Annotated in this window: 46 protein-coding genes and 1 tRNA gene (2 of these 47 running past the window's edge); 24 read left to right on the forward strand and 23 right to left on the reverse strand. The window is 69.2% G+C overall.

What is annotated here, in order from left to right; translation table 11 throughout:
• Window positions 1-981, forward strand: partial view of a xanthine dehydrogenase family protein molybdopterin-binding subunit gene (locus VPH43_RS07665; RefSeq protein ID WP_328577089.1) — the final stretch only. 1,158 nt of this gene lie to the left of the window's left edge; the window shows 981 of its 2,139 coding nt (coding positions 1,159-2,139); the start codon falls outside the window, past its left edge; it ends in the stop codon at window positions 979-981.
• A 9-nt stretch (window positions 982-990) separates the two neighbouring features.
• On the opposite strand, the gene VPH43_RS07670 is transcribed toward VPH43_RS07665, so the two are convergent.
• Entirely contained in the window at window positions 991-1,554 is a 564-nt protein-coding gene (locus tag VPH43_RS07670; protein ID WP_328577090.1) for an RBBP9/YdeN family alpha/beta hydrolase, read from the reverse strand.
• Window positions 1,555-1,669: 115 nt separating this feature from the next.
• Between VPH43_RS07670 and VPH43_RS07675 the strand changes: the two genes are divergently transcribed.
• Window positions 1,670-3,169, forward strand: coding sequence for an alpha-N-arabinofuranosidase (locus VPH43_RS07675; RefSeq protein ID WP_328577091.1), 1,500 nt, complete (start codon window positions 1,670-1,672; stop codon window positions 3,167-3,169).
• A 2-nt stretch (window positions 3,170-3,171) separates the two neighbouring features.
• Here VPH43_RS07675 and VPH43_RS07680 read toward each other — a convergent pair whose 3' ends face one another.
• The 6 genes from VPH43_RS07680 to VPH43_RS07705 all read right to left on the reverse strand — a co-directional run bounded on the left by VPH43_RS07680 (window position 3,172) and on the right by VPH43_RS07705 (window position 7,645).
• Window positions 3,172-4,767, reverse strand: coding sequence for a diguanylate cyclase domain-containing protein (locus VPH43_RS07680; protein WP_328577092.1), 1,596 nt, complete (start codon window positions 4,765-4,767; stop codon window positions 3,172-3,174).
• A gap of 12 nt (window positions 4,768-4,779) precedes the next feature.
• Window positions 4,780-6,264 (reverse strand): ATPase domain-containing protein, encoded by a 1,485-nt coding sequence (locus VPH43_RS07685; RefSeq protein WP_328577093.1) that lies wholly within the window; start codon window positions 6,262-6,264, stop codon window positions 4,780-4,782.
• Window positions 6,261-6,674 carry a hypothetical protein gene (locus VPH43_RS07690; protein WP_328577094.1) on the reverse strand — a complete coding sequence of 138 codons (414 nt, stop codon included), beginning with the start codon at window positions 6,672-6,674 and terminating at the stop codon, window positions 6,261-6,263. The genes VPH43_RS07685 and VPH43_RS07690 overlap by 4 nt, the downstream gene beginning before the upstream one ends.
• 133 nt (window positions 6,675-6,807) lie before the next feature.
• Window positions 6,808-7,014: a hypothetical protein gene (locus VPH43_RS07695; protein ID WP_328577095.1), complete on the reverse strand. Its 207-nt coding sequence runs from the start codon at window positions 7,012-7,014 to the stop codon at window positions 6,808-6,810.
• Window positions 7,011-7,160 carry a hypothetical protein gene (locus VPH43_RS07700; protein WP_328577096.1) on the reverse strand — a complete coding sequence of 50 codons (150 nt, stop codon included), beginning with the start codon at window positions 7,158-7,160 and terminating at the stop codon, window positions 7,011-7,013. The genes VPH43_RS07695 and VPH43_RS07700 overlap by 4 nt, the downstream gene beginning before the upstream one ends.
• Window positions 7,161-7,315: 155 nt before the next feature.
• The gene (locus VPH43_RS07705; protein ID WP_328577097.1) at window positions 7,316-7,645 is read right to left on the reverse strand and encodes an L-rhamnose mutarotase; all 330 of its coding nucleotides are present in this window, start codon (window positions 7,643-7,645) and stop codon (window positions 7,316-7,318) included.
• 32 nt (window positions 7,646-7,677) lie between these two features.
• Between VPH43_RS07705 and VPH43_RS07710 the strand changes: the two genes are divergently transcribed.
• Window positions 7,678-8,118, forward strand: a complete 441-nt coding sequence (locus VPH43_RS07710; RefSeq protein ID WP_328577098.1) for an HU family DNA-binding protein — start codon at window positions 7,678-7,680, stop codon at window positions 8,116-8,118.
• Between the two features lie 168 nt (window positions 8,119-8,286).
• Here the strand turns inward: VPH43_RS07710 and VPH43_RS07715 are convergent.
• The 3 genes from VPH43_RS07715 to VPH43_RS07725 form a co-directional block, all read right to left on the reverse strand.
• A tRNA-Val gene (locus VPH43_RS07715) sits at window positions 8,287-8,363 on the reverse strand.
• Between the two features lie 36 nt (window positions 8,364-8,399).
• Window positions 8,400-10,652 carry a RelA/SpoT family protein gene (locus VPH43_RS07720; RefSeq protein WP_328577099.1) on the reverse strand — a complete coding sequence of 751 codons (2,253 nt, stop codon included), beginning with the start codon at window positions 10,650-10,652 and terminating at the stop codon, window positions 8,400-8,402.
• Window positions 10,649-11,515 (reverse strand): alpha/beta fold hydrolase, encoded by an 867-nt coding sequence (locus tag VPH43_RS07725; RefSeq protein WP_328577100.1) that lies wholly within the window; start codon window positions 11,513-11,515, stop codon window positions 10,649-10,651. Before VPH43_RS07725 ends, VPH43_RS07720 begins: the two co-directional genes overlap by 4 nt.
• 59 nt (window positions 11,516-11,574) lie before the next feature.
• Between VPH43_RS07725 and VPH43_RS07730 the strand changes: the two genes are divergently transcribed.
• Window positions 11,575-12,345, forward strand: a complete 771-nt coding sequence (locus VPH43_RS07730; RefSeq protein WP_328577101.1) for a 3-hydroxybutyrate dehydrogenase — start codon at window positions 11,575-11,577, stop codon at window positions 12,343-12,345.
• Window positions 12,346-12,430: 85 nt separating this feature from the next.
• Here the strand turns inward: VPH43_RS07730 and VPH43_RS07735 are convergent, their stop codons facing one another.
• Entirely contained in the window at window positions 12,431-13,147 is a 717-nt protein-coding gene (locus tag VPH43_RS07735; protein ID WP_328577102.1) for an SIMPL domain-containing protein, read from the reverse strand.
• Between the two features lie 188 nt (window positions 13,148-13,335).
• Between VPH43_RS07735 and ompR the strand changes: the two genes are divergently transcribed.
• The 6 genes from ompR (at window position 13,336) to VPH43_RS07765 (ending at window position 21,347) form a co-directional block, all read left to right on the forward strand.
• Window positions 13,336-14,070: an osmolarity response regulator transcription factor OmpR gene (ompR, locus tag VPH43_RS07740; protein ID WP_328577103.1), complete on the forward strand. Its 735-nt coding sequence runs from the start codon at window positions 13,336-13,338 to the stop codon at window positions 14,068-14,070.
• A gap of 38 nt (window positions 14,071-14,108) precedes the next feature.
• Window positions 14,109-15,440 carry a sensor histidine kinase gene (locus tag VPH43_RS07745; RefSeq protein ID WP_328577104.1) on the forward strand — a complete coding sequence of 444 codons (1,332 nt, stop codon included), beginning with the start codon at window positions 14,109-14,111 and terminating at the stop codon, window positions 15,438-15,440.
• Between the two features lie 186 nt (window positions 15,441-15,626).
• Entirely contained in the window at window positions 15,627-16,592 is a 966-nt protein-coding gene (locus VPH43_RS07750; protein WP_328577105.1) for a tripartite tricarboxylate transporter substrate binding protein BugE, read from the forward strand.
• 69 nt (window positions 16,593-16,661) lie between these two features.
• Window positions 16,662-18,542: an ATP-binding protein gene (locus tag VPH43_RS07755; protein WP_328577106.1), complete on the forward strand. Its 1,881-nt coding sequence runs from the start codon at window positions 16,662-16,664 to the stop codon at window positions 18,540-18,542.
• Entirely contained in the window at window positions 18,539-19,906 is a 1,368-nt protein-coding gene (locus tag VPH43_RS07760) for a sigma-54-dependent transcriptional regulator (protein WP_328577107.1), read from the forward strand. Before VPH43_RS07755 ends, VPH43_RS07760 begins: the two co-directional genes overlap by 4 nt.
• 82 nt (window positions 19,907-19,988) lie before the next feature.
• The gene (locus VPH43_RS07765; RefSeq protein WP_328577108.1) at window positions 19,989-21,347 is read left to right on the forward strand and encodes a leucyl aminopeptidase family protein; all 1,359 of its coding nucleotides are present in this window, start codon (window positions 19,989-19,991) and stop codon (window positions 21,345-21,347) included.
• Here the strand turns inward: VPH43_RS07765 and ispF are convergent.
• Together ispF and ispD are read right to left on the reverse strand one after the other, a co-directional pair.
• A complete protein-coding gene (gene ispF, locus VPH43_RS07770) occupies window positions 21,338-21,835 on the reverse strand; it encodes a 2-C-methyl-D-erythritol 2,4-cyclodiphosphate synthase (RefSeq protein WP_328577109.1) in 498 nt (165 codons plus the stop codon). The two genes, VPH43_RS07765 and ispF, sit on opposite strands and share 10 nt — an antisense overlap.
• The gene (gene ispD / locus VPH43_RS07775) at window positions 21,826-22,557 is read right to left on the reverse strand and encodes a 2-C-methyl-D-erythritol 4-phosphate cytidylyltransferase (protein WP_328577110.1); all 732 of its coding nucleotides are present in this window, start codon (window positions 22,555-22,557) and stop codon (window positions 21,826-21,828) included. Before ispD ends, ispF begins: the two co-directional genes overlap by 10 nt.
• A gap of 91 nt (window positions 22,558-22,648) precedes the next feature.
• Between ispD and mfd the strand changes: the two genes are divergently transcribed.
• The gene (mfd, locus tag VPH43_RS07780) at window positions 22,649-26,092 is read left to right on the forward strand and encodes a transcription-repair coupling factor (RefSeq protein ID WP_328577111.1); all 3,444 of its coding nucleotides are present in this window, start codon (window positions 22,649-22,651) and stop codon (window positions 26,090-26,092) included.
• 3 nt (window positions 26,093-26,095) lie between these two features.
• Here mfd and VPH43_RS07785 read toward each other — a convergent pair whose 3' ends face one another.
• From VPH43_RS07785 to VPH43_RS07795, 3 genes are all read right to left on the reverse strand, one after another.
• Window positions 26,096-26,788 (reverse strand): response regulator, encoded by a 693-nt coding sequence (locus VPH43_RS07785; RefSeq protein ID WP_328577112.1) that lies wholly within the window; start codon window positions 26,786-26,788, stop codon window positions 26,096-26,098.
• On the reverse strand, window positions 26,789-29,710 hold the full coding sequence (locus tag VPH43_RS07790) for an ATP-binding protein (protein ID WP_328577113.1): 2,922 nt from the start codon (window positions 29,708-29,710) through the stop codon (window positions 26,789-26,791).
• A 121-nt stretch (window positions 29,711-29,831) separates the two neighbouring features.
• On the reverse strand, window positions 29,832-30,248 hold the full coding sequence (locus VPH43_RS07795) for a hypothetical protein (RefSeq protein WP_328577114.1): 417 nt from the start codon (window positions 30,246-30,248) through the stop codon (window positions 29,832-29,834).
• A 196-nt stretch (window positions 30,249-30,444) separates the two neighbouring features.
• On the opposite strand from VPH43_RS07795, the gene serB reads away from it, so the two are divergent.
• A complete protein-coding gene (gene serB / locus VPH43_RS07800) occupies window positions 30,445-31,152 on the forward strand; it encodes a phosphoserine phosphatase SerB (protein ID WP_328577115.1) in 708 nt (235 codons plus the stop codon).
• 50 nt (window positions 31,153-31,202) lie between these two features.
• Here the strand turns inward: serB and VPH43_RS07805 are convergent, their stop codons facing one another.
• Together VPH43_RS07805 and hrpA are read right to left on the reverse strand one after the other, a co-directional pair.
• Window positions 31,203-32,795, reverse strand: coding sequence for a DUF4139 domain-containing protein (locus VPH43_RS07805; protein ID WP_328577116.1), 1,593 nt, complete (start codon window positions 32,793-32,795; stop codon window positions 31,203-31,205).
• A 443-nt stretch (window positions 32,796-33,238) separates the two neighbouring features.
• Window positions 33,239-37,225, reverse strand: coding sequence for an ATP-dependent RNA helicase HrpA (hrpA, locus tag VPH43_RS07810; RefSeq protein WP_442909237.1), 3,987 nt, complete (start codon window positions 37,223-37,225; stop codon window positions 33,239-33,241).
• Between the two features lie 56 nt (window positions 37,226-37,281).
• On the opposite strand from hrpA, the gene argA reads away from it, so the two are divergent.
• The 4 genes from argA to VPH43_RS07830 all read left to right on the forward strand — a co-directional run bounded on the left by argA (window position 37,282) and on the right by VPH43_RS07830 (window position 42,534).
• Window positions 37,282-38,622 (forward strand): amino-acid N-acetyltransferase, encoded by a 1,341-nt coding sequence (gene argA, locus VPH43_RS07815; RefSeq protein WP_328577388.1) that lies wholly within the window; start codon window positions 37,282-37,284, stop codon window positions 38,620-38,622.
• 12 nt (window positions 38,623-38,634) lie between these two features.
• On the forward strand, window positions 38,635-38,910 hold the full coding sequence (locus VPH43_RS07820) for an oxidative damage protection protein (RefSeq protein WP_328577118.1): 276 nt from the start codon (window positions 38,635-38,637) through the stop codon (window positions 38,908-38,910).
• A gap of 78 nt (window positions 38,911-38,988) precedes the next feature.
• Window positions 38,989-39,300, forward strand: a complete 312-nt coding sequence (locus VPH43_RS07825) for an H-NS histone family protein (protein ID WP_328577119.1) — start codon at window positions 38,989-38,991, stop codon at window positions 39,298-39,300.
• A gap of 204 nt (window positions 39,301-39,504) precedes the next feature.
• The gene (locus VPH43_RS07830; protein ID WP_328577120.1) at window positions 39,505-42,534 is read left to right on the forward strand and encodes a bifunctional diguanylate cyclase/phosphodiesterase; all 3,030 of its coding nucleotides are present in this window, start codon (window positions 39,505-39,507) and stop codon (window positions 42,532-42,534) included.
• Window positions 42,535-42,555: 21 nt separating this feature from the next.
• Here the strand turns inward: VPH43_RS07830 and VPH43_RS07835 are convergent, their stop codons facing one another.
• On the reverse strand, window positions 42,556-43,242 hold the full coding sequence (locus VPH43_RS07835) for an energy transducer TonB (RefSeq protein WP_328577121.1): 687 nt from the start codon (window positions 43,240-43,242) through the stop codon (window positions 42,556-42,558).
• Window positions 43,243-43,530: 288 nt separating this feature from the next.
• On the opposite strand from VPH43_RS07835, the gene dnaG reads away from it, so the two are divergent.
• The 5 genes from dnaG to hemH all read left to right on the forward strand — a co-directional run bounded on the left by dnaG (window position 43,531) and on the right by hemH (window position 50,532).
• Window positions 43,531-45,360, forward strand: a complete 1,830-nt coding sequence (dnaG, locus tag VPH43_RS07840; protein ID WP_328577122.1) for a DNA primase — start codon at window positions 43,531-43,533, stop codon at window positions 45,358-45,360.
• Between the two features lie 313 nt (window positions 45,361-45,673).
• A complete protein-coding gene (gene rpoD, locus VPH43_RS07845) occupies window positions 45,674-47,866 on the forward strand; it encodes an RNA polymerase sigma factor RpoD (protein WP_328577123.1) in 2,193 nt (730 codons plus the stop codon).
• A gap of 205 nt (window positions 47,867-48,071) precedes the next feature.
• Window positions 48,072-49,025: an adenylate/guanylate cyclase domain-containing protein gene (locus VPH43_RS07850; RefSeq protein ID WP_328577124.1), complete on the forward strand. Its 954-nt coding sequence runs from the start codon at window positions 48,072-48,074 to the stop codon at window positions 49,023-49,025.
• A gap of 13 nt (window positions 49,026-49,038) precedes the next feature.
• Window positions 49,039-49,407, forward strand: a complete 369-nt coding sequence (locus VPH43_RS07855) for a response regulator (RefSeq protein ID WP_328577125.1) — start codon at window positions 49,039-49,041, stop codon at window positions 49,405-49,407.
• 30 nt (window positions 49,408-49,437) lie between these two features.
• On the forward strand, window positions 49,438-50,532 hold the full coding sequence (gene hemH, locus VPH43_RS07860) for a ferrochelatase (protein ID WP_328577126.1): 1,095 nt from the start codon (window positions 49,438-49,440) through the stop codon (window positions 50,530-50,532).
• Window positions 50,533-50,569: 37 nt separating this feature from the next.
• On the opposite strand, the gene VPH43_RS07865 is transcribed toward hemH, so the two are convergent.
• The 4 genes from VPH43_RS07865 to VPH43_RS07880 form a co-directional block, all read right to left on the reverse strand.
• Window positions 50,570-51,541, reverse strand: coding sequence for a Bug family tripartite tricarboxylate transporter substrate binding protein (locus VPH43_RS07865; RefSeq protein ID WP_328577127.1), 972 nt, complete (start codon window positions 51,539-51,541; stop codon window positions 50,570-50,572).
• A 78-nt stretch (window positions 51,542-51,619) separates the two neighbouring features.
• Window positions 51,620-53,128 carry a tripartite tricarboxylate transporter permease gene (locus tag VPH43_RS07870; protein WP_328577128.1) on the reverse strand — a complete coding sequence of 503 codons (1,509 nt, stop codon included), beginning with the start codon at window positions 53,126-53,128 and terminating at the stop codon, window positions 51,620-51,622.
• A 14-nt stretch (window positions 53,129-53,142) separates the two neighbouring features.
• A complete protein-coding gene (locus VPH43_RS07875) occupies window positions 53,143-53,637 on the reverse strand; it encodes a tripartite tricarboxylate transporter TctB family protein (RefSeq protein WP_328577129.1) in 495 nt (164 codons plus the stop codon).
• 10 nt (window positions 53,638-53,647) lie between these two features.
• Complete coding sequence (locus tag VPH43_RS07880; protein ID WP_328577130.1) at window positions 53,648-54,610, reverse strand: Bug family tripartite tricarboxylate transporter substrate binding protein; 963 nt, start codon at window positions 54,608-54,610, stop codon at window positions 53,648-53,650.
• 200 nt (window positions 54,611-54,810) lie between these two features.
• Here VPH43_RS07880 and VPH43_RS07885 point away from each other — a divergent pair, with 200 nt between their 5' ends.
• The 3 genes in view from VPH43_RS07885 to VPH43_RS07895 are tightly spaced (each overlapping or abutting the next) and all read left to right on the forward strand, a layout consistent with a single transcriptional unit that may run on beyond the window.
• Complete coding sequence (locus tag VPH43_RS07885; RefSeq protein WP_328577131.1) at window positions 54,811-55,491, forward strand: response regulator; 681 nt, start codon at window positions 54,811-54,813, stop codon at window positions 55,489-55,491.
• Entirely contained in the window at window positions 55,488-56,984 is a 1,497-nt protein-coding gene (locus VPH43_RS07890; RefSeq protein WP_328577132.1) for a sensor histidine kinase, read from the forward strand. The genes VPH43_RS07885 and VPH43_RS07890 overlap by 4 nt, the downstream gene beginning before the upstream one ends.
• Window positions 56,981-57,245, forward strand: partial view of an RNA-binding S4 domain-containing protein gene (locus VPH43_RS07895; RefSeq protein ID WP_328577133.1) — the 5' portion only. The gene runs 164 nt beyond the window's last position; 265 of the gene's 429 nt are visible here — the first part of the coding sequence; it begins with the start codon at window positions 56,981-56,983; its stop codon lies off the right edge, out of view. Before VPH43_RS07890 ends, VPH43_RS07895 begins: the two co-directional genes overlap by 4 nt.

The raw sequence follows: 57,245 nt of genomic DNA on the forward strand, positions 1-57,245 counted from the left end.
GAGCCACAGCAGGACGAGTTCAAGCAGCAGCCGTTCTCCAGCCGCGCCACGCGCGAGGCCTACCGGCTGGCCGGCGAACGCTTCGGCTGGAGCCGCCGCAACCCGGTGCCCGGCTCCATGCGCGATGACCGCTGGCTGATCGGCTGGGGCGTGGCCGCTGCCACCTACCCGATGAACTTTGCGCCGGCCTCGGCACGCGCCCGCCTGCTGCCTGACGGTAGCGCCGAGGTGAGCACCGCGGCCAGCGACATGGGCCCGGGCACCTGGACCTCGATGACCCAGGTGGCCGCCGAAACGCTGGGGCTGCCGATGGAGCACGTGCGCTTCACGCTCGGCGACAACCGGCTGCCCAAGGCGCCGGTGCATGGCGGTTCGATGACGATGGCCAGCGTGGGCAGCGCGGTGCAGGCCGCCTGCCGCAAGGTGCGGCAGGACGCGCTGGCGCGTGCCAACGCCACCGACCTGACCGAGGCGATGCGCCGCCTGGGCCGCCCAGTGGAGGCCACCGAGGAGGTGCAGCCCGGCGAACAAGGCCAGGGCTACTCCCGGCACGCCTTCGGCGCCGTGTTCGTGGAGGTCGCGGTCGATCCGGACCTGGGCGAAACGCGCGTGCGCCGCATCGTCGGCGCCTACGGCGCGGGCCGCGTGGTCAACCCCAAGCTGGCGCGCAGCCAGTGCATCGGCGGCATGATCGGCGGCATCGGCATGGCGTTGATGGAGCATGCGGTGGTGGACCCGCGCAACGGCCGCGTGCCCAACGCCAACTTCGCCGAGTACGCGGTGCCGGTGCACGCCGATGCGCCGCCGGTGATGGAGGTGATCTTCGTGCCCGAGGACGACCCCCACCTCAACCCGCTGGGCGTGAAGGGGCTGGGAGAGATCGCGATGGTGGGCGTGGCCCCGGCCATCGTCAACGCGATCTACCACGCCACCGGCAAGCGCATCCGCGAGCTGCCGGCCACGCCGGACAAGCTGCTGTAGCGCCGCCGGCTAGCGTGCCGACTGGGACGCGCGCTCGAGCTCGTCGAGCACCAGCGGGAACTCGGTGAAGCCTTCGCTGGCAAGGAAGTGGCCGCCGCGCTCCACCATCACGAGCTTGGCGTCCAGGTCCTTCGCCAGGGCCTGGCTCAGTGCTGGCGGCACCCCGGCGTCGTTGGACGAGGCGATGACGCTTCGGTAGGCCGCCATCGCCGCGAGCTTGGGTGTATCGAGGTCCGGCTTGGCGAAGGCGTCCAGCTGCGGCAGTACCGCCAGCGGCGCATTGAAACCTGAGACCAGCACATAACCGCCGATCGCGGCGTCGGCAGGCGCCTGCTCCAGATGCCGCAGCACGGCGATGCAGCCCAGGCTGTGCGCGACGAACCAGGTGTGCCGGTCCAGCACCGCGGCCTGGGCCTGCAGCGCCTGCACCCACGCCGTCGGGTCGGGCTCGTGCGGCGAGGGCAGCTCGACCACCGACGCGCTGTGGCCCTGCGCCTGCAGCGCCTGCTTCAACCAGGGAAACCAATGGTGGGCGGGCGAGGCATCGAAGCCGTGGACGATGTAGACGTGCATGTCATCCCTTTTGCAGATCCACGGATATTAGTTCGAACGGCGCACTAATTGAAACGATGACACTGCCGTCACCGATCGGACAATGCTGCGCGCAGCATCCATCCTCCTCCTCGCCATGGCTCCCCTGCTCGGCGCACATGCGGCGCTCCCCATCCAGACCACCTTGTCGGTCTCGCAAGAGGCCGCCGGCCCGCGCATCGAGCCCGAGGTGTACGGCCACTTCGTCGAGCACCTCGGCACCGGTGTGTACGGTGGCCTGTGGGTTGGCCCCGAATCCACCATCCCCAACACACGCGGCTGGCGCGACGACGTGCTGGCCGCGCTGCGCCGCATCCAGGTGCCGGTGGTGCGCTGGCCGGGTGGCTGCTTCGCCGACGACTACGACTGGCGCGACGGCATCGGCCCGCCGGCCCAGCGCCCGGTGCGCCTGAACAAGGTGTGGGGCCATGTGCCGGACAACAACCGCGTGGGCACGCACGAGTTCATGGACTTCACCGAACTGATCGGCGCGCAGGCCTACATCGCCGGCAACATGGGCTCGCTGCCACCGCGCTCGATGTCGCAATGGCTGGAGTACATGACCTCCGACAGCCACTCCACCCTGGCCCAGGAGCGCCGCCGCAACGGCCGCGATGCGCCCTGGCGCGTGAAGTACTTCGGCGTCGGCAACGAGACCTGGGGCTGCGGCGGCCACATGCGAGCCGAATACGCAGCCGACCTGCACCGCCAGTACGCCCAGTTCCTGCGCTCACCCGCGCCGGTGGTGAAAGTCGCCTCCGGCGACGGCGAAGGCCGGGACGAGGTCACCGAGGTGATGATGGCCCGCGCCAAGGACGACATGGACGCACTGAGCCTGCACTACTACACCGTGCCGGGCACCTGGGAGCACAAGGGCAGCGCCACCGGCTTCGACGCGCAGCGCTGGGCCAGGTCGCTGCAGGTGGCCATGCACCTGGAGGACCGCATCATCGCCACCAGCCGCATCATGGACCGGCATGACCCGCAGAAGCGCGTGGCCCTGTTCGTCGACGAGTGGGGCATGTGGCACGACCCCGAGCCCGGCACCAACGGCGCCTTCCTGCAGCAGCAGAACACCCTGCGCGACGCGATGGTGGCGGCATTGAGCTTCGGCATCTTCCAGCGCCACACCGACCGGGTGAAGATGGCCAACATCGCGCAACTGGCCAACGTGCTGCAGGCCCTGGTGCTCACCGACGGCGAGAAGATGGTGCTCACGCCCACGTACCACGTGTTCGACATGTACCGGCCGTTCCAGGGTACGACGCCGCTGCAGGCGACGCTCGCCACGCCGGACTACCGGCAGGGCGACATCACGCTGCCCGCGGTGCAGGTGTCGGCCGCACGAGCGGCCGACGGTGCCATCCTGCTGGCACTGGTCAACCTCGATCCCGTGCGGCCCGCCCGCGTGAGGACCGACCTCGCGGGCCCGGCCACCGGCCGCAGCCTCACGGCCCCGGCGATGGACGCCCACAACAGCTTCGACCGGCCCGGCACCATCGCTCCCGCGCCCTATGCCGCCACGCCGGTGGGTGGGCGGCTGAGCCTGGACCTGCCCGCGAAGTCGATCGTGGTGGTGTCCGTGCCGGCGCCCTGAGCCTAGGCGTCCGCGCGTGGGCAGACCGGCAGGCGCACCTCGAACTCGCTGCCGGTGCCGGGCCCGGCGCTGCGGGCTTCGACCGTGCCGCCATGGGCCAGCACCAGCTCGCGCACCACGGCCAGGCCGATGCCCAGCCCGCCGGCGTCCGCGCCCACGGTGCGCTCCTCCTGGACGAACAACTCGAAGATGTTCGGCAAGGCGTCGGCCGAGATGCCAATGCCGTTGTCCCGGATGGTGATGCTCACCTGCCCCTGCGCCTCCACCGCCGCCAGCTCGATGCGGCCGCCGGGTGGGGTGTACTTCGAGGCGTTGTCCAGCAGGTTGCAGAACACCTGCTCCAACCGCATCGCGTCCCCGTTCACCCGCAGCGTGCCCGCCGGAAGGCGGGCATCGACGGTCTGCCGCCGCGCCAGCATGCGCGCGCTGGCCACTTCCACGGAGCGCTCCAGGATGCCGAGCAGCGCCACCTCCGCAGGTTGCAGGCGGAAGCCGGTGGCGCCGGCACGCGAGCCGTCCAGCAAGTCATCGATCAGGCGCGACATGTGCGCGACCTGGCGGTCGATCACTTCGCCGGCCTTGTGGATGCCCGCATCGCCGCCGTGCGCAAGCTTGAGCCAATGGCCCGCCGTGCGGATCGGTGTCAGCGGATTGCGCAGCTCATGCGCCAGCACGGCCAGCGCACGGGCATGGCGTTCGCGGGCGACTTCCGCCGCATCCAGCAGCTCCTGTGCGCGCAGCGCGGCCACCAGCAGCTTCTCGTTCACCTCACGCAGGTTGTGCATCACGCCGTGCTGGCGCGATGACAAGCGCGGGGGCGCGGAAACCCCATCCTGCGCGGGTGAGCCATCGACGAACCGATAGCAGTTGCCGCCGGCCCGCTTGGCGTCGTACATCGCCTGGTCCGCACGGGCGATGAGGCCGTCCGCGTCTTCACCATCCACCGGCCGCAGCGCAATGCCGATGCTGGCGGACACGGTGAAGGCCTCCCCGTCCAGCATGATGGGCTCCGCCAGCGCAAGCAGCACCTTCTGCGCGGTGCGGGCGGAGGCGGCCCTGCCGGCCACCTCGGGCAGCAACACCAGGAATTCGTCGCCGCCCTGCCGCGACACGGTGTCCGACTCGCGCACCGCGGCACGCAGCCGCGCCGCCACGCGACGCAGCACTTCGTCGCCCGCGGCATGCCCCGCGGTGTCGTTCACCAGCTTGAAGCCGTCCAGGTCGAGGAACAGGATGGCCAGGCAGGCATCGTGGCGGCGCGCCAGGGCCAGCGCACCCCTGAGCCGGTCGGTCATGAGCGCACGGTTCGGCGTGTCGGTGAGCGTGTCGAACTGGCTCGACCGGGACACCTCCTCCAGTTCAGCGGTTGCCTCGTTCGCGCGCCGCTCGGCCCGCATGGTGGCCTGCAGCAGCTGCTCGTTCGCCTCCACCAGCTGCGCGTAGCGAAGGTCGCTGTAGCGCGCCGCCTCCTGCACCATCTCGCGGCGGATCTGGACGAGCTCACGGCGGATGTCGCCGGTGAGCCGGTCCAGCGTGTCGAGCGCCGACGCGGCCGCATCGAAGTCGTCGGGGCGAGGCGGCTCGGCCGGGCTGCTCATGCGTGTGCCGCTTCAGGCCTGGGAGCGCGCGCCGCCCGCCACCGGCCCACCGTTGCGGCGGGGCTGGCCCGCAAGCAAGCCGGTGTGGCCGGCCAGGCGCTCCCCCAGCTGGATGCCATGTTCATCGATCTGGAACAGGCGCAGCTCGTTGGAATGGGCGCTGCCGCGCAGCTTGACCACCCCCATCACCCGCTCCAGCCGGCTGTCGATCTCGACATAGCGCTGCACGATGATCGCGTCGGTGAGGAAGGCGGTGCCGTAGGGGCTGAACCGCAGGTCGGAGTAGCGGTCTTCCAGCTCCGACGTCAGCAGCACGGTGGCGCCGGTGCTCGCCAGCGCGGACACCATGTGCGCCAGCGACTCCCGGAAGTCGTCGCGGAAGGTGGGGGCCAGCGCCAGCTCGAAGCTGGAGAGCGAATCGACCACCACGCGCCTTGCGCCGCGGCTGCGAACCTGCGCCAGCAACAGCGCCGTGGCTTCGTCGATGGACAGGTCCGGCGCCGCCGTGGCGATCACGCTGACGGCGCCCTCGTCGACCAGCCGGTTGAGCCGGGCATCGCGCGACCGGCGAGGCCCCTGTTCGAAGCTGGCCACCACGCCGTGTTCGCCGAGCCGTGCACCTTCGGCCAGGAAGGAGGTGGCCAGGATGGACTTGCCGGAACCGGAGGGCCCGGCCACCAGCAGCGAGTAGCCTTGCGGCAGGCCGCCGCCCAGCATGTCGTCCAGCGCGGCGATGCCGGTGCTCACGCGGGCCGCCGGCGCCCCGACCGCCGGTGCCAGCGGCGCCAGCGCCTCGGCGCGCGCAGGCGCAAACACCTCGATGCCGCCGGAGGTGATGCGAAAGGTGTGCAGGCCGGGCAGCGTGGCCTGGCCGCGCATCTTCATCACCTCCACCTTGCGCACCACCGAGTTGCGCTGCACGCTCTGGAACATCCACAACAACCCGTCGGAGACGGTGAAGACCGGGTTCGGATCCTTCTCGGTGAAGTACTCGCCGATCAGGAAGGTGGTGGCCTGCCAGCTGGTCATCAGCATGCCCAGCTGCTGGATGAACTGCTGCAGCCGCGCGTGGCCGCCTTCGCCATGGCTGGCCAGCGCCACCGAGCGGAAGGAATCCACCACCACCACCGCCGGCGACACGGCGCGCACCTCCTGCTCGATGCGCGCGAGCACGGCGTCCAGGTCACCGCTGGCGGTGTCGTCCGCCAGGTTGACGAAGCGGACGCACTGGTTGACCTTGTCCGCGTCGAAGAAGTCGAACTGCTGCTGGTAGCGCAGCATCTTCAGCGGCGGCTCGCCCAGGATGGTGAAGTACAAGGCCGGCGTTGCGGGCGTGGCCAGCGAGAACACGATCTGGTGGGCCAGCGTGGTCTTGCCGCAGCCGGGCGGGCCGGCGATGAGGTTGAAGGAGTACTCGGGCAGGCCGCCGCCGAGCACCGCGTCGAGGCCGGGTACGCCGGTGCGCAGCCGCCGGATGGTTGCTTTGGAGGTGTTCATGGAAACGGGCCTTGCTCGGCATGGCCGATCGGAGGAACGACCAGCACCGCACCCAGAAGCCGCTGTACGAGCGAAGCTCCGATGAGGCTGGCGAGAATGGCTTGGAAGGACTGCAGGAGCTGTTCGTTGGCGGCCTGGGCCTGCTCGGGCGGCTGCCCACGCAGCACGTGCAGCAAGGCCTGGAAGTCGGCACTGCGCTCCGTGCCTTCGTCGGCAGCGGCCAGCCACGGATGGCCGACGCAGGTAAGGTGAAGCGAGCGCCGGTACAGCGCCACGAAGCCGCCCTGGCCGACGATGGGCACCAGCGCGGCCTGCACCGCCTTCCAGGTGGCGATCGCCACCTCCGCTACCGAATCGCCGCGCGGCGATTCGGTACGCGCCGACGGTACCGGTGCTGCGTTGTTGGACATGGCTTCATGAAAAGCGGCTGACCAGGGTATCACGGGCCCGCTGGCGCGCCCGCCCGCCCGGAGGTGGGTTGCCGCTTCGCCCGCCGCCGGCATGGCAGCCGACGGCGCTGCCGTCAAGGGCACTGCGGCCAGCTCAAACGCCTGCGGCAAGCGGGCGGTCCGGCGCCGCGCCCGGCGCACGGGCGCGCAACAGCTGGTCGAGCCGGTTCTCCAGGGACTCGACGTTGCAGAAGGCTTCCAGGTACTTCTCCTGCGGGCCGCTGGCGCGCCACGCCTCCATCTCCGTCTCGGCCTTGGCGATGCGGCCCTTCAGCACGTCCAGCTCGTCTTCAGCTGTCATGAGCGGTCCTTCGCATCCAGCGCCTTCTTGCCACCCGGCACCGTCGGCCCCGCGGGCACGGGATTCGAGGCCGCCGGCATGGGCGCCGGCCGCGGCTGCTTGGGCTTCCTGGCTTCCTTGTTGCCACGCTGGTGGTCTTTGGACATGACGCTCTTTCGCGCCGGCAACAGCGCCGGCTTTGCGTCCAGTCTGGGTTGCCGCGCCGCTGCTGTCTGTGCGCTGCCGTACCGAGCCCGACGCACCGCCGGTGGGCCGGCCGCTCAGCACGTGCATCACCGGACCGGCGCGCAGGGTGCCCCGCTCAGTCGACGTGGAACACGCACTCCATCGCCGCCCAGTGCTCCCCGGGCGCGCGGCTGGCCAGCGGCCGCTGGCAAGGGCTGCAGAAGGTCCACCAGCGGCGGGTCTCGGGGTCGGCGGCGATGGCGGCCATGTCCGCGTCGTAGTCGCTGCCGTGGTATTCCCAGTAGCCGAACAACAGGTTCTCCGGCTCGCGCAGGAAGATGCTGTAGTTGCGGATGTGGGAGGCGGCCAGGCGCGCCAGCACCGCCGGCCACACGGCAGCGTGCAGGTGCTTGTATTCGGCGATGTGTTCCGGCGCAATGCCGATCACCATGCCCATGCGTTGCATCGTGTATTCCTCGTCAGTAGACAACTCCCGGGGTGATCGCCTCGGCGTGCCTCCACGCACCGCGGAGCATCGAAGGCACAATCGCCCCGCCCGAATGGCGGGCGTCGTTGAGAGATCGAATGAATCGCGTAGAACTGATTGAACGCATCGCTGCCCAGCACACCCTCAGCAAGGCTGAAGCAGGCCGCGTGCTGGCCACCATCCTGGATGCCGTCGTGACCACCGTCAAGAAGGGCGGCACGGTGACCTTGCCTGGTTTTGGTTCATTCAAGCAAGTGGCCCGCGGTGCGCGCACCGGCCGCAACCCGTCCACCGGCGACAAGATCAAGATTGCCGCCGTGAAGCTGCCGAAGTTCACCGCCGGCTCTGCCTTCAAGGCAGCCGTGGATCCGAAGGCCGCAGCGCGCAAGGCCGCCAAGGCAGCCGCAGCCCCTGCGAAAAAGCCGGCGGCCAAGAAGGCAAAGAAGGCCTGACCTTGCAGTCCTGACAGCACAAGGGCTTCGGCATGCCGAAGCCCTTTGTCGTTCTGGCGCCCCTGGCGGCTGCGGGACGCGGCCATGCCAACGACCAGGCCACAGAAACCAGGCAACAAAAAAACCCGGTAAACCGTTGGTGGACAACGACTTACCGGGTTCCGGTGTTGGTAGGCGCGATTGGACTCGAACCAACGACCCCCACCATGTCAAGGTGGTGCTCTAACCAGCTGAGCTACGCGCCTGCGAAGCCTTGCAGTATAGCAGTGATTTGCAGGCGCTCATTTGCGTCGGGCCTGCCGCACGCCAGGCACGCGGCTCACCTGCCCCAGCACCTGCGCCAGCCGGGCCGCGTCGCTCACCTCCACCGTGAAGGTCATCCAGGCGGTGCCGCCGCGGGTGTCCTTCACGGTCTGCGTGTGCACGCCGGTCACGTTCATCTTCTCCTTGGCGAACACCTCGGAGATGTCGCGCAGCAGGCCCTGGCGGTCGCCCGCCTCCACCAGCACGTTGACCGGGTACACGGCGGTGCGGCCCGAAGGCGCCTCGCCCCACTGCACGGGAATCACCCGTTCCGGCGAGCGCTCGGCCATGTGGCGGAAGTTGGTGCAGTCGCCGCGGTGCACCGCCACGCCCTTGCCGCGGGTGACGAAGCCACCGATGGCGTCGGGCGGCGCCGGCCGGCAGCAGCGTGCCAGGCTGGTGAGCAGGGATTCCACGCCCACCACCAACACACCGCCCCGCGTGGCGGCGCCTTCTTCCGCCCTCGCCTTCTTGAGCACCACCTCGTCGGGCGTGGGCGGGCTTTCGGGCGGGCGCAGCAGCTGCTCGATGTTGCGCAGCGAATACTCGTCCTTGCCCACCACTTCGAACAAGGCATCCGCATTGCGAAAGCCCAGGCGCGAGGCCAGGTCGTCGAGCTTGAGCGCCGTGCGGCCTTCGCGCTGCAGCAGTTTTTCCACCAGCTCGCGGCCACGCGCCACCGTCTCGGCCTGCGCCAGCGCGTTGAACCAGGCGCGCACCTTGGACTTGGCGCGCGAGCTGCGCAGGTAACCGAGCTCGGGGTTCAGCCAGTCCAGCGACGGGCCGCCTTCCTTGATGGCACTCACCTCCACGGTCTGGCCGCTGCGCAAAGGGGTGTTCAGCGGCACCATCGCGCCGTCCACCTTGGCTCCGCGGCATCGGTGGCCCAGATCGGTGTGCAGCGTGTAGGCAAAGTCCACCGGGGTGGCACCCGCCGGCAGCTCGATCACCGCGGCCTGCGGCGTGAACACGTAGATGCGGTCGTCGAAGGCGGCTTCCTCGCCGGCCTGCACGCCGCCCTGCTGCTCGGCCAAGTCGCGCTCCCAGGCGAGCAGCTGGCGCAGCACCGCCTTGCGCGCCTGCGCCACCTGCTCCTCGAACTCGCCCGCCGCGCTGACACCGCCATAACCGCGCGCGCCGGCCTCCTTGTAGGCCCAGTGGGCCGCCACGCCGTGCTCGGCATGCTCGTGCATCGCCCGCGTGCGGATCTGCACCTCCACCGGCCGGTCATCGTCATCCAGCACCACGGTGTGCAGCGATTGGTAACCGTTGGGTTTGGGTTTGGCGATGTAGTCGTCGTATTCGCCGGGCACCGGCCGGTAGCGCTCATGCACCCGGCTCAGCGCCGCATAACACTGGGGCACGTCGTCCACGATCACGCGCAGCGCCCGCACGTCGAACACCTGCGCGAAATCCAGCCCCTTGCCCTGCATCTTCTTCCAGATGCTGTAGATATGCTTGGGCCGGCCCTGCACCTCCGCCTGCACCCCCACCGCCGCCAGCTCCGCGCTCATCTGGCGGCGGATCGCTTCCACGCTGTGTTCGCGCTCCGTGCGCTTTTCGTCCAGCAGCTTGGCAATGCCGCGATAGGCCTGCGGGTCGAGGAAGCGAAAGGACAGGTCCTCCAGCTCCCACTTGATCTGCCAGATGCCCAGCCGGTTGGCCAGGGGCGCAAACACCTGCTGCGATTCGAGCGCCAGCGCGTTGGGGCAAGGCCGCTTGCTGGCCGCATAGAAGCGCAAGGTCTGCAGGCGCGAAGCCAGGCGAAGCAGCACCACGCGCAGGTCGCGCGAGAACGCCAGCAGCATCTTGCGCACACGCTCGGTCTGCTCGGCACGCTGCGCGGTGTGCACCTGGGCTTCACGCGCGGCCCGCTGGATCTGCACCAGCTTGCGCGTGTGCATCACCAGGCTGGCGTAGGACTCGCCGAAGGCGGTGGCCACCACCTCCTCCGGCCGCTGCAGGAAGTCGGCCGCATAGACCAGGTAGGCGGCTGCCCGCATGGACGGCGCGGCGCCTACCTGTTGCAACAAGGTGGCCACGCCATCGGCATGGGCCAGCGCGTCCTCGCCGGTGTCCAGCTCGCGGCCGGCCAGCAGCGGCTCCGCGAAGGCGCGCGCACGGGCCAGTGCACCGTGTTCCGCGTCGGCGTCCGGCCGCTCCGGCGCGACGTCGGCCAACGCAAGAATCGGCGCCCGCGCGTCCGGCCGCTCGAGCACCCCTGTCTTCATGAGGAGAGCAGGAAGTTGCGCACCACCGACACCTGGTCGGCCTGCACCAGCGTGGGCGCATGGCCTACACCTTCGAACTCGCACAGCTGGGCGCGCGGGCCGCGCTGCATCATCTCGATGGCGGTGTCGCGCGACAGCAGGTCGGAATCGGCGCCGCGCAGCAGCAGCGTCTCGCTGCGCAGGCTGTCATAGGCCTTCCACAGCTGTGCCTCGCCAGCGGCGGCCAGCTCCGGCGTGACGGCACGGAAGGGCACCGCGATGGCCGGGTCGTAGTGCGGCTTGAAGCCGCTGCCATCGACCTTGAGCTGAGGCCGGGTGAGCGCCAGCCATTGCTCGCGGGTGTGCGGGCCAAAGCTCTGCGAGATGCTCCACAGGTAGTCGGCTGCCTCTTCTTCGGTGGTCCAGTGAGCGGGCTGGCCGAGGTACTGGCCGATGCGTTCGATGGCCGCGAACTGGATGCTCGGCCCGACGTCGTTGAGCACCAGGCGCCGCACCGGCGCGCCGGGCATGGAGGCCAGCGCCAGCCCGATCAGGCCGCCCATGGAGGTACCCACCCAGTCGAGCTGGGTGGCATTCACGCGGGCCAGCAAGGTGACCATGTCGGCCACATAGGTCGGCACCACGTAACCCATCGGGTCGGCCAGCCAGTCGGACTGGCCCCGGCCCACCACGTCGGGGCAGACCACCCGGTACACGTCCGCCATCGCCTCGGCCAGGGTGTCGAAATCACGGCCCTGGCGTGACAGGCCGTGTGCGCACAGCAGCACCCGCGGGTTCGCCGGGTCACCCCATTCCCAGTAGGCCATGCGGTGCAGGCCGCGGTTGTCCAGGCACTGCACGTGGTTGAGTCGGGGTGGGGTCATGAAAGGGTCGGCCATCACTCGGGATAATCAATCCTAACAACCGACCAGGAGTCCGCCCCATGCTCAACGGAAAAACCGCGCTCGTCACCGGCTCCACCAGCGGCATCGGCCTCGGCATCGCCACCAGCCTGGCGCAGCAAGGCGCCAATGTCATCCTCAACGGCTTCGGCGACCACGACACCCCGCTGCGTGCGCTGCAGACGCTGGGCGTGCGCGTGGGCTACCACGGTGCGGACATGAGCAAGCCGGCCGAGATCGAAGCCATGATGCAGATGGCGCAAGCCGATTTCGGCGGCGTCGACATCCTGGTCAACAACGCCGGCATCCAGCACGTGGCCAATGTGGAAGACTTTCCGCCCGAGAAGTGGGACGCGATCATCGCGATCAACCTCTCGTCGGCCTTCCACACCACCCGGCTGGCCCTGCCCGGCATGAAGGCGCGCGCCTGGGGCCGGGTGATCAACGTGGCCTCCACCCACGGCCTGGTGGCCTCGGCGCAGAAGTCGGCCTATGTGGCGTCCAAGCACGGCATCGTCGGCTTCACGAAGGCGGTGGCCCTGGAAACCGCGACCACAGGCGTGACGGTGAACGCGATCTGCCCCGGCTGGGTGCTGACCCCGCTGGTGCAGAAGCAGGTGGACGCACGCGCGGAAAAAGACGGCGTGGACAGCGAGGAAGCCAAGCGCCGGCTGCTGGCCGAAAAGCAGCCGTCGCTCCAGTTCACCACGCCGGAACAGTTGGGCGGGCTCACCGTGTTCCTTTGCTCACCCGCCGCCGACAACGTGCGAGGGGTCGCCTGGAACGTGGACGGCGGCTGGGCCGCACAGTGAATGAACCCGGGCCGCCACGCTAGCGGCTAGGCCGCGGCGCTGCCCCCCACGGGGCTGGCCGTCCTTGGCGCGGCCCGGCGGCTGGCTACTTCATCTGCACCGTGCCGCTGACCGTGGCGCTGACGGTGCCCTTGCCCGGCTCCACCGGCAGTGCCTGGTCGGCCATCATCTCGGCCTTGGCCCGCATCATGGGCACCGGGCCGCCGCCGTTGGGCTCGTTGGTCATCACGTTCACCTCGCGGATCGTGAAGCTGCCGTAGCCGAACTGCTTGGCCATGTCGGCCGCCTTGGCGCGATAGCGGGCAATCGCCTGGGCGGTGACGTCGGCCTCCACCTTCTCCCGCGCCTCGCGCGACAGGGTGTAGCCCACGCGGGCGATGGTCACGGTGGGCAGGCGGCCGGTGAGCTGAGCGATGGCCTGCATGTCGCGCCCTTCCACCACCAGCTCGGCGTTGCCCTGCCAGCCGTTGATCGCGCCCTTGCTGTTGTAGCGCGGGTAAAGCGAGAAGTTGGCGGTCTGCACATCCACCGCGCCCGGCTTGGCGATCTTGCGCGCCTCGGTGAGCGCCGTGTCGATCGCCTGCTTCAGGGCGTTCTGCACCACGCCGGCATCGGGCCCTTCGCGGGTGGCGCTGAACACCACGCTCAGCACATCCTTGGCCACTTCCACCTGGGCGGTGGCCGCCAGGTTGAGCACCGCCTGGGGCGGCGGCGCCACCGCAGTCTGCGCGCTGGCGGTGAGGCTCGCCAGGGCCGTGGCCAGGCCAATCAGCGCGCGGCGCGTGGACGGTTGTTGTTGCATGTCTTTCCTTCCATTGTTGTCGTTGGAGGGCTCATTTCTGCCCTGGATGTGAAGCCTGACGCACGGCGCTGGCGTGTCAGCCGGCACGCGGGCTCAGCGCCCGCAAGATTTGTAACAGAGGGTCAGGCCCGGGAAAACGCACCTCAAAACCTGCGCACAATGCCGCTGTTACAAATTTGGAGGCTCGTATGAATGCTCCCACCAACGCCCGAGCGGACCGTATCGTTGTCGTCGACGACGATGCGCGCATCCGCGACCTGCTGCGGCGCTACCTGACGCAGGAAGGTTTCGAGGTGCTGTTGGCCGAAGACGCCAAGGCGCTGAACCGGGTGCTGACGCGCGAGACGGTCGATCTGATCGTGCTCGACCTGATGCTGCCCGGCGAGGACGGCCTCTCGATCTGCCGCCGCCTGCGCGCCGCCAATGACGTCACGCCCATCATCATGCTCACCGCCAAGGTCGAGGACGTGGACCGCATCGTCGGCCTGGAAGTCGGCGCCGACGACTACCTGCCCAAGCCCTTCAACCCGCGCGAGCTGCTGGCCCGCATCCACGCCGTGCTGCGTCGCCGCCCGGCGATGGAAGCGCCCGGCGCCCCGGCCAAGGAGCCGCAGACGGTCACCTTCGGTCCGTTCGAATTCGACCTCTCGCTGCGCCGCCTTACGAAGGATGGCGAACAGATGGCTTTGACCACTGGCGAGTTTTCCATGCTGAAAGCGCTGGTTCGCCATCCGCGGCAACCGCTCTCGCGCGACAAGCTGGCCCAGCTGGCCCGGGGCCGTGAGTTCGAGCCTTTCGACCGCAGCCTGGACGTGCAGATCTCGCGCCTGCGCAAGATGATCGAGCCGGACCCGGCGCAGCCGCGCTACATCCAGACGGTGTGGGGCGTGGGCTACGTGTTCGTGCCGGACGGCTCCGCCTGAGCTCGAAAGGCCCCGGCCTTGAGGCATGATTCCCGACCATGCCTCGCAATGCCCCTGCGCTGAGCCTCTTCTGGCGCACTTTCTTCCTGCTCGCCCTGCTGCTGTTCGGCGGCATCTTTGCCTGGGTGCAGACCCTGCGCGCGCTGGAGTTCGAGCCGCGCGCGGTGCAGGCGGCGCAGCAGATCGCCAGCCTGGTGAACCTGTCGCGCGCGGCCCTGCGCTACGCCGACGGGATCAACCGGGTCACGGTCGTCAAGACCATGAGCGACCAGGAATCCGTGAAGGTGTCGCCGCGCGAGCCGGGCGACAAGTGGGAGCCCTTCGAGGTGGACCGCTTCACCCGCCGCATCGGCAGCGAGCTCCGGTCCCGCCTCGGCCCCGACACGCTGGTGGCCAACACGGTGAACGGCCAACCCGGGCTGTGGGTGGGCTTCACGATCGAGAAGGATCCGTACTGGCTGCTGGCCGACCCGAACCGGGTGTACCCCGCTGCCGGCGGCGCCACCTGGTCGATCTGGGTCGGCATCGCGCTGCTGGCCACGGTGGTGGGCTCGGTGGCGATCGCCCGGCTGATCAACCGGCCGCTGCGCGAGCTGTCCTTCGCGGCCAGCCGCATCCGTGAAGGCGAGTACGACTCGCGCCTGGACGAAAACACGCTCACCAGCGAGATCCGCGAGGTGAACATGGGCTTCAACCGCATGGCACGCGAGCTCGCCAAGGTTGAGGAAGACCGCGCCGTGATGCTGGCCGGCATCTCGCACGACCTGCGCACGCCGCTGGCGCGCCTGCGGCTGGAAGCCGAGATGAGCGTCAACGACGAAGAAGCGCGCAAGAACATGGCGATGGACATCGACCAGCTCGACGCGATCATCGACAAGTTCATGGACTACGCCCGCCCTGGCGAGGTGAAGCTGGTGCCGGTGCACCTGTCGGCGCTGATTGACCGCGAGGCATCCGCCTTCCGCGACCCGTCGCAGATTCGTATCACCTCGCGGGTGGCGATCGACCTCACCGTGATGGCCGACGACACGGAACTCGGTCGCGTGTTCGCCAACCTGTTCGAGAACGCCCGCCGCTATGGCCGCAGCAACGACACCGGCATCGCGATGGTGAGCGTGGCTTACGCCCGCACCGGCCCGTGGGTGATCGTGAGCGTGCGCGACCACGGGCCCGGTGTGGCGCCCGAAAAACTGGCCGAACTCACCACGCCCTTCTACCGCGGCGATGCCGCCCGCACCGCCGCCACCGGCGCCGGCCTGGGCCTCGCGATTGTCGAAAAGGCGCTGCAGCGCATGGGCGGCAACTTCGAGCTGGCCAACGCACCGGACGGCGGCCTGGTGGCGCACATCCGGCTGCGCCGGGCGCCCTGAACCGGCGACGGGTGCGGCGGGAAACCGCCGCGTTCACCGGGCCGCGGCTGAAACCTCGCCGCGCCCCAACACCGCGCCAAGCGCCATCCCAAGGCGCGACAAGCACTTGCGGGCGCTCCCCGGCTTGGCACGTCGCATGCGATGCCGGCGGCGGGCCACCATCGGCCTGCCACACCCGGAGACAACATGGACCGCAGAACTTGGGTTGCAATCGCATGGACCACCCTCGCCCTTCCCGCCGCATGGGCTGAGGCCTACCCGGCAAAGCCGATCCGCCTGGTCGTACCCTTTGCGCCCGGAGGCACGACCGACATCATTGCTCGTGCGGTGAGCGACAAGGCAGGTGGCCTGCTGGGCCAGACGTTGGTTGTCGACAACAAGAGCGGCGGCGGCGGCGCCATCGGTGCGCTGGAGGTGATCAGGTCACCGGCAGACGGCTATGTGCTGGGTGTTGCGACCGTGTCGACCACGGCGTCCAACCCGGCCATCAACAAGAAGATCGGCTACGACCCGCTGACCGACTTCACGCCCATCATCAACCTCGCCGCGACGCCGAACGTGATCGCCGTGCACCCGAGCTTCCCGGCGCGCGACTACAAATCCTTCCTTGCCGCGCTGCAGGCGAACCCGGGCAAGTACAGCTTTGCCAGCTCCGGCGTGGCCACCATCGGCCACATGCAGATGGAGCTGTTCAAGAGCCTGTCGGGCACTTTCATCACCCACATCCCCTACCGCGGCGCCGGTCCGGCGCTCAACGACACCGTCGCCGGACAGGTGCCCATCATCTTCGACAACCTGCCCTCGGCGCTGCCCTTCATCCGCGACGGACGGCTGATCCCGATCGTGGTGGCCGCACCCCAGCGCCTGCCGGTGCTGCCCAACGTGCCGACCTTCAAGGAGGTGGGCCTGGAGCCGGTCAACCGCATGGCCTACTACGGCCTGCTGGGCCCGAAGGGACTCTCGCGCGAGGTGGTCAACAAGGTCTCCTCGGCGCTGCGCAAGACGCTGGAAGATCCGTCGGTGAAAAAGCGCGTCGAGGAGACCGGCTCCCTGATCGTCGGCAACACGCCGGAGCAGTTCGCCACCCAGATCGCCGCCGAGTACCGGACGTACCAGGAGGTGGTGCAGAAGCAGAAACTCCAGATGGATTGAGCGGCGACCGGCCCGCCTCTACGTCATTGCACGGATGGAGGCGGCGCGCCGGTGCCGTACGCTCGGCCTGTGCTGCACCAAGGCAACCTTCCCCCGCGGACGGCGCAGCGGCGTGCGTTGACCGCGCTGCTGGCCTTGCTGGCCTGCGTGGCGCTGGTCGGCAGTGTCTACGGCTGGTCGGTCCGAAGCGGCACCCGGCAGCTGCACCGGGACGCCGAGCGCAGGCTGGCGTTCCTGTCGAACGATCTCGCTTCGGCACTCGACAAGTACGACACCCTGCCCGCAGTGCTGGCCAGCCATACCGAGTTGGTGGCCACACTGCGCGACGCCAGCGACGCCGGCCAGCGCCAGAGGGTCAACGAGCTGCTGGAGCGCCTGGCGCAGGAGACACACGTGAACGCGGTGTACCTGATGGACGCGGGCGGCACCACCGTCGCAGCCAGCAACTGGCGCACGCCGCGCAGCTTCGTCGGGCAGAACTATGCCTTCCGGCCGTACTTTCGCCAGGCTTCGGAAGGCGGCACCGGCCGTTTCTACGCGGTGGGTGCCACCACCGGCGAACCTGGCTACTTCCTGGCGCGCGCGGTGCGCCAGCCGTTGACGGCGCCGCCGCTGGGCGTGGTGGCGGTAAAGATCTCGCTCGACGACATCGAGGCCAACTGGGCCCGCAGCGGCGAGCGCCTGGCCCTGCTCGATGCCCACGGCGTGGTGTTCCTCGCCAGCCGGCCGTCCTGGAAGTTCCACGGCATGGATCCCCTGCCGGGCGAGGTGCTAGCGGTCATCCGCTCCGCGCAGCAGTACGGCGACCGCGCGTTGCAGCCGCTGCCGCTGCAGCCGCTGGCGAGCCTTGGCTTCGAAGGCCTGGTGCAGCTGGCCGAAGGCGCACGCCCGGGGCCGGCACTCCTGGTGCATCGACAGCCGGTGGGGCGGATGGACTGGACGCTGGTCTCTTTTTCCGACGTGGGCGAGGTGCAGCACCTGGCGCGCGGCTACGCGATTGCCACCGCCTTTGGCTGCGGCTTCGTTCTGCTGGGGTTGCAGCATGCGCGCCTGCGCCGCCGCGGCGACGAAGAGCGCCGCATCGCAAGGCGCGCGCTCGAGCGCGCCGATGCGCAGCTGGAGCAGCGCATCGGGCAACGCACCGCCGTGCTGCTGGAAGCGAACCACGAACTGGCCCGCAAGCTGGCCGAGATCGATTGCACGCAACGCACGCTGCGCGCGACGCAGGACGAGCTGGTGCAGGCGGGCAAGCTCGCCGTGCTGGGGCAGATGGCGGCCAGCATCACGCACGAGATCAACCAGCCGCTGACCGCGCTGCGAGCCCTGAACGACAACGCGGTCGTGCTGCTCGAACGCGGCGACCAGCCGGCGGTGCGCGGCAACCTGCAATTGGTGGACGCGCTGGCGCAGCGCATCGGCGGCATCGTCTCGCAGCTGAAAGGCTTTGCGCGCAAGGACGACCTGCGGCAGGAGCCGGTCGCCTTGGCCCCGGTCATCGACATGGCCGTCGCGCTGGTGGCCGCCAACGTGCAGCAGGAAGGCGTGCGGATCGAGCGTGCGGCGGTGGATGCGGCACTGGTCGTGCAAGGGCAGGCAGTTCGCATAGAGCAGGTGCTGGTGAACCTGCTGCGCAACGCGATCGACGCATCCCGCCTCACGGGTGACAGGCACATCGAGCTGCAGGTTCGCAGTGATGGGAACATGGTGAGCGTCGCGGTGGCTGACCGTGGGCCCGGCATCGCGCCCGATGTGCGCGAGCGCCTGTTCGAGCCGTTCTTCACCACCAAGGCCGCGGGCCAGGGCCTCGGGCTCGGGCTGGCGATCTCGGCCTCGATCGCCAATGCCCTGGGCGGCACGTTGACGGCGCAGGACCGGCCGGGCGGTGGCACCATCTTTACGCTGTCGATGCGCGCGGCCTGCGTAAACAGCCCCGAGGCCACGCAAGCATGACAGCCGCCACGACGAGCGCCGAAGTGCTGCTGGTGGAGGACGACCTGGGCGTCCAGATGGCTGCCGCGCAGACGCTGCGCCTGGGCGGCTTCCAGGTGAGTTGCTGCACCAGCGCGGAAGAGGCGCTGCGCCGCATCGGCCCGGGTTACGCGGGCATCGTGATCTCCGACGTCCGGCTGCCGGGCCGCGACGGCCTGGCGCTGCTGCGCGAGCTGCGCCGCACCGACCCCGAGCTGCCGGTGGCGCTGGTCACGGGCCACGGCGACGTCGCCATGGCGGTGGAGGCCATGCGAGAAGGTGCCTGGGACTTCATCGAGAAGCCCTTCTCCTCCGATCGGCTGAACGAAGTGGCGCGGCGGGCGCATGCACAGCGCCGGTTGGTGCTGGAGAACCGGCGCCTGAAGGCCGCACTGGGCGGCGGCGCCGGCGCCCGGCTGCTCGGCACGTCGGCCGCCATGGAGCACGTTCGGACGCTGGTGGCCACCTTGGGAGCCGCCGGCGTCGACGTCCTGATCGAGGGCGAAACGGGCACGGGCAAGGAGCTGGTGGCACGGGCGCTGCACGACGCCAGCGGCGCCAGCGGACCGTTCGTGGCCATCAATTGCGGCGCGCTGCCGGAAACGGTGTTCGAGGCCGAGATCTTCGGCGCCGAGCCGGGGGCCTACACCGGCGCCAGCAAGCGCCGCATCGGTCGGCTGGAACACGCCGGCGACGGTACCGTGTTCCTCGACGAGATCGAATCCATGCCGCTGGCAGGGCAGGTGAAGCTGCTGCGCGTGCTGCAGGAGCGCACCGTGGAGCGGCTGGGCTCCAACACCAGCGTGCCACTGCAATGCCGCGTGGTCGCCGCCACCAAGGTCGATTTGCGCAAGCTGGCAGCCCAGGGCCGCTTCCGCGACGACCTGTACTACCGGCTCAACGTGGCCACCGTCAGCGTGCCACCGCTGCGCGCGCGGCGCGAGGACATCCCTCTGCTGCTGACCCACTTTGCCGAGGCCGCCGCGCTGCGCTTTGGCCGCCCGGTGCCGCAGTGGAGCGCAGCGCAGTTGAGCGAGTGGCAGCTTCGGGAGTGGCCGGGCAACGTGCGCGAGCTGCACAACTTCGCCGACCGCTGGGTGCTCGGCGTGGAAGCCGCTTCCGACGCCATGGCCCTGCCGGCCGACACAGGGCTGTGCGAACAGGTCGACGCGTTCGAGCGCAGCCTGATCGACAAGGCGCTCAGACAGGCCCAGGGCAGCGTTGCACGTGCCGCCGAAGCGCTTGCCGTGCCGCGCAAGACGCTGCACGACAAGCTCAAGCGGCTGGGCCTGGTGGTGCAGGCCTACCGCGCCGGGCACTCGCACGTCGACAGCGACGAGGTTTAGGGTCTTTGTGCATCGGCAGCCGGCGTGCGCTCAGGAAGGCTATCTTCGCCGCACTCGTTTCTCCGATTGAAAGTCATCTGCCGTGCCAACCACTCCCGACACCGCCGTTCCCATCACCCTCGTCAGCGCGGCCGACCTGCCCGCCTGGCTGGAAGCCCACCCCGCTCAGCGCGCCTGGCTCAGCGCCACCGGCTTCAAGGCGCGCCCCGGCAGCTTTGCCCTCGTGCCGGGCGCCAATGGTGAGTTGGGCCAGGTATTGGCCGCCCCCGCCGAGGGCGCGCCGGTGTGGGCCCTGGCCGCCTTGCCGAATGCGCTGCCCGAAGGCCGCTACCGGCTGGACTCGGCTCTCGCCCCGGCCGACGCGACCGCGGCTGCATTGGGATGGGCGCTCGCCTCGTATGCCTTCACCCGCTATCGCGCGGCCAAGCGTGCGCCTGCGCAGCTCGATCTCCCAGCGGGTGCCGACGCGGCCGAGGTGGCCCGCCTGCAAGGCGCCGTGTCGCTGGCGCGCGACCTGATCAACACGCCGGCCGAGGACCTGGGGCCGGAGCACCTGGCCGCGGCCGCGCGGGCAGTGGCGGAACGCAGCGGCGCGCAGCTGAGCGTGATCCGCGGCGACGATCTGCTGGCGCAGAACTACCCCACGGTGCATGCCGTCGGCCGCGCCAGCACCCGGGCACCCGTGCTGATCGACCTGCGCTGGGGCGACGCCTCGGCGCCCAGGGTCACGCTGGTCGGCAAGGGCGTGTGTTTCGACACCGGCGGGCTGGACCTGAAAACCGCGGCCGGCATGCTGCACATGAAGAAGGACATGGGCGGCGCCGCCATCACACTGGGCCTGGCGCAGGCGCTCATGGACGCCGGCGCGCCCATCCGCCTGCGGGTGCTGATCCCCGCGGTGGACAACGCGGTGGCCGGCAATGCCATCCGCCCGCTGGACATCGTGCGCACCCGTTCGGGCAAGACGGTGGAGATTGGCAACACCGACGCCGAAGGCCGCCTGATCCTGTGCGACGCGCTGTGGGAAGCCGACACCGAAGAGCCCGACCTGCTGGTGGACGTCGCCACGCTCACCGGCGCGGCCCGCGTGGCACTGGGGCCGGACCTGCAGGCGCTGTTCTGCGACGACGAGGCGGCGGCCCAGGCGCTGCAGCAGGCCGGCATGGCGGCGGGCGACCCGATGTGGCGCCTGCCGCTGTGGAAGCCCTACCTGAAGAATCTGGACGCCAAGATCGCCGACTTGAAGAACGTGTCCGGCAGCCCGCATGGCGGCGCGATCTACGCGGCGCTGTACCTGTCCGAATTCGTCTCAAAGGCCCGCACCTGGGCTCACCTGGACGTGGCGGGCTCCAACGACAAGGCGCAACCCGGCCGGCCTGAAGGCGGCGAGGCCACCGGCCTGCGGGCCCTGTACAGCTACATCCGCCAGCGCTACGGTTGAACTGGCGCAGCGCGGCGCACCAGCAGGCACACCGCGCGCGCTTCAATGGCCCGGCCCTCACCCACCGGGCCCATCTTCTCCGCGGTCTTCGCTTTCACGTTCACCCGATCGCGCGCGATCGCCAGGGCGCTGGCGATGGCCTGCTGCATGGCCGGGATGTGCGACGCCATCCTGGGCGCCTGGGCCACGATGGTGCTGTCCACGTTCACCAGCTCGTAGCCGGCTTCGCGCACCCGCCGCGCGGCCTCGGCCAGCAGCACCCGTGAATCGGCGCCCTTGAACTGCGCGTCGGTGTCCGGGAAGTGGCGGCCGATGTCGCCCAGCCCCGCGCCGCCCAGCAGCGCGTCGGTGATCGCATGCAGCAGCGCATCCGCATCCGAATGGCCGAGCAGGCCGTGGGTGTGCGGGATGGTCACGCCGCCCAGCACCAGCGGCCGGCCGGTGACCAGCTGGTGCGTGTCCCAGCCTTCGCCGATTCTCAGGTCCATGCTGCGGCTCCTGTGTCGAGGTTGCGGGTGGTGAGCAGGCGCTGCGCGAGTTCGAAGTCGCCGGGCCAGGTGAGCTTGAAGTTCTCCGCCTCGCCGCGCACCAGCTTCGGCGCATGGCCCAGCGCTTCCACCGCACTGGCCTCGTCCGTCACCGCGACGCCCGCATGGGCGAGCGCGGGCTGCAGCAGGCCGATGCGGAACATCTGCGGCGTCTGCGCGGCCCACTTGTGGGCCCGGTCCACCGTGGCGGCCACGCGACCCTCGTGTTCCTGCTTGAGCGTGTCGGCCACCGGCAGGGCCAGCAGGCCGCCCACCTCGTCGTCATGGCAGGCGTCGATCAGGCGCTGCACCCATTCCGGCCGCAACAGGCAGCGGGCCGCGTCGTGCACCAGCACCCAGTCGTGCGGCTGGGCACCCCGGGCCAGCAGCTCCTGCAGGCCATGGGCCACCGTGTGCGCCCGCGTGTCGCCCCCGTTGCGGCACACCCATGCGGTCTCACCCACGAAGCCGGGCGCATGCTGCTCGAACTGGTCATCGTCGGGGGACAGCACCACCAGGATGCCGCTGAGCTGGGACACGCTAGAAAGCGCGGCCAGCGTGTGCGCCACCACCGACTGGCCGGCCACGCTGCGGTACTGCTTGGCCAGGCCCGGGCCGGCGCGGCTGCCGGTGCCTGCGCACGGCACCAGGGCAAAACAACGGGGAAGGGTTCCTATCTGCATCGCCGGCGATTGTCTCGCAGCCTCCCTACAATGACCTCGAACGCCCCCCGTCCTTTCGCCGGGGGGCGATTGCCATTGGTGCCGTTCCTCCATGCAGCTCCCTTCCATCGCCCGCGGCAAACGCTTCACCCTCCCCCGCCCGATCGGTTCTGCCGACGCCCTGCTGCTGGCCCGTCATGCACAGGCGCAGGCCGCCCACCGCACGATGCTGTGCATCGTCACTGCCGACCCGTCCGACGCCCAGCGGCTGGAAGACGAACTTCCGTTTTTTGCGCCCGAGCTGCGGGTGGCGGTGTTCCCCGACTGGGAGACCCTGCCCTATGACACGTTCTCGCCGCACCAGGACCTGATCTCCGAGCGCCTGGCCACGCTGTGGCGCATCCGCCAGGGCGATGTGGATGTGGTGTTGCTGCCGGCCACCACGGCCCTCACCCGCCTGGCGCCACCGAGCTTTCTGGCCGGCTACACCTTCCACTTCAAGCAGAAGGAAAAGCTGGACGAGGCCGCGCTCAAGGCCCAGCTCACGCTGGCCGGCTACAACCATGTGAGCCAGGTGGTGTCGCCGGGCGAATACGCGGTGCGCGGCGGCCTGATCGACCTGTTCCCTATGGGCTCCAACGTGCCCTACCGGGTGGACCTGTTCGGTGATGAGGTGGACTCCATCCGCACCTTCGATCCGGACTCGCAACGCAGCCTCTACCCAGTGCCGGAGGTGCGGCTGCTGCCCGGGCGCGAATTCCCGATGGACGAAGGCTCGCGCAACGCCTTCCGGGCGCGCTGGCGCGAAAAGCTGGAGGGCGACCCCACCAAGGTGCGCCTCTACAAGGACATAGGCAACGGCATCGCCACCGCCGGCATCGAGTACTACCTGCCGCTGTTCTTCGAGAACACCGCGACCATCTTCGACTACCTCGGCGACAACGCCGCCGTGGTGCTGCACGGCGAGGTGGACGAGGCGCTCAAACGCTACTGGGCCGACACCCGCGAGCGCCACCGTTTCCTGCAGCACGACCCCGAACGGCCCATCCTGCCGCCGGAAGCGCTGTTCCTGAAGCCGGAAGACTTCTTCGGCCTGGCGAACGAACAGGCCACCCTGTCGCTGCGTGGCAATGAGCCCGTGGACTGGGCTCGCCCCCTGCCCGACGTGAGCGTGGACCGCGGCGCGACCGAGCCGCTGCGCAGCCTGCAAGCGCATCTGGACGGCACACCGCACCGCGTGCTGCTGGTGGCCGAAAGCGAAGGCCGGCGCGAGAGCCTGCTGGAGCTGCTGCGCGACCACAGGATCGACCCGCCGAGCGTGGACACGCTGGCCGAGTTCGAAGCCAGCGACGAAAAGGTGGCGATCACCGCGGCGCCGCTCGCCGCGGGGTTTTTCTGGCATGAGCCGGGTGAATCGAAGTTCATCCAGTTCATCACCGAAACCGAGCTCTTCTCCACCGCGCCCAGCAGCCGGCGCCGGCGCAAGCAGGAGCAGGTCAGCAACGTCGATGCGCTGATCAAGGACCTGTCGGAGCTGAAGATCGGCGACCCGGTGGTGCATGTGAACCACGGGATCGGCCGCTACCAGGGCCTGGAGAACATCGACCTCGGCGAGGGTTTCAGCGAATTCCTGGTGCTGGAATATGCCGACAAGGCGACGCTGAAGGTGCCGGTGTCGCAGCTGCACCTGATCAGCCGCTACACCGGCGTGAGCGCCGACGAGGCGCCGCTGCACCGGCTGGGTTCGGGCCAGTGGGACAAGGCCAGGCGCAAGGCCGCCGAGCAGGTGCGCGACACCGCCGCCGAGCTGCTCAACCTCTACGCCCGCCGCGCCGCGCGCGAGGGGTATGCCTTCCGCTTCCAGCCACACGACTACGAGGCCTTTGCCGCGAGCTTCGGCTTCGAGGAAACGCCCGACCAGCGCGCCGCCATCCACGCGGTGATCCAGGACATGATCAGCCCGAAGCCGATGGACCGCCTGGTGTGCGGCGACGTCGGTTTTGGCAAGACGGAAGTGGCCTTGCGCGCCGCCTTCGTCGCGGTGATCGGCGGCAAGCAGGTCGCGCTGCTCGCGCCCACCACGCTGCTGGCCGAGCAGCATTTCCAGAACATCAGCGACCGCTTCGGCAAATGGCCGATCAAGGTGGCCGAGCTGTCGCGTTTTCGCTCCAGCAAGGAGATCAAGGCCGCGCTCGAAGGCCTGGAGAACGGCACCATCGACATCGTGGTCGGCACCCACAAGCTGCTGAGCCAGGACGTGAAGTTCAAGCGCCTGGGCCTGCTGGTCATCGACGAGGAACACCGCTTCGGCGTGCGCCACAAGGAGGCCATCAAGGCGATGCGCGCCGAGGTGGACGTGCTCACCCTCACCGCCACCCCGATCCCGCGCACCCTGGGCATGGCGCTGGAGGGCCTGCGCGACCTGAGCGTGATCGCCACCGCACCGCAGCGGCGCCTCGCCATCAAGACCTTCGTGCGCGCCGAGAGCAGCGGCACCATCCGCGAGGCGGTGCTGCGGGAGCTGAAGCGCGGCGGGCAGGTGTACTTCCTGCACAACGAGGTGGAGACCATCCAGAACCGGGCAACCAAGCTGCAGGAGCTGATCCCCGAAGCCCGCATCGCGGTGGCGCACGGCCAGATGCCGGAGCGCCAGCTGGAGCATGTGATGCGCGACTTCGTGGCCCAGCGCTTCAACGTGCTGCTGTGCTCCACCATCATCGAGACCGGCATCGACGTGCCGAGCGCCAACACCATCATCATCTCGCGCGCCGACAAGTTCGGCCTGGCCCAGTTGCACCAGTTGCGCGGCCGCGTGGGCCGCTCGCACCACCAGGCGTATGCCTACCTGATGGTGCCCGACATCCAGGGCCTCACCAAGCAGGCCTCGCAGCGGCTGGAGGCCATCCAGGCGATGGAGGAGCTGGGCTCCGGCTTCTACCTGGCGATGCACGACCTGGAGATCCGCGGCGCCGGCGAGGTGCTGGGCGAGAACCAGAGCGGCAACATGCAGGAGGTGGGCTTCCAGCTCTACAACGACATGCTGAGCGAGGCGGTGCGCTCGCTCAAGGCCGGCAGGGAGCCCGACCTGCTGTCGCCCCTGAGCGCCACCACCGAGATCAACCTGCATGCGCCTGCGCTGCTGCCCGACGCCTACTGCGGCGACGTGCACACCCGGCTCAACCTCTACAAGCGCCTGGCCACTGCCGACAAGGCGGAGCAGCTCGATGCCTTGCTGGAAGAGGTGACCGACCGCTTCGGCAAATTGCCGCCGCAAGGCCAGACCCTGTTCGACACCCACCGGCTGCGCGTGCTGGCCAAGCCCTATGGCGTGCAGAAGGTGGACGCCGGCCCGCAGGTGATCAGCATCACCTTCCGCCCCAACCCGCCGGTCGACGCGATGGCGATCATCTCGCTGGTGCAGAAGAACCGGCACATCAAGCTTGCCGGCAACGACAAGCTGCGCATCGAGAAGGCGCTGCCCGACCCGAAGGACCGGGCACAGACGGTGCGCGATGTGCTGCGCTCGCTGGGCGCGCCGGTGGCCGCGCCTGCCTGAGGCTCAGGCGCGGTCGGCGCGCACCCGCTGCAGCCAGTACAGCGCCAGCGTCATCAGCACGACGCTGCGCTCGGGTGCGGCATCAGCCACCTGCATCGCCTGGCTCATCAGGCGTTCGATGCGCCGCGCGCCAAGAGCCAAGGCAGCCGAGCGCGTGGCCCCCACCTTGTGCTGGAAGGCCAGCACGCTGGCCGCGTCGCTCAAGCGCTGCGCCTGCTGGGCAAGCAGTTGCACCTGCACGCACAGGGCCTCCACATAGCGCGCATGTTTGTCGGCATCGACGCCCAGCCGCGCGATGGCCAAGGCCGGCGGCTCCAGCACGGTGGCGTCGAACGCCGCCATCACGCGGTGGATGCGCTCTGCGGCGTCCTCGTTCACCGGCTTCACCAGGAAACCCTGCAACTGCAGGCGGCCGGCGGCCACCACGGTATGGCGGTCGCTTGCCGAGGTGACCAGCACGATCGGCATCTGCTCGAGTTCAGGAAGGGACCGCATGCGCTCGGCCAGGGCCAGGCCATCAGGTGCCGGCATGCGCAAGTCCAGGCAGGCGAGGTCGAAACAGGGGTCGGCGCGCAGCACATCCCAGGCCGCCGCCCCGCTGTCCACCGCCACCACCTCGGTGTGCGGCTGTCCAGCGAACAGCTCCTGCACCGCCAGGCGTGACACCGCGTCGTCATCCGCCACCAGCACCCGCATTCAAGGCTCCCCTGCCCAGTTGTCAAAAAGCTGCTCCAGCACCGCCCACTCCTGCTCGGGGGCGTCGGGTGGAGGGTGATCACAGGCCGTCTCCAGCCAGCCTGCCGCCTCGGCCAGCACGGTCGCGTCCACATAGAGCGCACTGCCCTTGATGCCGTGGGCCAGCCGGGCGGCCTCCGGCCAGTCGGCGGCCGCGAGCGCCTGCTTCAGTTCGTCCAACATGCGGCGGCCCTCCGTGCGGAAGGTCTCGCGCAGCCGCTGTTTCAGCGGCAGTTCTCTGGTGGTCTCGCTGGGTGGGGCGGCGGGCACCGGCGCCGCCAAGGTGGCCGCCTCACCCACCGGCTCGAGCGCCAGCAGCGCGTCCAGCGATGCGGTGGCGGCCGCTGCCTGCGGGCCTGGCGGCTGCAGCAGGCGGCCGCGCTGGCGCAAGGCCTGCACCGCGCGGTGCAAGGCGTCGGACAGCTGCCGTTCGTTCACCGGCTTGGCCAGGAAGTCGTTCATGCCGGCCGCAAGGCACTGCGCCCTGTCCTGCAGCGTCGCATTGGCGGTGAGCGCGATGATCCAGACGTCCGGGTCCAGCACCCAGCGGTTGTCCAGGCCGCCGGCGCGGATGGCGCGGGTGGCGTCCAGCCCATCCATGACCGGCATGCGGCCATCCATCAGCACGACGTCGAACTGTTGCTCCGCACAGCGCAGCACCGCCTCGCGGCCGTTTTCAACGAACTCGACCTGATGCCCCATCTCCTCCAGGAAGGCCCGCACGATCATCTGGTTGGTGGGGCCGTCCTCGGCGCACAGCAGGTGCAGGCGGCAGTCGAACGGGCCGGAGGGCTGCTCCGCCACCGGCGTGACGGGCTCGCCCTGTTCCACCGGCAGGCTGAACCAGAAGCAGGTGCCTTCACCTTCCTTGCTGCGCACGCCGATGGTGCCGCCCTGGCCTTCGATCAAGGAGCGGGAGATGGTGAGGCCCAGGCCGGTGCCGCCGTAGTGGCGCGAGATGCGCACCTCGGCCTGCTCGAAGCTGCGGAACAGGCGAGACTGGGCCTCCTGGGAAATGCCGATGCCGGTGTCCTCCACCTCCACCAGCAGGCGTGCCGGCTCGTCGCCCTCGGGCGGCTGCCAGCCCACCCGCAGCTCGACGAAGCCGCGCTCGGTGAACTTCAGCGCGTTGCCCAGCAGGTTGAAGAGGATCTGGCGCAGCCGCACGGGGTCGGTGCGCAGCCAGCGCGGCACCTCCGGTGCCACCCGGCACAGCAGCGACAGGCCCTTCTCCTGCGCGTTCAGATCCAGCAGCGCGGCCAGCGACTGCACGGTCTCGTGCACGTCGAAGTCCACCTGCTCGAAGCTCATCTTGCCGGCTTCGATCTTCGAGTAGTCCAGGATGTCGTTGATGATGGCCAGCAGCGATTCCGCGTTGCTCAGCGCCAGCGTCACCTTGGAGCGCGCCGGGCCGCTCAGCTCGCCGCGCAGCGCCAGCTGCAGCATGCCGATCACGCCCGACAGCGGCGTGCGCAGCTCATGGCTCATGGTGGCCAGGAACAGCGACTTCACCCGCGTTGCCTCTTCCGCCCGCTCCTTGGCTTCTCGCAGCGCCTCCTGCTGGCGCAGGCGCGCGCTGGCGTCGCGCACGAAGGCAGTGGCGTTCCACTGCTCGCCGCTGCGGTACGCCGTGAGCGCCACTTCCACCGGCAACGGCTCGCCGGCACCGTCGCGTGACTCCAGCGCAAGCACCTGCCCGGAGAAGAGCTCCGGCTGCTGTTCACGCACGGTGGCGAGGTCGAAGTCCCCTTCGCCGAGGCCCGGAATCGGCAGGAAGCCCAGCACCGGCCGGCCCAGCGCGTCGCCGCTGCGCAGGCCGAACATGCGCTCAGCCGCGGAGTTCCAGTAACTCAGCCGCCCCTGGGCGTCGAAGCTGATCACCGCATCGCTGGCGTTGTCCAGCATCAGCTCCACCCGCTCCTGCTGGGCCCGGAAGGCGAGCGCATTCGCCAGCTCGTTCTGGCGCTGCACCGCCACGCTCACCAGCAGGGTCAACGCCGACACGCTGAGCAGGAACAGGAACAGCGAGGCAACGTGGGTGACGAAGTCGGCGGGCGCGCTGGCGCTGGCCGTAAGCTGCAGGCTGATGGTCACCAGGCCGGTGGCCAGGATGGCGCTGTGCACGAAGAAGGCGCGGAACTTCAGTGCCGCCCACACCAGCATCGGCAAGGCCAGGTAGCCCACCACGTGCACCGGCACCTGCACCCGGCGTGTCACCCACCAGGCGACCAATGCGCTGGCCAACCCGACCGCGATGAACCAGGCCGGCTCGCCGCGCAAGGCCGACACCCGAGCACCCTGCAACGGCCACCAGGCGCGCCAGCCGTCGCGCAGCGGCCGGTCGAGCGCCCGCAGCCACGACAGCACCGCCGGCAGGCAGATCAGGCAGCCGAACACATCGCCCACCGCGGCCTGGCCCCAGTACCCCGCCCAGCCGGCGGTGAGGCAGCGGTTGGACTGGGCCCAGCCGCAATACCCCAAGGTGTCGACGCCACCGTTGATCAGCGCATACAGCAGGGACAGGCCCACCATCAGCAGCACCGAGCGCACGCTGTCCAGCCGGCTGTCGAAGCGCACCCGCCGCGCCACCAGGCACACACCCTGCGCCGCCAGCAGCATCGCCGCCGGCTCGATCAGGCCCTTGGCATACAGCGCCGGCCGGCCCCAGTTGTAGCAGATGAAGTCATAGAGCACGTACAGCGCCGCGCCCACCAGCACCCGCGGTCCGTACAGCAGCGCGGCTCCGCAGGCCACCGCCGCGGGCGGCCACACCGGCGTGAGATGGCCGTTGTCCGAAAACACGAAGCCGAGCTTGGCCGCGAGCCAGAACAGAGCGGTGACAACGGCGATGAGGCGCAGCGAAAGCGGCGAGCGGGTGGGCATGCGGGCAGGCGATGCACCCCGGCGTGTGCACGTGCGCGCAACGGCAGCCGGGGTGGTTCAGGAACCCGTGAAATGTACCGGTGCCTGCCGCTTCATCGGTCCGGGCGAACGCGCGCCCTGCTCACCGGGGCGGGGCCGGGCGCAGCTCGCATGGGAGGGTGTCGGCGAATCCACCCGGCGGCGCCGGCGGCCTGGTGGCCTCCGCCAGGATCGCGTTCACCGCAGCCACCTCGGGGCGAACAGGCGGCGACACAAGGCTGGGGGCGGCAGGCGGCACGCCGGCGGTGGTGGCACGGGCAGGCGCACGCAGCCGGCGAGCGGCCTCCAGTTCCTTGCCGAGCAGCTCCACCTGGCGCCGTGCCTGCAGCAGCAGCTCCGTGGTCTGCATGCGCAGCTTGGCGCCCTGCGCCAGGCGCTCCTGGGCGCGGCGCAGGCGTGCGTCGTAGATCCCGCGAGTGACCACGAAAGCGATGGCCGCGCCGAGCAGCAGCGCAACCAGCGCCACGAAGCTTCCCAACCAGGTGACCGTCCCGTTCATTCCATCAACCTCCAGCGCGCACCCTATGACAGGTCGGCCCGCCCGGGAGGGCGGTGTGACGCAATACCGGCGGCCGGCCGGCCAGCCCGTGCACTTCTGCGCAGACTGCAGGCGACAGCGTTGTCACCATGCCGCGCCCGAAGCGGCGCCACACCCCCAACCTAGAATCCACGGTCCGCGCTTCCCGCCGCCCGTCATGATCTCGTCTGCTGCGCCCGGCCTCACGGTCCGAGGCTTCACCCCACCCTTGTCCTGGTCCGCCTTCAGGCTGATCGCCTTCGACATGGACTCCACGCTGATCAACATCGAATGCGTGGACGAGATTGCCGATGCGGCCGGCCGCAAGGCCGAAGTTGCGGCCATCACCGAGGCCGCCATGCGCGGCGAGATCACCGACTACAAGGACAGCCTGCGTCGCCGCGTCGCCCTGCTCAAGGGCGTGCCGGTGAGCGCGATGGCGCAGGTGTACGACCAGCGCCTGCAGCTCAACCCGGGCGCCGAGGCGCTGGTGCAAGCCGCGCAGCAAGCGGGCCTGAAGACGCTGCTGGTGTCGGGCGGCTTCACGTTCTTCACCGACCGCATCCGCGACCGCCTGAAGCTGGATTTCACCCGCAGCAATGTGCTGGAGGTGCAGGACGGCGCCCTCACCGGCCGCATGGTGGACCAGCCCTGGGGCGACATCTGCGACGGCGAGGAGAAGAAGCGCATGCTGCTGCAGACCTGCGCCACCCTCGGCATCGCGCCGCAGCAGGCGATTGCCGTCGGTGACGGCGCCAACGACCTGCCGATGATGGGCGTGGCCGGCCTGTCGGTGGCCTACCACGCCAAGCCCAAGGTGCGCGAGCAGGCCATGGTGCAGATCAACGACGGCGGGCTGGACCGCCTGCTGGAAGTGGTGCGCTGACACCGGTGCGCACAGGCGCGCGGCCCGCGGGCGCGCGCCTTGTGCACGCTTCAGCGCAGGCCCGAGATCTGCGCGTCCTTCGGGCTGTTGAGCGTGTACTCGGCGCTGAAGCGCGCGCTCTGGTCCGGCCCCAACGCCAACTCCCACGCCACCACGCCCGGCTGCTCCTTCCAGCGCTGCGTGCTGGGTGCGGGCGTGAAGCGCGCGGCCACCTTGATCGCGTCCGATGCAGCCACCGGCGACGCTTCCAGGATCTGCAGCTGCACCGGTGTGCGGTGGCGATTGCGCACCACGTAGGCCACCGCGCGCTGTTGTTCCTTGCGGCTGCCGAACACACCGGCGGAGGCTGTGAACTGCTTCTGGCCTTCCACTTCCACCTGCACCAGCTCGTCGGTGCCGAAGGGCAGGCTGAACTGCGCTTCGCTGGCGGGTGCCCAGTCGGTGCTGCCCACCACCGCGCCATCACGGCGAAGCTGCAGCGGGCCGCGCGGCCACACCCCTTCAGGGCGCTTGGCCTGGGCCACCAGGTAGGCATGCGGATCGAGCTGCGGCGTGGTGCGCACGATCAGCCTGGCCGGCAGTGGCGTGCGCGCCAAGGTGACGGTCACCCGCTGGCCGTCGGACGCCAGGTCGGTGTCGCCCGGCAGGTCGAACTCGGTGGCGTAGCTGCCCTGGAACACGCTCACGTCGAACAGCGGTGCGGAGGGCGCCTTGCGTTGCGCCACCATGTCCATGGCAGCGGCTGGTGCGGCGGCCGGCGCCACCAGAGGCACCTCGTCGCGGCGCGAGCGTTCGGCCAGCACGTCCACCCACCACGGTGTCGGCAACGGCCCCTGCGGCGCGCGACGAGGCTGGCCGGTGGACAGCTTCAGGCGCACGCCGCGCCAGTCCTCCCCCGTGGTCTGCGCAATGACGGCCTGGCGCTCCAGCAGCACCGCCCCACTCTTCGAATCGAGGCTCGCGCGATAGCTGGGCGTCCACCCCGCTTGAGGCACCTCATAGGCCACGCGCACCGTCGCCGCATGCGGGCTCTGCGCGGCAAAGCGCACGCTGCGCCACTGTGTGGGCACGGCGCCATTGCGGTCGCGCTCGGCATGCAGCGCGGCCAGCGTGCGGTCGAGCTCGGCGATCTGCCGCGTGATCTGCAACTGCCGTGCAAACGCCTCCTGCCCACCGCGGCGCAGCGCGTCGCCAGTGGCAGACAGCTGGCGAGCGTCGGGCAAGGCGCCGGCGCGGGCGGGCTCTGAGGCGGGCGCGGCGACCTGCTTCAAGTAGCCAAGCACCAGCTCGTTGGCACTGCGCTGCGCCTCCAGCTCCGCACGCCGCTCCTCCAGCGGACGGATGCGGCTATCCAGGCCAGTGTTCCGACAGGGCTCCGCCCGCGGCCCATCCAGCGTGTCGGTCACGATCTCGCCAATGCGCACATCGGCATCGGATTCCACCCTGAGGCTCTCGGGTGCAAAAGTCGCCGGCAGGCAGCCGAGTTCAAAGCGCTGGGTACCGGCCTCCATCCGGAGCTCGCGCTCGACGGTGGCCCCACCCGGGTACAAGGTTACGCGGCTCACCTTCGGCGCCGCGGCCAACAGCGGCAGGCTCGTCGCCAATGCGACGGCCGCGAACATCAGGGAACGGAAACGGTGCATATCGCCCTCCTCAAACCCGTTTGCACGGCCGAGCCGACCGGACGGGGTTAAGCGAACGCGAAATTCCATGCGCCATAGCTGGACGCGCCACGGCGGGTGCGTGACCCACTTCGCTCATGTCCCCCGGGCCGGGCTGCGCCCGCCCCTCCTCCTTTACTTCGCTACGTGGGTCACACACCCGCCGCGGCGAGGTGCACCGCTGTCTTCGACCGTCGAACAGCCAGTGCGGTGGTGGATCGGGGCGGTGGGGCATTCTGCGGAGCGAAGTAAAGGAGGAGGCGACGGCCGCAGGCCGGCGACGGGGGAGAGAGCCCGGACACAAACAGTCCAGTGGACTGTTTGTGCCTGGCGAGCGCCCGGGGCTCCGTCCCCTGGCATGAGCGCAGCAGAGCGCCCCAGCGGCCCGATCTCGCTCGTAGCATTCGAGCCGCCCCGCTACACGTTCAGTTCGACAGCTGAGCCCAAGCCTTGTCCAACCGCTTCACGCTCACCGGCTGCGGTGTGCGCAGCTCCTGCGCAAAGAAGCTCACCCGCAGCTCCTCCAGCAGCCAGCGGTATTCGTCCATGCGGCCATCACTGGTGCCTTTCAGGTCGCTGAGGCGGCGCACATAGCGCTGTTCCAGCGGGCGCAGCTCGGCCAGGCGCTGGCTGTCGCGCACGGGGTCGGCGCGCTGCTTGTCCAGCCGCATCGCGATGGCCTTGAGGTAGCGCGGATAGTGCTGCAGCTGCGCGTAGGTGGCGGCGCCGATGAAGCGCTTGGGTATCAGGCGCTGCAGCTGGGCCTGGATGTCGTCGGCCACCTCCTTGGGCGGCCTCGCGTCCTTGAGCTTGCGCAGCGCGGCCGCGTACTCGGTGAGGATGGTGCCAGCCAGGCGCGCCACTTCCTGGGCGATGAGGTTCAGGCGGGTGCGGCCTTCCTCGATGCGGCGCTTGAAGGCGTGTTCGTCGGCGGGCAGCGGCTCCTGCAGGAAGGCGCGGTCCAGGGCCACGTCGATGATCTGGTCGCGCAGCTCGTCCTGCGTGCCCAGCGGCAGGTAGGCCACCGCCATTTTCTGCAGGTCGGGGATGTTCTTTTCCAGGTACTTCAGCGGCTCCCTGATCTGCAGGGCGACCAGCCGGCGCAGGCCGGCGCGGTGCTTGGCCGCCGCCACGTCGGGTTCGTCGAAGACCTCGATCTCCACATGCGTGCCTTTGTCGATCAGGGCGGGGAAGCCGATCAACGTCTGGCCGCCCTTCTTCACCTCCATCAGCTCCGGCAGTTCGCCGAATGTCCAGGCGGTGTAGCGCGCGGCCGCCACGCTGGGCGCTGCGGCAGGGGCCGCTGCGGCGCCCGGTTTGGCGCCCCCCGCTGGCGCGGGCGCGGGGGCCACCGGCACCGCACCCTTGAGCACCGCGAGGGCCTGGAAGGCCGAGCGCGCCTGGCCGCCGAGCTCCGCTTTCAGTGCGGCGAGGTTGCGCCCCATGCCGAGCTGGCGGCCGTGTTCGTCCACCACGCGGAAGTTCATGAACAGGTGCGGCGACAGCGTCTCCAGCTTGAAGTCGTTGCGCTGCACGGCGAGCTGGGTGCGGTCACGCACCGCCTTGAGCAGCACGTCCATCAGGCTGCCCTGGCCGAACGGCGTGAGCTCGACGAACTCGGCGGCGTAGTCGGGCAGCGGCACCAGGCGCGAACGCGGGCGCTGGTGCAGGCTCTTCACCAGCGCCAGCACCTTGTCGCGCAGCATGCCGGGCACCAGCCACTCGCAGCGCTCGTCGCTCACCTGGTTGAGCGCGTAGATCGGCACGGTGACGGTCACGCCGTCCTTGGCATCACCGGGGTCGTGCAGGTAGGTGGCGCTGCAGTCCACGCCGCCCAGGCGGATGGTCTTGGGGAAGGCGGTGGTGGTGATGCCTGCAGCTTCGTGCCGCATCAGCTCGTCCTGCGTCAGGTGCAGCAGCTTGGGCTGCTTCTTCACCTCCTCGCGGTACCAGCGTTCGAAGCTGTGGCCCGAGTGCGCGTCGGCCGGCAGTTGCTGGTCGTAGAAGGCGCGGATCAGCTCGTCGTCCACCAGCACGTCCTGGCGGCGGGACTTGTGTTCCAGCTCCTGCACCTGCTTGATCATCTTCTGGTTGTGCGCCAGGAAGGGCAGCTTGGTGTCCCACTCGCCCGCCACCAGCGCCTCGCGGATGAAGATCTCGCGCGCGGCCACCGGGTCCACCTTGCCGAAGTTCACGCGGCGATTGCTGTAGACCACGATGCCATAGAGCGTGGCGCGCTCCAGCGCCACCACCTCGGCGGCCTTCTTCTCCCAGTGCGGCTCCAACAGCTGGGTCTTCAACAAATGGCCGGCGATGGCGGGGATCCACTGCGGCTCGATCGCCGCGATGCCGCGCCCATACAGCCGGGTGGTTTCGACCAGCTCGGCCGCCATGATCCAGCGGCCCGGCTTCTTCGACAGGTGCACGCCGGGATGGCGCCAGAACTTGATGCCACGCGCGCCCAGGTACCACTCGTCGTCGTCGGCCTTCAGGCCCACGTTGCCCAGCAGGCCGGCCAGCATGGCCAGGTGCAGCTGGTCATAGGTGGCGGGGCTGCCGTTCAGGCGCCAGTTGTGTTCGGCCACCACGGTGTGCAGCTGCGAGTGGATGTCACGCCATTCGCGCACACGGCGCGGCGAGATGAAGTTGTCGCGCAGCAGCTGCTCCTGCTTGCGCACCGAGAGTTTGTGGGCCGGCGCGGGTGTGGTGGCGCGCTGCGGCTGCTGCGGTCGGCGCGTGCCCGGTGCGTCGCCGTCGGGGCGGCTGGGCGGCAGCACCTCGGCGGACCGGCCGCGCGATTCCTCCAGCCACTTCCACAGTTTCAGGTAGCCCACGAACTCCGACTTCTCGTCGTCGAACTTCTTGTGCTTTTCATCCGCCGCCTGGGCCTGCTCCATCGGCCGGTCGCGCACGTCCTGCACGCTCAAGGCGCTGGCGACGATCAGCACTTCGTTGAGCGCCTGGCGGTCGCGCGCTTCCAGGATCATGCGGCCGATGCGCGGGTCCAGCGGCAGCTTGGCGAGCTCCTTGCCGATGGGCGTGAGCTCGTTGCGCTCGTCCACCGCATTCAGCTCGCCGAGCAGCGCATAACCGTCGGCAATCGCCTTGGCCCGCGGCGGTTCCAGGAAGGGGAAGTCCTCCACCTGCCCCAGGTGCAAGGACTTCATGCGCAGGATCACACCGGCCAATGACGAGCGCAGGATCTCCGGGTCGGTGAAGCGCGGCCGGCTCGCGAAGTCCTTCTCGTCGTACAGGCGGATGCAGATGCCGTTGCTCACGCGGCCGCAGCGGCCGGCGCGCTGGTTGGCGGCCGCCTGGCTCACCGGCTCGATCTGCAGCTGCTCCACCTTGTTGCGGTAGCTGTAGCGCTTGACCCGCGCCATGCCGGAGTCGATGACGTAGCGGATGCCGGGCACCGTGAGCGAGGTTTCCGCCACGTTGGTGGCCAGCACCACGCGGCGGGCGCTGTGCGGCTCGAACACCTTGTCCTGCTCGGCCTGCGACAGGCGCGCGAACAGCGGCACGATCTCCACGCCGGGCGGATGGTGCTTGCGCAGGTGATCCGCGGCTTCGCGGATCTCGCGCTCGCCGGGCAGGAACACCAGCACGTCGCCCGGGCCCTCGCGCCAGAGCTCGTCCACCGCGTCGGCGATGGCGTTGTTCAGGTCGTAGTCGCGGTTCTCTTCATAGGGCCGCCAGCGCTGCTCCACCGGGAACAGCCGGCCCGACACCATGATCACCGGCGCCGGGCCGCGGGTGGAGGCGAAGTGGTTGGCGAAACGCTCGGCGTCGATGGTGGCCGAGGTCACGATCACCTTCAGGTCCGGCCGCCGCGCCAGCACCTCGCGCAGGTAGCCCAGCAGGAAGTCGATGTTCAGCGAGCGCTCGTGCGCCTCGTCGATGATCAAGGTGTCGTAGGCCTTGAGCAACGGATCGGTCTGTGTCTCCGCCAGCAGGATGCCGTCGGTCATCAGCTTCACCGACGCGCCGGGCTGCAGCCGGTCCTGGAAGCGCACCTTGTAGCCCACCACCTCGCCCAGCGGCGAGTTCAGCTCCTCGGCGATGCGCTTGGCCACCGACGACGCGGCGATGCGCCGCGGCTGGGTGTGGCCGATCAGCCCGCTGCCGCCGGCGCCCAAGCCGCGGCCCATCGCGAGCGCGATCTTCGGCAGCTGCGTGGTCTTGCCGGAGCCAGTTTCGCCGCAGACGATGACCACCTGGTGCTCCGCGATGGCGCGCGTGATCTCCTCGCGCTTGCCGGAGACAGGCAGCGATTCGGGGAAGGTGATCGGTGGCACCGGGGTGGCCGGGCGCGGCGCGGGGCGCTCGCGGCGGGCAGGCCGGGCGGCAGAAGAGGTGGGAGCCGGCGAATTCACGAGGCGCGGATTATCTGCGAGCGGCTTCCCGGCCAAGGGCCTTGCGGCACAATCCCTTGGCTTTCCCTTCTTCCACCTTGCGCGGCCCGTCGATGAGCCTTGTTTTTCCCCATACCTTCGTGCCGTGGTTCCGCTCGGTGGCGCCCTATATCCATGCCTACCGCGGCAAGACCTTCGTGGTGGCGATCGTGGGCGAGGCCATCGCGGCCGGCAAGCTCAATGCCTTTGTGCAGGACATGGCGATCCTGCATGCCATGGGCATCAAGCTGGTGATGGTGCATGGCTTCCGGCCCCAGGTGAACGAGCAGCTGGCCGCCAAGGGCCAAACCTCGAAATTCAGCCACGGCATGCGCATCACCGACGCGGTGGCGCTGGACTGCGCGCAGGAGGCCGCCGGCCAGCTGCGCTTCGAGATCGAGGCGGCGTTTTCGCAAGGCCTGCCCAACACGCCGATGGCCAATGCCACCGTGCGTGTGGTCTCGGGCAACTTCCTCACCGCGCGGCCGGTGGGCATTGTGGACGGCATCGATTTCCAGTCCAGCGGCCTGGTGCGCAAGGTGGACGCCGCGGCCATCAGCCGCGCGATCGACACCGGCGCCATCGTGCTGCTGTCGCCCTTCGGTTTTTCGCCCACCGGCGAGGCCTTCAACCTGGCTGCAGAAGACGTGGCCACCAGCGCGGCCATTGCGCTGCAGGCCGACAAGCTCATCTTCCTGACCGAACTGCCCGGCGTGCTGGAGGACCAGAACGACCCCAGCAGCCCGGTGGACACCGAGCTCGCATTGGCCGATGCGCAGAAGCTGCTGGCCGCCCTGCCCCCGGCCACGCAGCCGAGCGAGATCGCCTTCTACCTGAAGCACTGCGTCAACGCCTGCAGCCAGGGCGTGGAACGTTCCCACATCCTGCCCTTCGCGGCCGACGGCGCCCTGCTGATGGAGGTGTACACGCACGACGGCATCGGCACCATGGTGGTGGACGAAAAGCTGGAGAGCCTGCGCGAGGCCACGGTGGACGACATCGGCGGCATCCTGCAGCTGATCGAGCCCTTCGAGCGCGACGGTACGCTGGTCAAGCGCGACCGCACCGAGATCGAACGCGACATCGGCCATTACAGCGTGATCGAGCACGATGGCGTGATCTTCGGCTGCGCGGCGCTGTACCCCTACCCGGAGGCCAAGACCGGCGAAATGGCGGCGCTCACGGTGTCCAATAACGTTCAGGGCCAGGGCGACGGCGAACGGATATTGAAGCGCATCGAGCAACGCGCCAAGGCCATGGGCCTGTCCAGCATCTTCGTGCTGACCACACGCACCATGCACTGGTTCATCAAACGGGGTTTCCAGGCGGTGGACGCCGACTGGCTGCCCGAAGCGCGCAAGCGCAAATACAACTGGGACCGGCGCTCGCAGGTGCTGGTCAAGAAACTCGGATAAGGAGAATCGGATATGGCACGCACGGTGCAATGTGTTTACCTGAAGAAAGAAGCCGAGGGGCTGGACTTTGCGCCATACCCCGGCGAGCTCGGCAAACGCATCTATGACAACGTCAGCAAGGAGGCTTTCGAAGCCTGGAAGCGCCACCAGACCATGCTGGTGAATGAAAACCGCCTGAACCTCGCCGATGCACGGGCGCGGCAGTACCTCGCGCGCCAGATGGAACAGTTTTTCTTCGGCCAGGGCGTGGACCAGCCCACCGGATATGTGCCGCCGGCCGAAAGCTAATACCTCCTGGTTTTGACCGGTTTGACGGCGCGGTGATATATTCGCCGCGCCGTTTTACTTTTTACCAGGAGACGATTCGTGCCCACCCTGCAGGAACTGCTCGCCCAGAAGGCCGCGCTCGAGAAGCAGATTGCTGAAACGCAACGCCAGGAACGTGCCGATGCGATCGCCAAGGTGAAATCCCTGATGGCCGAATACGGCCTCACTGCCGCCGATATCGCCGGCAAGGCGGGCGGCCCCGCCCCCCGTACTTCCTCGGCGGGCAAGAAGGTGGCGCCCAAGTACCGCAATCCCGGTACCGGAGAAACCTGGACCGGCCGCGGCCTGCAGCCCAACTGGCTGAAAACTGCCCTGGCGTCCGGCAAGAAGTTGAGCGACTTCACACTGTGACCCGCAGGCGCCGCCAGCCGCCCGATATTCCCTTCGAAGGGCCGCTGACGCGGCCCTTTTTGTTTCGCTTCTTGCACGCCGCCCCTTTGCATCGGGGGCAGCGCTGCAAGGTTTGCGCTGCTACGATTTGCCGGTTTTGCCTCGCCGGTCCTTCAGGCTCTTGAGCCCCGAAGCATCCCGCCGCTTTGCTGCCCGCCCATCACCGTGCCCACCGCGCTGCCCTTGCCCATTGCCGCCGCCGTCCCTCGTGGGCAGTGGCTGGCGCGCCTGCTGCTGGTGGCCCTGGCTTATTTCCTCACCGGCCGGCTGGCCTTGATGTTCCCGCACGTCGGGCCGCTGGTCAGCCTGCTGTGGGCGCCCGCCGGCATCGCACTGGCGGCGCTGCTGCGCTGGGGCCGCGGCCAGGCGGCGGCCATTGCGATCGGCGCCTTCGCGGTCAATCTGGCGGCCGGTGCGCAGCCGCCGGTGGCACTGGCCATCGCCGCGGGCAACACGCTGGCCCCCTGGCTGGCGGCCGAATGGCTGCAGCAGCGCGGTTTCGGCGCCCGGCTGGAAAGCCGGCGTGACCTGTGGCTGCTGCTGGGCGCCGGCGCGGGTGCGGCGGCGCTGCTGGCCGCGCTCAATGGAGCCTTCTCGCTGTGGCTGGGCGGCGTCGTGCCGCCGGGAACCTGGTTGCAGACGCTGGGCACCTGGTGGATGGGCGACGCGCTCGGGCTGCTGGTGGCGGGCGTGCCCTTGCTCACCCTGAACCGCCGGTCGCTCGCCCACGCGCTGGCTCACCAGCGCTGGAAAGCCACCTTGCTGCTGTCGGCCGGTGTGCTGGCCAGCGCGGTGGCCGCCTTCATGGCGCAGTCGGCCCACAGCACCGCGCTCACCCCGCTGGTGTTCGTGCCGCATGTGCTGCTGTGCTGGCTGGTGCTGCGGCGCGGCATCGCCTTTGCGTCCTTGACGGTGCTGCTGCTGTCCGTGGCGGCCGCCACGGCGACCGCTCAAGGTGCCGGCCCATTCCATGCCGACACGCCCGCACAGGGCCTTGCGCTGTTGTGGGGCTACCTCGCCACCTTGGCCACCAGCGTGCTGGTGGCCACAGCGCTCACCGGGGAGCTCTCCTCCAGCGAGGAGCGTTGGCAGCTGGCGCTGGAAGGCTGCGACATCGGTGTGGCCGACTGGGAGCTGCCCAGCGGCCGCGGTTTCACCTCCCGCCGCTGGCGCAGCCTGCTGGGAGACGCCGACGGTGCAGCCACCGGCTCGCTCACGGGTTGGCTGGTCCGCATCCATGAAGACGACAGGCCGCGCATCCTGCACGCGCTGCAGGGCCTGCAGGCAGAGGGCAACAACGCCTTCCGGCACGAGGTGCGCCTGCTCACCGCCAGCGGTGCCTGCTGGTTCGAAGTGCATGCCCTGGTGCCCGAGCGTGCGCCCAGCGGCCGGCCGGCGCGCCTGGTGGTGTCACTGTCGGACGTGAGCGAACGTCGGGGCGCCGCGGAACGCCAGCGCCTGTCGGCCAACCTGTTCCAGCACCTGCACGAGGGCCTGCTGATCACCGACGGCGAGCTGCGGGTACTGGATGTGAATCCCACGTACTCCCAGATCACCGGGCTGTCGCGCCATGACGTGCTGGGCCAGGTGCCCGCGCTGCTGCAGCCCGCAGCGGATGCCGCCGGGCGCCAGCAGCAGTCGGCCATGTGGGCCAGCCTGCGTGCCACCGGCACCTGGCGCGGCGAACTCGTGCAACGCCGCCGCAACGGCGACCCCTGCGCGCTGCACCTGACCATCTCCACCGTGCAGAACAGCGACGGCCAGGTGCGCAACCACGTGCTGGTGATCTCCGACATCACCGAGCAGCGCCTGCAGCGCGAACGCCTGGAGCGCCAGGCGCACTTCGACGAACTGACCCGCCTGCCCAACCGAACCCGGCTTTCCCAGATGCTCAGCGACGCCATGGCGGCCTGCGAGCGCGAGGGCTGCCTGCTGGCGGTGTGTTACCTGGACCTGGACCACTTCAAGCCGGTGAACGACCGGTTTGGGCACGCCGCGGGCGACCGCCTGCTGGTGGAGCTCGCGAGCCGGCTGCGCGGTGCCCTGCGGGCGAATGCCGCCTGGTCGGATGCAGCGGCGCGGCTGGGCGGCGACGAGTTCGTGCTGCTGCTGCGCGCTGGCACCTTGGACGAAGCCAGGCTGGCGGTGGAGCGGGTGCTGCGTGTCGTGGGCCAGCCGTATGCCATCGGCCCGAGTGCCGAAGCGGTGCAGATCACCGCGAGCGTGGGGGCCACCGTGTACCCGCTGGACCGCTGCGATGCGGACACCTTGCTGCGCCACGCCGACCATGCGATGTACGGCGCCAAGCAGTCCGGCCGCAACGGCTACCTGTTCTTCGACCCCGAGCACAGCCGTCGCACCGAGGAGCGCGTGATGGCCATCGGCCGGGTGCAGGAGGCGCTGGACAACCGGGAACTGGTGCTGCACTACCAGCCCAAGGTGGACATGCGGCGTGGCGTGGTGCTGGGCATGGAGGCGCTGATCCGCTGGAACCATCCGGAGCAGGGGCTGCTGCCGCCGGCGCAGTTCCTGCCGCTGATCGAACACACCGGGCTGTCGGCCCGGGTGGGCGACTGGGTGCTGGAGCAGGCGCTGGAGCAGCTGGCGCACTGGCAGCTGATGGGCCTGGACCTGTCGGTGAGCGTCAACGTCTCGGCGCGCCACCTGCAGGAGCCGGACTTTGCGCAGCGCCTGACCGAACTGCTGGCGCGCCACCACCGGTCGCTGGGCCCCAAGCTGGAGCTGGAGGTGCTGGAGACCGCGGCCCTGGCCGATGTGGGCTATACCTCCGCGCTGCTGGACCGATGCCGCCGCCTCGGTGTGCGCTTCTCGCTGGACGATTTTGGCACCGGCTATTCCACCCTCACCTACCTCAAGCAGTTGCCGGTGGACGTGCTCAAGATCGATCGCTCCTTCGTGCACAACATGCTCAACGACCCCCAGGACCTGGCCATCGTGGAGGGGGTGATCGGGCTGGCGCGCACCTTCGGCTGCAGCGTGGTGGCCGAAGGCGTGGAGTCGCCCGCGCAGGCCCGCACGTTGATCGAACTGGGCTGCGACATCGGCCAGGGCCTGGGCCTCTCAGCCGCGATGCCCGCCGACGAGGTGTACCGCTGGGTGCGCGACCACAAGGGCCTTTTTGCGCTGCCGCCGGCCACGGCCACGGTGGTGCCGCTGCATCCGGCGCGCCTGTAGGCCGCGCCGGCCGCCGAGCGCTCACTCCATGTTGAAGGCCAGCTCGACCACCCCGAACTGGGTGTGCTTGAGCGGCATGAAGCGCCACTGCGCCACCGCCTCCTGAGCCGCCTGGTTCAGCCGTGCACTGCTCGTCTTGAGCACCTCGGTCTGTTTCACCGTGCCGTCCGGCTGGACTTCGAAGCGCACATGCACGGAGCCTTTCTGGATACGTCGCAGCACGCTCACGGGGAACTCCGGCTCCACCTGGTGCACGAGCATGAGCGGCAGGTCCTCCTCCGGTTCAGGCTCCGGCACCGGAAGCGCGACCGTGGCGCTGGCAGCCGCGGGTGCGGCCAGCGCCAGCGTGGTGTCGGTGGATGCAGGCGCCGCCGCGGCGGCCGTTGCGGCGCCGCCGGCCGCCGGTGCAGCAGCCGCGGTCGGCGCGGCATTGGCCGAAGGCGAAGCGGCGGCAGGCGCCTTGGCGGTCGGCGCCACGGGTGTCACCCGCTCGACGATGCCTTCGTCCTTCACCCGCGCCACCGCCTTGGCAGGGGTGGCGGGAGCGGCCGCCGCTGCAGCCGGTTTCGCGTCGGCGCTGCGACGTGGCTTGTCCGCGTGAATCAGGATCCACTTGAAGACCTTGTCGCCTTCGCGCTGGGCCCGCTCGGCCAGCGCCGGGTCCGCCGGATTGGGAATGGGTGCAGGCGCCTGGGCGTGTGCCGCCATCCCGGCCGCGAAGGCACAGCCCCCAAGAACAGTGCGCACTGTGCGCCATGAACCCCATTGCTGCATGACGATGGACCCTCCTGCTGCCCGGCCGTGAGCCGCCTGTACGGCCCCGGCCGGCGCGTAACCGGTTGTTTGGGCGCAGTGTAGTGAGCGTGCCCACAGCGCGATAAAGTGAAACCCCGAGCGGCCAGGCAGCCGGCGTGCACAAATGCCGCAAGCCCGAGCCCGCGCGAAGGCCGGTGCAGTCTGCATGATCCATGCCATGCCCCACGTTAGACTGCCGGGGTGATCCCCAACGGCTTCATCCAGGACCTGCTGTCGCGTGTGGACGTGGTGGAGGTGGTGGGCCGCCATGTCGAGCTGAAAAAAGCCGGCATCAACCACAAGGGCCTGTGCCCCTTCCATGGGGAAAAGACCCCCAGCTTCATCGTCAGCCCCACGCGGCAGACCTATCACTGCTTCGGCTGCGGCGTGCACGGCGATGCGCTGCGCTTCCTGATGGAGCATGGCGGCCTGGGTTTCCTGGACGCAGTGCATGAGCTGGCCCAGCAGGTGGGCATGACGGTGCCCGAGGACGACAGCACGCCCGAGGAAAAGGCCCGTGCGTCACAGCTGAAGGCACAGCAGGCGACCCTGAGCGAGGTGCTGGCCCGCGCGGCGGAACACTACCGGCAGCAGCTGAAGGCCAGCCCGCGCGCCATCGACTACCTCAAGGGCCGGGGCCTCACCGGCCAGGTGGCCGCGCGCTTCGGGCTCGGCTATGCGCCCGAAGGCTGGCGCGGTCTGGCCAGCGTCTTCCCGCGCTACGACGACCCGGTGCTGGCCGATGCAGGGCTGGTGATCGTGCAGGGCGAGGACGAAGCGGAGCAGAAGCGCTATGACCGGTTCCGCGACCGCATCATGTTTCCGATCCGCTCGGTGCAGGGCGAAGTCATCGGCTTTGGCGGGCGGGTGCTGGACAGGGGCGAACCCAAGTACCTGAACTCACCCGAGACGCCGGTGTTCTCGAAGGGGCGCGAGTTGTACGGCCTGCATGAAGCCCGGCACGCCCTGCGCGACAAGGGTTTCGTGCTGGTGGTCGAGGGCTACATGGACGTGGTGGCGCTGGCCCAGCTGGGCTTTCCCAACGCGGTGGCGACGCTGGGCACCGCGTGCACGGCTGACCATGTCCAGAAGCTCTTCCGCTTCGCCGAGAGCGTGGTGTTCAGCTTCGACGGTGATGCCGCCGGGCGCCGGGCGGCCGGCCGCGCACTCGAAGCCGCCCTGCCCCATGCCAGCGACACCCGCAGCGTGCGCTTTCTCTTCCTTCCGCCGGAACACGATCCGGATTCCTACGTGCGCGAATTCGGGCCGGAAGCCTTCGAGCAGTGCATCGCCGAGGCGGTGCCGCTGTCGCGCCAGCTGGTGGAAGCCGCACGCGAAGGCTGCAACCTCGACACGGCGGAAGGGCGCTCACGCTTTCTCGCGCAGGCCAAGCCGATGTGGCAGGCCCTGCCCGACGGTGCATTGCGACGCCAGATCCTGGGCGAGCTGGCAGCCCAGTCCGCGCTGGCGAGCGAGGACCTGCTCGCCTTGTGGCGTGTGGCCCCTGCGGCCCCGGCCGCCCGGGCCCCCGAGGCCGACACACCACGCGCCCCCCGGCGCCCCGTGGGCCCGCGCAAGCTGGCCACCGGCACGCCCACCCTGCTGGACCGGGCGCTGTGGCTGCTGGTCACCCGCTGCGATTTGTGGAACGAGCTGAGCGCCCCTTCGCACGACCTGCTGGCCGAGCAGCCGGCGCCCTACGGGCCGGCTTTTGCCTGGCTGGAGCGCCACCTCAATGACCACGGCCCGGAACACGCCACCGCGCTGCTGCAGGAGATGCAGCAGCAGGACTTCGGGTCGCAAGGCCCGGGCCTTGTCGAACGCATCGCCTTGCTGCACACCAACGCCGAGACCGTGGACCTCCAGCAGGAATTGCGCATCGTGCTGGACCGGCTGCACATCCAGGCCATCAAGGACGAGCAGCGCCTGCTGGTCGAATCCGGCCTGGCCGGCGAGGAAATGAGCGCGCGCTACCGGGAACTGCAGCGACAGTTCGATGATCTGAGCAAACGATTGAACGCTGTTTCGTAGTTCGTCGTCGAAATTCCCCTTGCGTTTTTGACGGCAAGCCCTACATCGACGATAATGACCGGTTTGTTGCAGCGGCAAGAGTGACAGCAGCACCTCCGGGCCCCGGCCACCCTCGACAAGGGCAAAACCAGGCCACCCATTACCCGCAAGGGCTGCATTTCTCAAACGTCCACGCGATCTTGCCTGCCCGACGCCCGTTGATGTGCCGCCCTGGAGGTTTGCGCATCCGTTTGCTTTTGCGCAACGGAGCACCAGAGGCTGCCGCATGGCGCCGATCCGGGCAAATTCCCGCCTTTTTCTTCCGAGGATTCGCATGACCGCCAAGAAGCCTGCCGCCCCTGCCGCCAAGACGCCGACCGCCGCCAAGGGCAAAACCGCCGCTGTCGAGGATAAGAAGAAGCCCGCAGCCAAGGCCGCCGCCGTGAAGGAAGACGCCAAGGGCAAGCGCGGGCGCAAGCCGAAGGAAGAAGCCAAGAAGGAAGCGATCGTCGAAGAGGACTTCTCCGACGTCGAGGCTGAGCTCGAAGGCGAACCGGAAGTCGAGGTGGTCGAGGCCACCGGCGAAGGCGAGGTCAAGGAAAAGGTCAAGCCGCTGCGCATGAAGGTGTCGCGCGCCAAGGAGCGCGCGCTGATGCGCGAGTTCGGGCTGGACGAGACTGCGCTCACCGAAGAGGAAGTCGCCAAGCGCCGCCAGGAGCTCAAGACCCTCATCAAGATGGGCAAGACGCGTGGTTTCCTGACCCACCAGGAAATCAACGACCACCTGCCCGAAAAGCTGGTCGACAACGAAATCCTCGAGGCCATCGTCTCGATGCTCAACGACATGGGCATCGCGGTGTACGAGCAGGCGCCGGACGCCGCCACGCTGCTGATCGCCGGTGGCGCCACCACGACGGCCACTGAAGAAGAAGCCGAGGAAGCCGCCGAAGCGGCGCTGTCCACGGTGGACTCCGAATTCGGCCGCACCACCGACCCGGTGCGCATGTACATGCGCGAAATGGGCACGGTGGAGCTGCTCACGCGCGAGGGCGAGATCGAGATCGCCAAGCGCATCGAAGGCGGCCTGCAGGCCATGATGCTGGCCATCAGCGCCTCGCCCACCACCATCGCCGAGATCCTGACCTACGCCGACAAGATCGCCGCCGGCGAGATGCAGATCTCCGAGGCGGTGGACGGCTTCGTGTCCGACGATGAGGCCGACGACTACGTGGCCGAGGAAGACTTCGACGAGTTCGACGAGGAAGACGACGACGACGGCCAGGGCGGCAGCAAGGCGCTGACCAAGAAGCTCGAAGAGCTGAAGACCGCCGCGCTCACCAAGTTCGAGCACCTGCGCCGCGAGTTCGACAAGATGCGCAAGGCCTTCGAGAAGGAAGGCTACAAGTCTGTCTCGTACAACAAGGCCCAGCGCGCCATCAGCGACGAGCTGATGACCATCCGCTTCACGGTCAAGACCATCGAGCGGTTGTGCGACATCCTGCGTTCGCAGGTGGACGATGTGCGCCGCTACGAGCGCGAGCTGCGCAAGATCTGCGTGGACAAGTGCGGCATGCCGCAGGACCACTTCATCAAGACCTTCCCGCCCAACGCGCTGAACCTGAAGTGGGCCGAGAAGGAAATCGCGCTCGGCAAGCCCTACAGCGCCATCCTCGCGCGCAACCTGCCCGCCGTGCAGGAGCTGCAGCAGAAGCTGATCGACCTGCAGTCCCGGGCGGTGGTGCCGCTGGAGGACCTGAAGGAGATCAACAAGCGCATGAACGAGGGCGAAAAGGCCTCGCGTGACGCCAAGAAGGAGATGATCGAGGCCAACCTGCGCTTGGTGATCTCCATCGCCAAGAAGTACACCAACCGCGGCCTGCAGTTCCTGGACCTCATCCAGGAAGGCAACATCGGCCTGATGAAGGCGGTGGACAAGTTCGAATACCGCCGCGGCTACAAGTTCTCGACCTACGCCACGTGGTGGATCCGCCAGGCCATCACGCGTTCGATCGCCGACCAGGCCCGCACCATCCGCATCCCGGTGCACATGATCGAGACGATCAACAAGATGAACCGCATCTCGCGCCAGCACTTGCAGGAATTCGGCTACGAGCCGGACGCCCCCACGCTGGCCGAGAAGATGGAGATCCCCGAGGACAAGATCCGCAAGATCATGAAGATCGCCAAGGAGCCGATCTCCATGGAAACGCCGATCGGCGACGACGACGATTCGCACCTGGGCGATTTCATCGAGGACACCAACAACACCGCGCCCATCGAAGCCGCCATGCAGGCCGGCCTGCGCGACGTGGTGAAGGACATCCTGGATTCCCTCACCCCGCGCGAGGCCAAGGTGCTGCGCATGCGCTTCGGCATCGAGATGTCCACCGACCACACGCTGGAAGAAGTGGGCAAGCAGTTCGACGTGACGCGAGAGCGCATCCGCCAGATCGAGGCCAAGGCGATCCGCAAGCTCAAGCATCCCAGCCGGTCCGACAAGCTGCGCACGTACCTGGACAATCTCTGATGGCGGAGTGCGGCGGACCTATCTAGACAAGCTCCGATCCGCGCGCCGCAAGACTTTGCGCCCCTACAACGGCCTCGGTTCCCCGAGGCCGTTTTTCATGGTGCAAACGCTACACTGCCGGCAGCATGCTGCCTCGTCCACGCTCCCTTCGTCGGCGGCCCTTGATGGGCACGCGCGGCCTCCCAGAGGCCGGTTGGAGGCGTTCATGACCCGGATCGCGGAACGCACTGTCCTGTTTGCCGACCTGCGGGGCAGCACCTCGCTGTACGAGCAGCTGGGCAATGCCGAGGCCACTTCGGTTGTCACGCATACCGTCACCGCCCTGTCGCGCGCGGTCCCGGCCCATGGCGGTCAGGTCATCAAGACCCTGGGCGACGGCCTGATGGCGGTGTTTTCCGAAGCGCCTTCAGCCCTGCAGGCGGCCGACCAGATGCACGAGGTGCTGGACCGCCTGGTCACGCGCGGCAGCGAGCACGGCGCTTCCTCCGGCCTGCGCGCGCTGCGCCTTCAAGTGGCCCTCGCCCGCGGTGAGGTGGTGGAGATGGCGGGCGACTGTTTTGGCGACGCGGTGAACGTCGCAGCCCGCCTGCTGGACCACGCCGGGGACAACGAGACCCTGATCACCGCCGAAGTGTTTGCCGGCCTGCATGAAGAGGTCCGCGCGCGCTTTCGCAACCTCGACCGCATGCAGCTGCGCGGCCGCGTCGAGCCGGTGCAGGTGCACCTGCTGAGCGGCGGCGGCCGCCGAACTGGGGACCCGGCGGCCACTCAGTTCGGCGACGTCACCCTGGCCACGGAGCCGGAGGGCATCCGCCTGGTGTGGGCGGACAGCAATCGCCTGTACGCCGGGCCGCACCTGCCGATCGTGCTGGGGCGCAGCCCGCAGGCCACCTACTGCATCGACGACACCCGGGTGTCCCGCTCGCATGCCCGCATTGACTGGCACGGCGGCGCCTTCCAGCTCACCGACCTCAGTTACAACGGCACCTACGTGCGCTTTTCCAGCGACGAGGAAGTGCTCAGCCTGCGTCGCAGCAGTTGCACCCTGCACGGCAGCGGCGTGATCGGCTTGGGTGGCCCACCGGGCGACGGTTTCCTGCCGACGATCGGGTTCGAGGTGCTGAGCTTCATGGACACCGTACCGCACACGGTCGTGTAGGCGGTAGTACCGTATGCGCCTGCTGTACGTCGAAGACAACCGGATCAACGCGCTGCTCTTCGAGGAGGCGCTCAAGCTGCAGCCCGGCTTCGAGCTGCGCGTGGCCGAAGACGGCGCGCAGGCGGAGGAGCTGGCGCGCGACTGGCAGCCCGAAGTGCTGGTGCTGGATTCGCACCTGCCCGACGTCAATGGCGCCGCCTTGCTGCAGCGGCTGCGGCAGCTGCCGGGGCTGGCCAGCGTGCCGGCCTTCATGTGCTCCGCCGACGCCCAGCAGGAGGACGTGCAGCAGGCGCTGGCCGCCGGGTTTCGCGGCTACTGGGCCAAGCCGATCTCCATCGTCAGCGTGTTGAGCGACCTGCAGGCGCTGCTGCCACCGGGCTGACACGCCCCGGCTCGCCGACAATCGGCGCCGATGACCTCCTTTGCCGCCGAACCCGCACACATTCATGGCAGCACCGCCCGCACGGCAGTGCTGGTGGTCAACCTCGGCACGCCGGAAGCGCCCACCGCGCCCGCCGTGCGCCGCTACCTCGCAGAGTTCCTGAGCGACCACCGGGTGGTGGAGATTCCGCGCTGGCTGTGGAAGCCGATCCTGCACGGCATCATCCTGCGCACCCGGCCGGCCAAGTCCGCCGCCAAGTACGCCAGCATCTGGACACCCGAAGGCTCGCCGCTCAAGGTGTGGACCGAGAAGCAGGCCAAGCTGCTGCTGGGCGCGCTGGGGGAGCAGGGCCAGCAGGTGCTGGTGCGCCATGCCATGCGCTATGGCAACCCGTCCATCGCCAGCCAGCTCGATGCCTTGAAGGCCGAGGGCGCCACCCGCATCCTGGTGCTGCCGCTGTACCCGCAGTACTCAGGCACCACCACCGCCAGCATCTTCGATGCGGTGGGGCAATGGGGCCAGCAGACCCGCCACCTGCCGGAGCTGCGTTTCGTGAACCGCTATCACGACGACCCCGGCTACATCGACGCGCTCGCCCGTCGCGTGCAGCGCCACTGGGAACAAAACGGCCGCGGCGATCGCCTGCTCCTCAGCTTCCATGGCGTGCCCCAGCGCACGCTCACGCTGGGCGACCCTTATCACTGCGAATGCCACAAGACGGCCCGCCTGCTGGGCGAACGGCTGGACCTGCCGGCCGACGCGGTGCTGGTCACCTTCCAGAGCCGCTTCGGCCGCGCAAAGTGGCTGCATCCCTACACCGAGCCCACGCTGCGCCAGCTGGCCCAGCAAGGCGTCAAGCGGGTGGACGTGGCCTGCCCCGGCTTCGTGAGCGACTGCCTCGAGACCCTGGAGGAGATCGCGCAGGAAGGCCGCGACGCCTTCCTGCAGGCGGGTGGGCAAGAGTTCCACTACGTGCCCTGCCTGAACGACGACGGGCGCTGGATTGGCGCGCTCGCCGGCATTGCGCAGCAGCATCTGCAAGGCTGGCCGACCGCCGCCGCGCCGGACGGGCGAGCGGCTGAATTGCAGCGGGAGCGGGCACTGCGCCTGGGCGCGACGCGCTGAAGCGCGGGCGCGGGCGCCGGCGCCGGCACGGGCAGCCTCAGGCTGGCTTCAGGTGCAGCAGGTGCACCAGCACGCGGGCCATCTGCTGGTCGAATTCCAGCGACTGCTGGAACTCCGCACCGGTTTGCCATGAGGCCTGCCAGCTGTTGCGCTGCACCGCGTCCTTCCAGCTGGCGTCCTGGGTGGCCCGCTGCACCGCATTGCGCAGCGTGGCCGCCTGGTCGGCGCTGAGGCCGCCCGCGGCAAACACGCCGCGCCAGTTGCCGAGCTCCACCTTGAGCCCCTGCTCCATCATGGACGGCACGCCGTAGGCGGCCCGTTTGGACGTGATGCCCAAGGCACGGAGGCGGCCCGACGCAATGCCTTCGTGCAGCTCGCCGTAGCCCGAGACGGCTGCGCTCACCTTGCCAGCAGTGACGGCGGCCAGTACTTCCGAGCCGCTGGCAAACGGCTGGTAGGCCAGCAGGGCCGGGTCGGCACCGGCCGCGCGCGCGATCATCGCGGCGCACATGTGGTCCACGCCGCCCGCACCGCCACCGGCGATGGTGACTTGCGTCGGCCGCGCCGTCAGGTCGGCGGTGAAGGCCGCCAGGTTGCGGTAGCGTGAGTCGGCTGGCACCACCAGCACCGGCAGTTCATTGGTCAGGCGCGCGATCGGCGTGAGCTGGCTGAGGTCCACCGCCGGCCGGTTGAGCGCGACGGAGCCCACCATCACGAAGCCGCCCACCATCAGTGCGGCAGGGTCCTTGGCGTGCTTCTGCGCAAACTCGGCCAGGCCGATCACGCCACCCTTGCCGCCCTTGTTCTCGTAGTCCACCTCAGCGACCTGGCCGCTGGCCAGCAAGGCCTGGCCCAGGGTGCGGCCGGTCTGGTCCCAGCCGCCCCCGGCGTTGGCCGGGATGAAGATCCGAAGGCGTGGAAATGGAGCCTTCAGGTCCGCCGCACAGGCCTGGAAGGCCCAGGCGCCCGCCAGGGCGACGCTGGCGCCCATCAGTTGTCTGCGTTGCATGGTGCTTCTCCTCGTTCAAACGGACAAAGGAACCCCACGCCGCGCCGCCAACCGACGCGGTCGCCCCTCAAGCGGAATTCATGCAGCGGCTTGTTTCCAGCTGCGCCGGCGTTGCAGCCAGCGCATCAGCGGCGGCAGCAGCAGCACCAGCACGCAGATCGCAAGAATGGACGCGGTGAGCGGGCGCTCCACCAGCACGGTCCAGCGGCCCTCGCCAATGGACAGCGCGTTGCGCATCTGCGCCTCGGCCAGGGGCCCGAGGATCATGCCGACGATCACCGGCGCGGTCGGGAAGTCGAAGCGCCGCATCACCACGCCCAGCACGCCGATCGCGTAGAGCAGGAAGAGGTCGAAGCTCGACTGCCGCATGCCGTACACACCCACGGTGGCAAAGATCAGGATGCCCGCATACAGCGCCGGCTTGGGCACCTTCAGCAGCTTGACCCACAGCCCCACCAGCGGCAGGTTGAGCACCAGCAGCATCACGTTGCCGATGTACAGCGACGCGATCAGGGCCCACACCAGCGCGGAGCTGGTCTGGAACAGCGTCGGGCCGGGCTGGATGCCGTAGTTCTGGAACGCCGACAGCATGATGGCCGCCGTGGTGGAGGTGGGGATGCCCAGCGTCAGCAACGGCACCAGGGTGGCGGTGACGGTGGCGTTGTTGGCCGCCTCCGGCCCGGCCACGCCTTCGATGGCACCGGTGGTGCCGAACTCCTCAGGATGCTTGGAGAGCTTCTTCTCCAGGCCATAGGACAGGAAGGTCGGGATCTCGGTGCCGCCGGCCGGGATGGTGCCGAACGGAAAGCCCAGCAGGGTGCCGCGGATCCAGGCCGGCCACGAACGCCGCCAGTCGGCGCGCGTCATCGCCACGCTGGTGAGCGCGTTCTGCGTCTCGTCCTGGCGGCCTTCGTACAGCACCGAATACAGCGCCTCGCCCACGGCGAACAGGCCCACCGCCACCAGCACCACCTCGATGCCGTCCACCAGCTCCGGCACGCCCAGCGTGTAACGCGCCTGGCCGGAGATCTGGTCGATGCCGATCAGGCCCACGGCCAGGCCCAGCACCAGGCTGCACATGCCACGCAGCATGCTCTGCCCCAGCACCGCCGACACGGTGGTGAAAGCCAGCACCATCAGCGCAAAGTATTCCGGCGGGCCGAAGCGCAGCGCGTACTCGGCGATCAGTGGAGCGAACAGCGTCACCAGCACCGTGGCCACCGTGCCCGCCACGAAGGAGCCGATGGCGGCCGTGGCCAGCGCCGCCCCGGCGCGGCCGCGCTTGGCCATCAGGTTGCCCTCCATCGCGGTGACCATGCTGCCGGTCTCCCCCGGTGTGTTCAGCAGGATGGAGGTGGTGGAGCCGCCATACATCGCACCGTAGTAGATGCCGGCGAACAGGATCATCGAGGCCGTGGGTTCCACGTGCGCCGTCAGCGGCAGCAGCATCGCCACCGTGAGCGCGGGGCCGATGCCGGGCAGCACGCCGATCGCGGTGCCGATCAGGCAGCCGAGAAAGGCCCACATCAGGTTGATCGGCGTGCCTGCAGTGGCAAAGCCCTGCATCAGCGATTGCCAGAGGTCCATGGAGGTTGTTCCTGTCAGAGCCAGCCGGTGTGCGTGAGCCCGGGAAGGTTCAGGCCAAGCAACTTGGTGAACAGCCAGAACACCGGGGCGGAGATCGCCACGCCGATGGCCGCGTCACGCAGCAGGCTGGTCACACCCCGCACCGGCTGGTCCATCGACAAGCGGAAGCCGCGCGCTGCCAGCGCGAACAGCAACGCGCACGACGGGATGAACCCCACGTAGGTGATCAGCGCCGCATTGAGCAGCAGTCCGGCCGTTACCCACGCCATGCCGCGCCAGTAGGGCGGCATGGCCGGCGGCGCGGGCAGGTCGCGCAGCCCGCCGGAGAAGGCCTGCACCAACAGCAGCACACCGCACAACGCCATGGCGCCGGCCACCACCCAGGGCACGAAGCCCGGGCCCACGCCGGAATAGCCGGCAGCCCCATGGATCTGCGCCGCGCCGGCCGCGAGCACGCCCGCGATGACGAGCGCGCCCACACCCAGCAGCTTTTGATGGCCGGTGTTCATGGCTGAGCGCTCAGAGCATGCCCAAGCGGACCATCAGCGCGCGCAGGCGGGCATGGTCCTCGTCGACATAACGGCCGAAATCGTCACCGGTGAGCAACGACTGGTTCCAGCGGTTGGCCTGCAGCGCCTCCTGCCAGCTCTTGGTCTTGGTGGCCTTGACGACACCGTCGACCAGGGCCTTGCGCTGCTCCGGCGTGATGCCAGCCGCGCCGTACACGCCGCGCCAGTTGGAGATCTCGACGTTGATGCCCTGCTCCTTCAAGGTGGGCACGTCCACGCCCTTCTGGCGCGTGCCAGCGGTGTAGCCGATCGCGCGCATCTTGCCGGCCTTGATGAACTCCTCGAACTCGCCGTAGCCGCTGGTGCCCACGGTGACGTGGCCACCCAGGATGGCCGCCGCCGCTTCGCCGCCGCCCCGGAAAGGCACATAGTTGATCTTGCTCACGTCGGCGCCCACCTCGCTGGCGATCATGGCGACGCTGATGTGGTCGGTGGAGCCCTTGGAGCCACCGCCCCACTTGACGCTGCCCGGGTCCTTCTTGAGCTGCTCCACCACCTCCTTCATCGACTTGATCGGCGAAGCGGCCGGCACCACGAACACGTTGTATTCGGCCGTCAGGCGGGCGATCGGGGTGACGTTGCTCAGCGTGATCGGCGGCTTGTTCTGCACGATCGCGCCCACCATCACCGCACCGGTGACGATCATCGCGTTGGGGTCGCCCTTGCTGGCATTGGCAAACTGCGCCAGGCCGATGGTGCCGCCGGCGCCGCCCTTGTTGTCATAGGTGACCGAGCCGGCGACGCCGGCCTCCTGCAGCGCCTTGCCGAGCGCCCGGCCGGTGGTGTCCCAGCCGCCGCCGGGGTTGGCGCCGATCATGATCTTCATGTTGTCGGCCGCCTGCACCGCCGGCACCCCGGCCAGCACCGAGGCGATGAGCGGAAGCGCCAGCGACTTGAGGATGGTTCTGCGCATGTTCGTGTCTCCTTTGAAAGCGTGGCCCATGGTGCCGGCCGGACCGTGGCGCCGCATGCGGGTCATCCCCCAGGCGGGCCGCCCACCCTGTCAGCAGGCTGTCGAAAGCCGGGGCCGCGGCTGTCAAAGCGCTGTCAGGACGGCCGGCTGCGGGTCGGACCTGAGCCAACCCGCCCCTTGGCAGGCGGCACACTCGGGCCATGAAACTGCTGCTGGTGGAAGATGACCCGTCCATGGTGCAGGCGCTGCGGCTGGCACTGGAGCGGCGCGGCTTCGAGGTGGACTGCTGCACCGACGGCGTGGAGGCGCTGCACCGGCTGCGCCACCAGGCGCCCGACCTCGCGCTGCTGGATCTCACGATCCCCCGCCTGGACGGCCTGCAGGTGCTGCACAAGGCGCGCAGCGAGGGCATCACCGTGCCCATCATCCTGCTCACTGCCCGCGGCGCCGTGGGGGACCGGGTGCAGGGCCTGAATGCCGGTGCCGACGACTACCTCGCCAAGCCCTTCGACCTGGACGAGCTGGAAGCCCGCATCCGGGCCCAGCTGCGCCGCCGCCACGGCGACGCGCAGGGTGAGCGCCTGGCCTGCGGCCCGCTGGCGATGGACCGCGAATCCGGCGCCTTCTACCTCGGCGACGTGCCGCTGGAGCTCACGCCACGCGAGCAGGCGCTGCTCAAGGCGCTGATCGCCAAGCCGGGGCAGGCGGTGGCCAAGGAAAAACTCTTCCGCCTCGTGTTCCCGATGGAGGAGCACATCCAGTTCGAGGCGATCGAGGTGGTGGCCTACCGGCTGCGCAAGAAGCTGGCCGGTGCCGGCGTGTCGCTGGTCACCCTGCGCGGGCTGGGCTACCTGTTGCGCGTGGACCCGGAGGGCGCGTGAGCCCGGCGCCGGGCCACCCCACACCGGGCCCGCGCCCCGTTGGAGGGCAGGTCTCGCTGCCCCGGGCTTGGGGCTCGTCATCTCTGCGCGGCTACCTGCTGGCGTGGATCATCGCGCCGATCGCGGTGTTCGTCGTGTTCGACACCGTGAGCCTGTACCGCAACGCGCTGGCCTCGATCAACGTGGCCTACGACCGCTCCCTGCTGGCCTCGGCCCGCTCCATCGGCGAACTGCTGCACCTGGAGGGCGCGCAGCTGAAGGTGGAGCTGCCCTACACCGCGCTGGAGATCTTCGACGCCGGCAACCGCGGCCGGCTGTACTACCGGGTGGCCGGGTTCCAGGGCGAATTCCTTTCCGGCTATGAGGACCTGCCGGCCTACACCCGCAAGCTGCCGCAGCGCAGCCCGTATGCCGCCCTGGTGGACTTCTACGACGCGGATTTCCACGGCGAGCCGGTGCGCGTGGCCGCGCTGTACCAGCCGGTGGCCTCGCATCAAACCCGCGGGCTCGCGTTGATTCAGGTGGCCGAAACGCTGGAGGTGCGCCAGGCGCTGGCGCGGGACATCCTGCTCAACACCCTGCTGCGGCAGGCGCTGCTCATCACCGTGGTGGCGCTGGTCACCTGGTTCGTGGTGGCGCGGGCCCTGCGCCCGGTGGAGGCCTTGCGCCGCCAGCTGATCGAGCGGGCGGAAGCCGACCTCTCGCCGGTGCGCATGGCGCGCCTGCCGCTGGAGCTGCAGCCGGTGCTGGGCGCGATCAACGACCTGATGCAGCGCCTGCAGCGCCTGATGGAGCATCAGCGCCAGTTCGTGCGCGATGCCTCGCACCAGCTGCGCACGCCGCTGGCGGTGCTGAAAACCCAGGTGCAGAACGCGCTGGCCACGCCAGCCGGCACCGCACTGCCGCGCGAGGCGCTGCAGGACATGCATGGCACGGTGGAGCGCGCCACCCGGCTGGCCAACCAGATGCTGGCGCTGGCCAAGGTAGAGCAGGTGCAGGCCCAGGGCGCCATGGCGCCGCTGTCGCTGACCGAGGTGGTGCGCGAGGTGGCGCTCGACGTCGCGCCGCTCATCGCCGCAAAGGCGCTGGACTTCGAGCTGGACGCGCAGGAGGTCAGCGTCATCGGGCACGACTGGATGCTGCGGGAGCTCACCCGCAACCTGGTGCACAACGCGGTGCGGGAAACCCCCGCCGGCGGCCGCCTGGAGCTGCGGGTGGACATGCCGCAGGGCCGCCCCCGCTTGCTCGTGCGCGACAGCGGCCCGGGCTTGAAGGAGGAACTCACCGCACGCCTGTTCGAACCCTTCCACACCGGCCACCCCACGGAGGGCAGCGGGCTTGGGCTCGCGATTTGCCGCAGCATCTGTGACGCCCTGGGGGCGGACCTGACGCTGGAGAACCGGCACGCGGCCGATGGCGCCGCCACCGGGTTGGACGCCGAGGTCCGTTTCCGTGCCGATGCCACTGCCGTGGACGCCACAATCCGCCAATGACCGACGCTTCCGCTTCGCTTTCCGGCGTCCGCCTGGACAAATGGCTGTGGGCGGCCCGTTTTTACAAGACACGCAGCCTGGCCGCCGAGGAGATCGCCAAGGGCCGGGTGCTGGTCAACGGCCAGCCCGCCAAGGCCTCGCGCGACCTCAAACCCGCGGACCGGGTGGAATTCCGCCAGGGCGCGGTGGCGCGCACGGTCGTGGTGCTGGGCTTGAGCGCCGTGCGTGGCCCGGCCCCCGTGGCCCAGGCGCTCTACGAAG

This window comes from Ideonella sp. BN130291 (assembly GCF_036231905.1).
Classification (GTDB): domain Bacteria; phylum Pseudomonadota; class Gammaproteobacteria; order Burkholderiales; family Burkholderiaceae_C; genus CAMLIZ01.

Bases quoted from the DNA above. Each gene is read 5' to 3' on its own strand.
- VPH43_RS07750 (WP_328577105.1), top strand. From the start codon at position 15,627: ATGGACCGCAGAACTTGGGTTGCAATCGCATGGACCACCCTCGCCCTT.
- VPH43_RS07875 (WP_328577129.1), bottom strand. From the start codon at position 53,637: ATGAACACCGGCCATCAAAAGCTGCTGGGTGTGGGCGCGCTCGTCATC.
- VPH43_RS07670 (WP_328577090.1), bottom strand. From the start codon at position 1,554: ATGCACGTCTACATCGTCCACGGCTTCGATGCCTCGCCCGCCCACCAT.
- VPH43_RS07855 (WP_328577125.1), top strand. From the start codon at position 49,039: ATGCGCCTGCTGTACGTCGAAGACAACCGGATCAACGCGCTGCTCTTC.
- VPH43_RS07870 (WP_328577128.1), bottom strand. From the start codon at position 53,128: ATGGACCTCTGGCAATCGCTGATGCAGGGCTTTGCCACTGCAGGCACG.
- ispD (WP_328577110.1), bottom strand. From the start codon at position 22,557: ATGCAGATAGGAACCCTTCCCCGTTGTTTTGCCCTGGTGCCGTGCGCA.
- VPH43_RS07675 (WP_328577091.1), top strand. From the start codon at position 1,670: ATGGCTCCCCTGCTCGGCGCACATGCGGCGCTCCCCATCCAGACCACC.
- VPH43_RS07680 (WP_328577092.1), bottom strand. From the start codon at position 4,767: ATGAGCAGCCCGGCCGAGCCGCCTCGCCCCGACGACTTCGATGCGGCC.
- VPH43_RS07725 (WP_328577100.1), bottom strand. From the start codon at position 11,515: ATGACCCCACCCCGACTCAACCACGTGCAGTGCCTGGACAACCGCGGC.
- VPH43_RS07705 (WP_328577097.1), bottom strand. From the start codon at position 7,645: ATGCAACGCATGGGCATGGTGATCGGCATTGCGCCGGAACACATCGCC.
- VPH43_RS07865 (WP_328577127.1), bottom strand. From the start codon at position 51,541: ATGCAACGCAGACAACTGATGGGCGCCAGCGTCGCCCTGGCGGGCGCC.
- VPH43_RS07820 (WP_328577118.1), top strand. From the start codon at position 38,635: ATGGCACGCACGGTGCAATGTGTTTACCTGAAGAAAGAAGCCGAGGGG.
- VPH43_RS07785 (WP_328577112.1), bottom strand. From the start codon at position 26,788: ATGCGGGTGCTGGTGGCGGATGACGACGCGGTGTCACGCCTGGCGGTG.
- ispF (WP_328577109.1), bottom strand. From the start codon at position 21,835: ATGGACCTGAGAATCGGCGAAGGCTGGGACACGCACCAGCTGGTCACC.
- rpoD (WP_328577123.1), top strand. From the start codon at position 45,674: ATGACCGCCAAGAAGCCTGCCGCCCCTGCCGCCAAGACGCCGACCGCC.
- VPH43_RS07880 (WP_328577130.1), bottom strand. From the start codon at position 54,610: ATGCGCAGAACCATCCTCAAGTCGCTGGCGCTTCCGCTCATCGCCTCG.
- mfd (WP_328577111.1), top strand. From the start codon at position 22,649: ATGCAGCTCCCTTCCATCGCCCGCGGCAAACGCTTCACCCTCCCCCGC.
- serB (WP_328577115.1), top strand. From the start codon at position 30,445: ATGATCTCGTCTGCTGCGCCCGGCCTCACGGTCCGAGGCTTCACCCCA.
- VPH43_RS07835 (WP_328577121.1), bottom strand. From the start codon at position 43,242: ATGGCGGCACACGCCCAGGCGCCTGCACCCATTCCCAATCCGGCGGAC.
- VPH43_RS07720 (WP_328577099.1), bottom strand. From the start codon at position 10,652: ATGAAGACAGGGGTGCTCGAGCGGCCGGACGCGCGGGCGCCGATTCTT.
- VPH43_RS07850 (WP_328577124.1), top strand. From the start codon at position 48,072: ATGACCCGGATCGCGGAACGCACTGTCCTGTTTGCCGACCTGCGGGGC.
- argA (WP_328577388.1), top strand. From the start codon at position 37,282: ATGAGCCTTGTTTTTCCCCATACCTTCGTGCCGTGGTTCCGCTCGGTG.
- VPH43_RS07760 (WP_328577107.1), top strand. From the start codon at position 18,539: ATGACAGCCGCCACGACGAGCGCCGAAGTGCTGCTGGTGGAGGACGAC.
- VPH43_RS07730 (WP_328577101.1), top strand. From the start codon at position 11,575: ATGCTCAACGGAAAAACCGCGCTCGTCACCGGCTCCACCAGCGGCATC.
- VPH43_RS07745 (WP_328577104.1), top strand. From the start codon at position 14,109: ATGCCTCGCAATGCCCCTGCGCTGAGCCTCTTCTGGCGCACTTTCTTC.
- VPH43_RS07795 (WP_328577114.1), bottom strand. From the start codon at position 30,248: ATGAACGGGACGGTCACCTGGTTGGGAAGCTTCGTGGCGCTGGTTGCG.
- VPH43_RS07685 (WP_328577093.1), bottom strand. From the start codon at position 6,264: ATGAACACCTCCAAAGCAACCATCCGGCGGCTGCGCACCGGCGTACCC.
- VPH43_RS07790 (WP_328577113.1), bottom strand. From the start codon at position 29,710: ATGCCCACCCGCTCGCCGCTTTCGCTGCGCCTCATCGCCGTTGTCACC.
- VPH43_RS07735 (WP_328577102.1), bottom strand. From the start codon at position 13,147: ATGCAACAACAACCGTCCACGCGCCGCGCGCTGATTGGCCTGGCCACG.
- hemH (WP_328577126.1), top strand. From the start codon at position 49,438: ATGACCTCCTTTGCCGCCGAACCCGCACACATTCATGGCAGCACCGCC.
- VPH43_RS07700 (WP_328577096.1), bottom strand. From the start codon at position 7,160: ATGTCCAAAGACCACCAGCGTGGCAACAAGGAAGCCAGGAAGCCCAAG.
- VPH43_RS07805 (WP_328577116.1), bottom strand. From the start codon at position 32,795: ATGCACCGTTTCCGTTCCCTGATGTTCGCGGCCGTCGCATTGGCGACG.
- VPH43_RS07690 (WP_328577094.1), bottom strand. From the start codon at position 6,674: ATGTCCAACAACGCAGCACCGGTACCGTCGGCGCGTACCGAATCGCCG.
- VPH43_RS07885 (WP_328577131.1), top strand. From the start codon at position 54,811: ATGAAACTGCTGCTGGTGGAAGATGACCCGTCCATGGTGCAGGCGCTG.
- VPH43_RS07695 (WP_328577095.1), bottom strand. From the start codon at position 7,014: ATGACAGCTGAAGACGAGCTGGACGTGCTGAAGGGCCGCATCGCCAAG.
- ompR (WP_328577103.1), top strand. From the start codon at position 13,336: ATGAATGCTCCCACCAACGCCCGAGCGGACCGTATCGTTGTCGTCGAC.